Genomic DNA, 55,960 nt, shown 5'->3' on the forward strand with positions numbered 1-55,960 from the left:
GGACAGCGGTCGCCGCCAGAAGGGCGCAACAGCGCCGGCGCCCTGCGCGGGCAGGCCGAGGGAAGAGCCCTTGACGTAGCCCTCCTCCACGGGGGCGCCGTCCATCCAGGAGCCGAGGTCCTTGCGATCGATCACGCCCAGCACCATAGTTCCCGAGCCTGGATGTTGGGTGTGGCAGCGGGAGGTGCCGCACGCCACAGCGCATAAGCTGGGGGCACCCGAGTTCGGGCCCCGTGCGGGTCGCCGGAGCTCGCTCAGTGATGCCCCTCGGAGTCAGACAGCACAACACGCGCCGTACGGCGCGGATGGAGGAGACGTGTTCAACAGTCCCAGCGAGGTCGTGAAGTACATCGAGGAAGAGGATGTCGAGTTCATCGACATCCGTTTCTGCGATCTTCCCGGCGTGATGCAGCACTTCAACATCCCCGCGAGCACCTTCGACGAGGAGGCGATCGCCACCGGTCAGCTCTTCGACGGTTCCTCGATCCGCGGGTTCCAGGCGATCCATGAGTCCGACATGAAGCTGATCCCGGACCTGGAGACGTCCTATCTGGACCCGTTCCGCGAGCGCAAGACACTCATCATCAACTTCTCGATCGTGGACCCGTTCACGGACGAGCCCTACTCCCGTGACCCCCGCACCGTCGCGTCCAAGGCGGAGGAGTACCTGAAGTCCACCGGGATCGCCGACACCGCGCTCTTCGCCGCCGAGGCCGAGTTCTACATCTTCGACGACGTCCGCTTCAAGACCGGGGTGAACTCCGGCTTCTACAGCATCGACTCGGATGAGGCGGTCTGGAACACCGACCGTGACGAATCGGAGTTCGGCGGCAACCAGGGCTACAAGACTCGCCTGAAGGGTGGATATTTCCCGGTGCCGCCGAATGACCAGATGGCGGATCTGCGTGACGAGATCTGCGCCGTGCTGGAGGAGACCGGGCTGCAGGTCGAGCGCGCCCACCACGAGGTCGGCACCGCGGGTCAGCAGGAGATCAACTACCGCTTCAACACGCTGCTGCAGGCGGCCGACGACGTGATGAAGTTCAAGTACGTCGTGAAGAACACCGTGTGGGACGCCGGCAAGACCGCGACCTTCATGCCCAAGCCGCTGTTCGGCGACAACGGCTCCGGCATGCACACCCACCAGTCGCTGTGGAAGGACGGCGAGCCGCTGTTCTTCGACGAGCGCGGCTACGGCGGCCTGTCCGACATCGCCCGCTGGTACATCGGCGGCATCATCGAGCACTCCCCCTCGCTGACGGCCTTCACCAACCCCACGGTGAACTCCTTCAAGCGCCTGGTGCCGGGCTTCGAGGCCCCGGTGAACATGGTCTACTCGGCCCGCAACCGCTCGGCCGCGATCCGCATCCCGGTCACCGGCGCCTCCGCCAAGGCCAAGCGGGTCGAGTTCCGTGCACCGGACCCCTCGGCGAACCCGTACCTGGCCTTCGCCGCGCAGCTGATGGCCGGCATCGACGGCATCCGCAATCGCATCGAGCCGCCCGAGCCGATCGACAAGGACCTGTACGAGCTCCCGCCGGAGGAGCACAAGGCGATCAAGCAGCTGCCGGAATCCCTCGGCGCGGCGCTGGACGCCCTCGAGGCGGATCACGAGTACCTCACCGAGGGCGATGTGTTCCCCGCCGACATGATCTCGACCTGGATCGAGCTCAAGCGCACCACGGAGATCGATCCGTTCCGCTTCCGCCCGCACCCGCACGAGTTCGAGCTGTACTACGACATTTGAGACGCCTCCGCTGTGACGCGCCCAGACTCTGCTCCTGACCTGCCGGCGCCTCCAGCTCTCAGCACCGTCCCGGCGTGAGCCGGCACGCAGCGGCCCCCGATCCCTCACCGGGGTCGGGGGCCGCTGCTGCACGGCGAACAGGCTTCAGATCACGAGCTGACCGCGCTCGGCGACGATGCGTCCCGCGGCGACCACGAGCTCGCGTGCGGGTGCCCGAACGATCGCGTCGGCGGCGTTCTGGGCATCGAGCAGCACGATATCGGCGCGGGCGCCCTCGACCAGATCGTGGGTCACCCGGTGCATGAATTCGGCACCGCCCGTGGTGGACAGCTGCGCGACGTGCAGGAAATCCTCGTCATAGCGGGCGCGGTGCAGCCGTGCGAAGTCGAGCGCGACGCGCAGCAGATCCCCGTCCCCGTAGGGCGACCACAGATCCCGGATGCCGTCCGTGCCCAAACCCAGGCCCATCCCGCTCTCGCGCATCTGGGTCCAGGGCAGCGGCGCCGATCCGATCGGCGCCACCGTCGTCCAGCTGATACCCAGCTCGCTGAACTGGGCCAGCAGCTCTGCACGACGCGCCTCGGGCAGCTGGCCCAGGGCGAAGCCGTGAGCGACATTGACCTTGCCGTGCAGGCCGCTCCGGCGGGTGCGGTCGATGATCAGCTCGTACTCGAAGGCGCCCAGCTCACCGCCGGCATGGAGGTGGATGTCGATCCCGCAGCCGTGCTTCTCGGCGATCCGGAACAGCCCGTCGAGCTGGGCGACCGGATCGCGATCGATCGCGCATGGGTCCAGCCCGCCGATATTCTCCACGCCCTCGGCCGCTGCCCGGTCCAGGAGATCCAGGACCCCGTCCCGGCGGATGACCCCGTCCTGCGGGAACGCGACGAGCTCCACCTCGATGGCACCCTCCAGGCGTGCCTCCGCCTCGCGGACGGCCGCGATGCCGTCCAGGCCGATGCCGAGGTCGACGTCGACGTGGGTCCGGGTCGCGGTGGTGCCGTGGCGCAGGAACTCGCGCAGCACCCTCTCGGTCGCCCCGGCTGCCGGGATGCCGTGCTTCTCGCGTTCTTCGCGCTCATGCGCGATGCGGCCCTGGGTGGATGCCTCACCGCCGTAGGACACCCACGGCTGCCCCCACCAGCTCTTGTCGACGTGGGCATGGGCGTTGATGAACCCGGGCAGGGCGAGGTGCTCGTGGCCATCGATGACGAGAGCCTCGGGATGGTCGTGACCGGCGGGGGTTATCCGGGAGATGGTCTCCCCGACGATCTCGATGTCGACGGGCTCCCCACCCCAGGGCCTGACTTGGGAGATGACTGTTCTCTGCATACCCGAACGGTATTCCACGCAGTCGGGCCGGGGCGGAGGGACGGCACGAGCGCCGCGCCTCGGCCCGCCGCCCTCAGCCGGGCGTCCGGAGGCGTGGCGTACCGATGCGCGGAGACGATTGGCCCAAATCGCATCGAAGGTATGGAATAGAGCCATGAGCACCATCACCATCACCGTCATCGACCGCGAAGGCGTCAAGACCCCCGGCGTCGACTGGGAGGAGGACGAGTCCCTCATGGAGTGCCTCGTCCGCAACAGCTATCCGATCCTCGCCACCTGCGGCGGGAACGCCTCCTGCTCCACGTGCCATTCCTATCTGGACGAGATCTCCTTCGAAAGGGCCGGCGACATCGACGAGGACGAGGCCGACGTGCTGGACAGCCTCACCGAGGACGAGCGCGAGCCCACCTCACGGCTGACCTGCCAGATCCCCTGGGACGAGGACCTCGAGGGCGCCGTGGTCAGGATCGGTCCCTTCTGATCCCGAGCGATCGCCGCCGCCTTCACTCAGCTCTCGGGGTCCTCGCCGAACCTCCGCACCTCCTGCGCGCAGCGGCAGGCGACAGCGAGCTTCCGTGCCCACTCCAGCGCCTCCTGACGCGTGGCGACCTCGAGGACCGCGAGACCGCCGTCGAGGTGACGGGTCCGGGCATAGGTGCTCTCGAACACATCGCCCGTGCCGTCGACCATCACCGGGGGCACGCTCGCCTCGATCCCACCTCCGAACACCCACACCCCGGCCGCCCTGGCCGCGGCCACCACGGCGTGGGAGTCCTCGACAGCGGCCTCGAGCTCTGTGCCCGTCACGGTCATCGCACTGCTGGGGAACGAGATGAGGTACTTCGCCATCGGATCCGCCTCTCCTCGTTCCCGTGACTCTGCAGCCCTGGGATCGGTGCCTGGTGGCGGAGATTCTCCTCCTCCGGCGTGCGAGGCGCTAGCCCGCCGCCAGGTCCCGACGGCGCAGGGCGAACAGGCCGAGGATCGTCAGCGCCACGGCGAGCACGCCCATGACCACCAGCGGCGTCGCGTCGACCTCGGCGCTGGGCAGGAAGGGCACGTGGTGCAGCACCGAGAGGCTGCGCGCCCAGTCCGGCAGTTGGAGCAGGTCACCGAGGAAGGTGTCCAGCGCCGCCCAGACCACCACCAGCCAGGCCAGCCCCGCCAGGCGCAGCCGCAGGCCGTACAGCGCCAGGGTGAGCGCGCCGGTGACGGCGATCGCGGGCAGGTAGGCGAGGGAGGCCAAGATCGTCTCCCCGACCCAGGAGGACTCCCCGGTCGCCTGCCAGACCCCGATCCCGGTGCCGAGACCGAGGAGCGCCTGCGCCGCGAAGACCTCCACCGCCACCACCGCGAGCCAGCGCAGGGTGAAGGCGAGCTGCGGTGCCCCCGCGACCAGCACGCCGGCCAGACGGCCCGCCTGCTCCTCCGTGCGCAGGCGCAGGATCGCGGAGACGAACAGGCCCACCGGTCCCAGCGCGAGCATCAGCAGGATGTACGCGGTGAAGGAAGCCGTCAGATCATCGACCTCGATCGGCGCGAACTCGCTGATGGTGGGGATCTGGTCGACCAGGTCATCGAGGGAGGAGGCGAGCGCACCGAAGGCGATCGCGAACAGGAACAGACCGATCGTCCAGGTGAGCACCATCGGGGTCACCAGGCGCCGGGCCAACCCGCCCGGTGCCCGCAGCGCCGCCGAGGCCGTCGCGGGGCCGGGCGCCGCCGGGCGCAGCCCCGCTCCGAGATCGCGGCGGCGCGAGAGCTGAGCGGCCAGTGCCAGCAGCAGCACGATCGCGGCCAGCGACAGCCCCAGCGGCCACCATCGCAGCTCGACGAACACCCTGATCTGCTGCGACCAGGCCAGCGGCGAGAACCAGGAGAGCCAGGAGCCCTCGGCCGAGATCACGTCACCGACCCCGCGCACCAGGAAAGCGACGGCAAGGGTGCCGAGGGACAGGCCGGAGGCTGTGCCGCCATGCTCGGTCAGCTGGGCCATCACCGCAGCGATCGCAGCGAACAGCAGACCGGTCAGGGCGGTCGCCGCGCCCAGCGCGATGCCGTCCTGCACCGGTGACCCGGTGACCAGCACCCCGAGGCTCACCGCGGCACCGAGCGCGAGGTTCGCGATCGCCACGACGACCAGTGCTGCAGCGGCCGGGGCGAGGCGCCCGGTGGGCAGGGCATGCAGCATCTCCAGCCGCCCGGCCTCCTCCTCGGCGCGGGTGTGGCGGACCATCAGCAGGATGCTCATGATCGCGCCCGCCAGCAGGATGTACAGGAACAGCTCGTTGGCGACGGCGGCCCACAGCGTGTAGTGGCCGCGGCCGAAGGCCGGGCCGGTCATCAGCACGGCCGAGGGGTTCCCCAGCAGCGCGGCTCGCGCGTCGAGGGCCTGCTGGTCCGGATAGGCCTCCTTCAGCGCGAGGACCGAGGCGGCCACGGTGACGACCATCGCTACGGCCCAGATCAGGATCTGGCGGCGGGAGATCCGGGCGAAGAGCCGAACGAGCGCCCCGAGACCCGTCAGCGCGGAGGCCGGTCGCACATCGAGGCGGTGCGTGCGGCGCTCGGGTGCCCGGTCCGTCGCGGTCATCTCGGGACCTCGCCCTCAGCGTCCTCGGAGGGATCCAGCTCGTCGCCGTAGTGGCGCAGGAAGAGGTCCTCGAGGGAGGGCGGGGTGATGGTGAGGCCGGTGGCCTCCATCTCCGCCAGGATCGGCAGCATGTCGTGCACCGCCGCATCGTCGACGTCGAAGCGGATCCGGCCCTGGTCCGCCACCAGGTCGTGCACGCCGTCCATCGACGTCAGGCGCTCGGGATCTGCGTCGGTGGTGGCGGCGACGGTGGAGCGGGTGAGGTGGCGCAGCTGGGCGAGGGTGCCGGATTCGACGTCCCTGCCCGCCCGGATGATCGTCACCGTGTCGCAGAGCTTCTCGACCTCGGCGAGGATGTGGCTGGACAGCAGCACCGTGCGGCCATCGGCCCGCAGCCGCGAGACCTCGTCGGTGAAGATCGCCTCCATCAGCGGGTCCAGTCCCGAGGTGGGCTCGTCCATGACGTAGAGGTCCACGTCCCGTGACAGGGCGGCCACCAGAGCGACCTTCTGTCGGTTGCCCTTGGAGTAGGTGCGGGCGCGCTTGGTGGGGTCCAGCTCGAAGCGTTCGATGAGCTCGCTGCGACGGCGTCGGTGCGCGGTGCCGCGCTCGCCGCGGGTGAGCACGTCGATCGCCTCTCCCCCGGTCAGGTTCGGCCACAGGTTCGTGTCCCCGGGGACGTAGGCGAGGCGATGATGGATCTGCACCGCATGGGTCCACGGGTCCATGCCGAGCACCTCGGCACGACCCGCGCCGGCGCGCAGCATCCCCAGCAGCACTCGGATGGCGGTGGACTTCCCGGCTCCGTTCGGTCCCAGGAAGCCGGTGACCTCGCCGCGGGGCACGGTGAGGTCGAAGCCGTCCAGGGCACGGGTGGTACCGAAGGTCTTGGTGAGATCCCTGGCCACGATCGCGGCGTCGGTCGTGGCGGGCTCGTCGGCGGTGGTCCGCGTGGTGGTCATGAGGCGTTCCCCTGAGTCATCGGAGGGCTGGTGCTGTTCGGATCGGCGGCGAGATAGGCGTCCAGCAGGGAGCTGTCCGCGAGCAGAGGCCTGGTGAAGAGCTCCAGCATCGGCAGCATCAGGGATTCGTAGTGGGAGCGCAGCCAGGCCGGGAGATCGTCGAGGTCGAGGGGATCGCGCTGAGCGGGCAGCTGGAGCAGCAGCGCGCCGAGCGCCATCTCCGTCAGCACTCGGGCGCGGGCCTCCGGATCTCGGCTGGGGGTGAGCATCCCGGCCTCCTCGCCCTCGGCGAAGTAGACGGTGGCATCGGCGACGAAGCCGTCGATGAGCTGCGTCGCCATCGGTCCTCCTGCCTGCAGGCGGCGCAGCACGTAGCCGACCACCGGCGCCTGGCGGTCGACGTCGGCCAGCCGGGCGAGCATCACCCCGGCACCGCCGGTCATGACCTCGGCCTTGGTCTCCCGTGTGATTGCCAGCGCCCTGCGGTCGCACGCCGTGAGCAGCTGCTCGCGGGAGCCGAAATGATGGATGATCAGGCCTGCGCTGACCCCGGCATCCTGGGCGACGGCCCGCAGCGGCGCCGAGAGCCCGTCGACCGCGAAACGCTGCAGCGCGGCGCGCAGGATGCGCTCATCTGCGGGCGGGGCAGGTTCCACGGCAGCCTCTTCACACGGATTGAACTGGTGTTCACCAGCCTATACGCGCGTTCAATACGCGGCAAGGGGGCCCGCGCCGCCGCCTGCCGGTGGGGCCGCGCTCAGCCCAGCGCGTCCATCCCGCCCTTGGCCTTCAGCAGAGACAGCAGCAGATCCTTGGGATCCGCGGCGGGCTCCAGCGCGCATTCGTCGGGATCGAAGGACCAGCTGGCCCGCAGCGAGCGGAACACCTCGAACTCGGCGTCACCGGTGCGCAGCGGCACCGCCTGATAGCCGCCGGCCTCGGGCAGGTGGATCACGAAAGCACCGGTCAGCTCCGGCATCTCGCGGGTGGTGCCGTCGTCGTCCAGCAGCAGTTCCGCCCGGCAGACCGCCACCCCCTGCAGCGCGTAGTCCCCACGCACCTTCTTCGAGGTCTTGATGTCGGCGCTGAGCACGGTGTTGCCGATCTTCACGATCGCGTCGGTGGTGCCCGCATAGCCGACGGTGTGGTTGACGACGGTCTGCTCGATCTCGAGGAACTCGGGCTGGAAATCGTCCAGGAAGCGGGCATAGCCGTCCAGGCGCACGTCGACCCGGGCCAGCAGTGCCTGCGGGTCCTTCTCGCCCGCGAAGCTCCCCTGCTCGGTGCGCATCTGCTCGAGGATCGCACCGATCCCGTCGGCATCGGGACGGGTGCCGCTGGTCCCCCACTCCTCGCACACGGCGTGCACGAGCGTGCCGAAGTCCGCGGCGGTGCGGGTGTACTCCGGGGCGGCGGCGGCGATGCGCTTCTGGCTGCCCCAGCGGTCCCGGGTGACGCGGGAGATCTCGGCGGCGGCCCGGTGCGGGTTGCGGTCCAGCCAGGAGTACATCTCCAGTGCCCGCTTGGAGGCCATGGTCGCGTACCAGCCCTGCAGGAAGTCCTTGGCCCGCATCCCGGAGACGGTGGTGATCGAGGGATACATCAGCGGGCCGTCGGGCTCGAGTCGGTACATGCGGCCGCGCGGGGTGTCGGCGCTGAGGGAGGGCGTGGTCATGGGTCCTCACGGTGGCAGGCGACGCCGGGTCGGCGTCGGGACGATCGACGATCACCGTACGCCGCGCAGCGCCCGGCCGGGGCGGGATCCCACCTGGACGCGCCGGGACGGGACCGCGGATCACATCGCGCGGCGACGTCGGATCCATCCTCAGTCCTGCGGACCGAAGATGACGTCCTCGGCGATGCTCCGCGCCCGCCGGGTCACGCGCAGGTAGCGCTCCTCGAGCTCGGCGGCGGAGCCGTCGTCGCCGTCGATCAGCAGCGCCAGCGCACGCAGGTCATGGCGGTCGGTGGGCAGGGCATCGCCCTCCTTCCCCTTCCACAGGAACAGCACGCGCCGGATCAGCCAGCCCAGCGTCCACGCCTCGGCGAGCTCCTGGACCTCCCGCGCGGGCAGGAGCTCCGCCTGTGCCGCCGCCGCGAGCTGATCGAGGGTCTGCGCAGTGCGCAGCCCCTCCACCTCGTGGCCGTGCTCGAGCGCCAGGATCTGAGCGGTCCATTCCACGTCCGTCATGCCGCCGCGGCCGAGCTTCACATGACGGAAGGGATCCGCATTGCGAGGCAGACGCTCGGATTCGACCCGCGCCTTCATCCGGGTGATCCTGCGCCGTGCCGAGACACTCAGACCACCCTCGGGATACCGATGCCGGTCCATCTCCTCGCGCAGCTGCTCGGCGAGCGCTTCGGAGGCGACCACCGGTCGTGCCCGCAGCAGGGCCTGCTTCTCCCAGGTCTCGGCGTCGCGCCGGTAGTACGCGGTCCAGGACTCCAGGCTCCGCGCCAGCGGCCCGACCTTCCCCTCGGGGCGCAGGTCCGCGCTGACCCGCATGTCGGAGCGGGCGGTAGGGGCGTTGAGGATCTTCTGGATCTGGGTGGCGACCGCCCCGGCGATCTCCACCGCGTCCTTCCCCGCGCCGCGGTCGATGACGACGAACTGGACATCGGCATCCGAGGCGTATCCCATCTCCCGGGCGCCGAAGCTGCCCATCGCGATGATCGCCATCTCGATGCCGAGAGCCCGGGCGGGGTCGGAGCGCTTCTCCCGCAGTCGCAGCGCCGTGTCGACGTCGACCTCGGGCTCGCTGTCGAGCGTCTCAGCGTTCTCGCCCACTGCTTTCCGTTCGCGGGCCACCACGTGCAGGGCCACCAGCATCCCCGCCTCGAGCACCGCTTCGGCCAGATCGGTCAGGGCCCGGGCGATCTCGGTCGGACTCGCCACCGCCGTGAGGTGGGCCAGCCCGATGCGCAGCAGCTCCCGATTGCGGGTGCGGCGCAGCACGTCGCGGGCCACCTCGGCGTCATCGACCCGGGAGATGACGGCGAGGAACTCGCGTCCCAGCACGTCACGGGCCAGGGGGCGCAGCTGGGCGTCGCGGGCCAGCCAGCGCACCCCTTCCGGGATCTGCTCGAGCTGCTCGCCGACGTAGCGGCCGGCGGCGAGCACCCGGGTGAGGCGTTTGGCGGCGAGCCCGGAGTCGCGCAGCAGGCCCAGGTACCAGTGGGCCGAGCCGATGGTGTCCGAGAGCCGTCGGAACGCGAGCAGCCCCAGATCCGGGTCGACGCCGTCGGCGAACCATTCGAGCATGGCCGGCAGCAGCTGGCGCTGGATCTTCGCACGTCGGGAGATGCCCTCGGTGAGGGCCGAGATATGGCTGAGCGCCCGGGCAGGATCCCGATAGCCGATCGCCGCCAGGCGGGCGGCGGCATCCTCCTCGCTCAGCCGGATCTGGCCGTCGCTGAGCTGAGAGGCGGTCAGCAGCAGCGGCCGGTAGAAGATCTCCTCGTGCAGCTGGCGCACCCGGCGCCGGGTGCGCTGGTACCGCTGATGGAACTCGTCCGGGGTCAGCCGCACGCTGCGGGCGAGGCGGCGCAGGTCCGAGGCGGCGGTGGGCAGCACCTGGGTGCGACGCAGGCGGTGCAGCTGGAGTCGGTGCTCGACGCAGCGCAGGAATCGGTAGGCCACATCCATCTCGACCACGTGGTCGCGCGAGATGTACCCGCCCTCGCCGAGCCGGGCCAGGGAGTCGAGAGTCGAACGGCCCTGCAGCACCTCGTCGGCACGGCCATGCACCATCTGCAGCAGCTGCACGGTGAACTCCACATCCCGCAGCCCTCCCGGGCCCAGCTTGAGGTTGCGCTCCACCTCGGCACGCGGGATATGGGCGACCACCCTGCGGCGCATCGCCCGAGCGTCCTCGACGAAGCCCTCCCGAGTGGAGGCCTGCCAGACCCAGGGCTCGACCATGGTCTCGAAGCCGAGGCCGAGCTCCCGATCCCCGGCCGCGGCGCGCGCCTTCAGCAGTGCCTGGAACTCCCAGGACTTCGCCCACTCCGTGTAGTACCGGCGGTACGAGCCCAGGGTGCGCACCAGCGGTCCGTCCTTGCCCTCGGGTCGGAGATTGGCGTCGACCTGCCACAGCGAGCCCTCCCCGGTCCGCTCGGAGCAGGCGCGGGCGAGTTCGCGGGCCAGGGCGGCGCCGATGGTGGCGGCATCCTCGTCCGCCCCGGAGCCGAGCTCGCCGGCCTCCTCCTCCGGCCGCGCGGCGGGGGCGACGACATGCATCACATCGACGTCGGAGACGTAGTTGAGCTCACGGGCACCGGTCTTGCCCAGCGCGATCACCGCCCAGCGCACCGACTCATGGTCCTCCACGGTGGCTCGGGCGATCGCGGACGCCGCTTCGAGCGCCGCATCGGCGAGGTCGCTGATGGCCCGGGAGACGCGGGGCTGAAGGGCCGTGGGATCTGCGGAGCAGACGTCGGCCGCCGCGATCTGCGTCAGCCGGCCGTGGTAGGCGATGCGCAGCGCGTCGCGCACCTCCCGGCCGCTCTCACCGGCCACCGGCACCTCTGCGTCCGGATCGGCGCCGACGGCCTCGAGCAGGTCCCGCCGCACCGCATCTGCCGGGGCCGCGAGCTCGTCGTCCCCCTCGCGCAGCAGCGTGAGCAGTTCGGGATGACGGGTGAGGAAGTCGCCGAGCGCGACCGAGGTGCCCAGCAGCGTGATCAGACGCTGACCGGAGGTTCCCTCCTGCCCGATGCCGTCGAGGAATTCTTTGAGCAGCGCATGCTGGCCGGCCTCCTGCGCCGCCTCGGCCAGGCGCAGCAGTCCGAGCACGGCGTCGTCGCCGTCGGCGGTCCGTCCCAGCGCGGCGGCGGCGCCGCCGCCGAGGCCGGCCAGGGCGGGCTCCTCCAGGAAGCGGCGCACCCGGTCGGTGCTGCTGAATCCAAGACGGGCGAGGACTCCGGTGGTGGTGGGCGGTTCGGTGCTCACGGCTCTCCTCTCGCTGACGCGGCGTCCTCAGACGCGGCTGAAGGTCGAGCGCAGCTCGTGATCGGTCACCTGCTCGCGGTAGCGCTGCCACTCCTGCCGCTTGTCCCGCAGGAAGAACTCGAAGACCTGCTCGCCCAGGGTGCTCGCCATCAGCTCCGAGCCCTCGAAGACCTCGAGCGCGCGGAAGAGATCGGTGGGCAGCGGTTCGATGCCCATGGCTCGGCGCTCTCGCTCGGTGAGCTCCCAGACCGCGTCCTCGGAGCCCTCGGGCAGCTCGTACTCCCCCTCGATGCCCGCCATCCCGGCGGCCAGCAGCGCGGAGAAGGCGAGATAGGGGTTGGCGGAGGAGTCCAGCCCGCGGAACTCGACTCGGGAGCTGGTGCCCTTGGTCGGTTTGTGGAACGGCACGCGCACCAGTGCGGAGCGGTTGTTGTGGCCCCAGCAGATGTAGCTCGGCGCCTCCTGCGCCCCCAGAGCCGCTTGTAGGAGTTCACCCACTGGTTGGTCACCGCGCTGTATTCCGGGGCGTGCCGCAGCAGACCGGCGATGAACTGCCGGCCCATCCGGGAGAGCCCGAACTCGGCGCCCGGGGCGTGGAAGGCATTCTTCCCGCCCTGGAACAGGGAGAGGTGGGTATGCATCCCGAGCCGGGCTGGTCGATCATCGGCTTGGGCATGAAGGTGGCCACCTGCCCCATCGACAGAGCGACCTCCTTGACGACGGTGCGCAGGGTGAGGATGTTGTCGGCGGTGGTCAGCGCATCGGCGTAGCGCAGGTCGATCTCGTTCTGGCCGGGCCCGTTCTCGTGGTGGGAGAACTCGACCTGGATGTTCATCGCCTCCAGGTGCTGGATGGCGGTGCGGCGGAAGTCCTGGCCCTGGCCGCGGTGGACATGGTCGAAGTAGCCGGCGCTGTCGATCGGCCGCAGCGGCTCACCCTGTCGATAGGGCTCGTCGAAGAGATAGAACTCGATCTCGGGATGGGTGAAGAACTCCAGCCCCTTCTCCTCAGCGCGTCCCAGCGCATCCCGCAGGACACGACGGGGATCGCTGGCCGCGGGCTCGCCGTCCGGGGTGAGCACGTCGCACATCATCCGGCCGGTCGCATTGGTGTCCCCGCGCCAGGCCAGCAGCTCGAAGGTGGCCGGATCCGGGCGCAGGATCATGTCCGATTCGAAGCTGCGGGTGAGGCCCTCGATGCTCGAACCGTCGATCCCGATGCCCTCGGTGAAGGCGGCCTCGAGATCCGACGGGGAGATCGCGATGGACTTCAGCGTCCCCGGGATGTCGCAGAACCACAGGCGGATGAACCGCACATCCCGGTCGGAGACGGTGCGGATGACGTCGTCATGGAGATGTCCCATGTGCCCAGTGTGCCTCAGGCCCCCGGCCTGCGGCCTCAGAGGACCGAGGTGCCGTCAGAACGGGATGACGAGGTACCAGCGGCCGTCGTCCCCGGGAGCCATCGGGATGTCGAGGTCGTTGCCGAGCACGCTGAGGGAGACGGTGCCGTCCCCGTTGTCGCTCGCCTGAATCATCGAGGCATCCAGCGCGTCGAAAGCTCCGGGCTCGAGCAGCTCGGCCTGCGCCGCGAAGACCGGCTCCACCCCGTCGACGCAGTCCTGGAGACGTTCGCCCTCGGGCGCAGATCCGGTGGTGGGATCCAGGACCATGCCGCAGGCGGATTCCCAGTCGTGGTCGTCGATGACCTGGAGGAGGTCGAGGAACCGCTGGGAAGCGGCATCGAGCTCCGCGTCGCTGAAGCGGGTCTCACCGCCGCCATCGCTCGGCTGAGCATCCTCACCCGGGGACCCGCCGCCCTGCTGTGAGCTCGAGGACTCCGCCGCGGCGGGCTCCTCCTCCCCGCCGGTGCAAGCCGTCGCCCCCCACAGGAGGGCTGCGGCACCCATGCCGGCGGCGGTGCCCCGCAGAATACTGCGCATCGTCGTCGTCACGACCGCTCTCCTCCCAGGCCGCCGATGCGGCGACCGGCACCAGAGTGGCACACTCCCGCCCCGTGCGGAGGCCGCCGACAAGATCTCGATGGCGCGGCCGACGAGGATAGGCTGAGCTCGCAGACCGATCATCCCGTTCACCGCCCAGGAGCCTCACGTGAGCACTGAGTCCACTGCCGGATCCACTCCCGGCACCGCCGCCCCGGCCACGATCCGGCTGCGGCACCTGCAGCAGGCCAAGGCGCAGGGCCGACCGTTCTCGATGCTCACCGCCTACGACCAGTTCGCGGCGAAGGCCTTCGAGGCAGCCGGGATCGAGGTGCTGCTGGTGGGCGACTCCGTCGGCACCACGGTGCTCGGCTACGACTCGACCACCTCCACCACGCATCAGGACATGCTGACCTTCACCGGTGCCGTGGCCCGCAGCGTGACCCGCCCCCTGGTGGTCGCCGATCTCGCCTTCGGCACCTATGAGGGCGGCCCCGCCGATGCACTGCGCCACGGGGTCGAGCTGGTGCGCGCCGGCGCGAGCGCGGTCAAGCTCGAGGGCGGGGCGGAGGTGGCCCCGCAGGTGCGGGTGCTGGTACAGGCCGGGATCCCCGTCTTCGGCCACCTCGGCTTCACGCCCCAGTCGGTCAACTCGCTGTCCGGGCACCGGGTGCAGGGACGGGACCGGGCCGCAGCGCAGAAGATGCAGGAGGACGCCCTCGCACTGCAGGCCGCAGGAGCGGCCGCGATCGTGCTGGAGCTGGTCCCGGCGGCCGTCGCAGCTTCCGTCACCGCGGCGCTGGCAGTGCCGACGATCGGCATCGGGGCCGGCCCCGACTGCGACGGGCAGGTGCTGGTGTGGCAGGACATGGCCGGGCTCTCCGGCTTCCACGGGAAGTTCGTGAAGACCTTCGCGGACCTGCGCCCCCAGCTCGAGCAGGCAGCTCAGCAGTACCGGGACGAGGTCTCGGAGCGCACCTATCCGGGGCCCGAGCACTCCTTCGAATGAGCCCGCGGGAGCCGGGCCGAGTGGGTCAGCGCGACCCGTCGGACCCCGAGCCCTCGGTCCCGTAGCCCTCCCATTCCGCGTTCTCCTCGTCCCAGGACTGGTTGCGCTGGGCCGCGGTCTGCAGCGCACGCGCCGCCTCCTCGCGAGTGGCGTACGGACCCATCAGCTCCGTGCCCGGGGACTGGTGCCCCTCCTCCACGCTGCCGTTGGTCAGGTTGTAGTAGAACTGGGTGCCCTCGGTCACGTCGGTCTCCTTCGAAGTCGGTGAGAGACTGGTGGACATGACTGTAGAGCAGGAATGGTTCCGTCCAGAAGGGCGCGAGCTGCTGGTGCCGGGCATCCTCAGCCCGCGCCGCAGCGTTCCCCCCCACATCGAGCGACCGGAGTACGTCGGCAAGGACGAGGCCGTCTCCGACACCGGCCCCTACGTCCAGAGCGCCGACGTGATCGCGCGGGTCCGCGAGGCGTCGCGGGTCGCTGCGCTCGCGCTGCAGGCCGCTGGGGAAGCGGCGCAGCCCGGCGTGACCACCGACCACATCGATGGGGTGGTCCACGCCGTGCTGCTCGAGCACGGCGCCTATCCCTCGACGCTCGGCTACCTGGGATTCGAGAAGTCCTGCTGCACCAGCCTGAACGAGGTGATCTGCCACGGGATCCCCGACTCGACCGTCATGCAGTCCGGAGACATCCTCAACGTCGACGTCACCGCGTACCTGAACGGTGTGCACGGCGACTGCAACGCCACCTTCCTGGTGGGTGAGGTCCATCCCCGAGCACAGGACCTGGTGGACAGGACCCATGAGGCGATGATGCGCGGCGTGAAGGTCGCCCGCCCCGGCCGCGAGGTCAACGTGATCGGGCGCGTGATCGAGAAGTTCACCGCCCGCCACGGCCTGGAATCGGTGCGCGACTACACCGGGCACGGCGTCGCCGAAGGCTTCCACAACGGCCTGGTCATCCCCCACTACGACTCCGCACCGATGTTCGACGAGGTGATCGAGGAGGGCATGACCTTCACGATCGAACCGATGGTCACCCTCGGTTCCCAGGGCTGGGAGCAGTGGGACGACGGCTGGACCGTGGTGACCAGGGACCGTTCCTTCACCGCGCAGTTCGAGCACACCATGCTGATCACCGGTGAGGGCCCGGAGCTGCTGACGGTGGTCTGAGACCACCACGTGAACCGTCCCTGCGAGGATCCGGTGCACGGGTATCGTGGGCGGCCGTGAGCACCGCGGCTGTCGGTGCATCCCCCTGCAGGGCGTTCTCGCGCCCGCCCACTGCACACAGGAGACGCGATGAGCAAGAAGGCCTTCGGCATCGACATCGGCGGGAGCGGCATCAAGGGGGCGCCGGTGGATCTGTCCACCGGCGAGCTCGCCGCCGACAGGGTGCGGATCCCCACCCCGCAGCCCTCCACCCCGGAGGCTGTGGCCGATACGGTCGCCGAGCTCATCGGCTCCTTCGACGTCGGCACCGACATGCCGGTGGGCGTCACCTTCCCCGCCGTGATCCAGGCCGGGGTCGCCCAGACCGCCGCGAACGTCGACAAGTCCTGGATCGGGACGGACGTCGACGCACTGCTCACCGAGCGCACCGGTCATGACGTCTTCGTGGTCAACGACGCCGACGCGGCCGGGATCGCCGAGATGAAGTACGGCGCCGGGCGCGGCACCTCCGGAGTGGTCCAGGTGATCACCCTGGGCACCGGCGTGGGCAGCGCGACCTTCGTGGACGGCACCCTGGTCCCGAACACGGAGCTCGGCCATCTGCTGCTGCACGGGGATTCCGCCGAGCGCTACATGGCCAGCTCCATCAAGGAGGAGCAGGATCTGGACTGGGAGACCTGGGCCGGACGGCTCCAGGAGTACTTCTCCCACCTCGAGTTCCTCTTCAGCCCCACCCGCATCATCATCGGCGGCGGGGTCTCGAAGAAGCACAAGCACTTCCTGCCGCTGCTGAACCTGAAGACCGAGATCGTGCCGGCGAAGCTGCGCAACGAGGCCGGCATCGTCGGCGCCGCGGTGCTCGCCCATCGCGAGGAGAAGACCCTGCTGAAGGCCGAGAAGAAGGCGGAGAAGTCCGCGGAGAAGAAAGAGCGGGCCAAGCGCGAGGCGGCGAAGTAGCCGCGGCGCGCCCCTCGCACCGCATCCCGTGCGGGGCGAGGGGCGGACCAGCCGGCCTGTAAGCCGGGTTCTGTGATCGGCAGCCATCCCTCTACGGTCGCCGTTGCCGACGACCTCCAGCGGTCCACCCGGGAACTCGGGCCGGCGCCCTCGAACATTCCCTGTCTGACCTTGCTCCCGGTGGGGTTTACCGTGCCGACCTCGTCACCGAGGCCGCGGTGGTCTCTTACACCACCCTTTCACCCTTACCGCCGCGCCCCGAGGGGTGCGGCGGCGGTCTGCTCTCTGTGGCACTGTCCCGCGGATCACTCCGGGTGGGAGTTACCCACCACCGTGCCGGATGGAGCCCGGACTTTCCTCGGCCACGGGAGCGGAGTCCCGTGGACGCGGCTGCCCGGCCGACTGGTCCGGAGGCAGTCTACGACGACCGTCGCGGCCTCCGCGCATCACCGGGCCCCGAGCACGTGCGCAAGGTCTCCCCACACCTGCCGGGCCCGCCGACGCGGACCGCCCAGAATGGACGGATGCTGATCATGCTGCCGCCCTCGGAGACCAAGACCCGCCCGTCAGAGGTCGACGGCGCACCCCTTGACCTCGATGCGATGAGCCTGCCGCAGCTGGGCGGGGCACGGGCCACGATGCTGCGGGCCGCCCAGCGCACCGCCGCCGGACCCGAGGCCGCCGCGCACCTGGGGGTGCCCGCCTCGGCCCCCGAACTGGTGGGGCGCATGCTGCATCTGGAGCAGGAGCCGACGGCGCCGCCCCTGGCGGTCTACTCCGGGGTGCTGTACGACCAGCTGCCGCCCGATCTCGTGCCTGCCCAGGACCGGGACGTGCTGATCCAGAGCGCGCTGTTCGGTCTCGTGGATGCTTTCGAGGACCGGATCCCCGCCTACCGCCTCTCCAACGGCTCCTCGCTCTCGCGCCTGGGGAAGGCCGGGTCCTGGTGGGCCAAGCAGCTGCGTCCCGTGGCCTCCGAGCTGCGGTCCGTGCAGGCCCGCAGCGCCTCCCCGCTGATCATCGACTGCCGCTCCGGTGGCTATCGCTCGATGATGTCTCTGCGCAGCGGGGACGGGGTGCGGGTGCTGGAGGTCGCGCCGGTGCAGGAGCGGGCCGGGATGCGCAAGGTGATCTCGCACGACGCCAAGCGGTACCGCGGCCTGGTGACCCAGGTGCTGCTGGAGCTGGACCGGGCACCGGGCACCGCCGAGGGCGTCGCCGAGGCTGTCGGTCAGGAACTGGGCGGGCAGCTGGGGGTCGAGCTCGACGGGGACAAGCTGGTGGTCGTGGACCGCGTGGACTGAGACCCGCCCGGCGTTTCAGGGGAGGCGGCCGCCCCAGGGATCGGTGGTGTGCGCGCTGATCAGCACCTCGAGGCCGGGGATCGCGGAGACCAGCAGCTCCTGGGCGAGCGGCAGCCAGAGCGCCTCGCTCGCGGCGTGCGGGACGTCGATCAGGGCCGGCACCGCAGCCGGGTCGGCCGCGGATTCCAGGTGCTCGAGCGCGGGGTGGTGGCGGAGGTCGGAGGAGATGTACACGTCGGCCTCGACGGCGCTGGCCGCCTCGAGGAAGGAGTCCCCTGCGCCGGGGCAGATGGCGACCGTGCGCACCTCCCGTGCGGCGTCACCGGTGTGCAGGATCCCGCGGGCGGTGGCAGGCACATGGTCCGCGATCACAGCGGCCAGCTGCCCCACGGTGGTGGGCTCGGTCAGGGCCCCGACGGCGCCCAGACCGAAACGGCTCGAGCCGTGCGCGGCCTCTTCCGGCAGCTCCCCCGGCACCAACGGCCGCGGCTCCTGCAGATCCAGCAGCGAGAGCCAGGCCCCGACCGTGCCGCGGGTGGAGCGGTCCACGTTGGTGTGCCCGCACCACAGCGCGGCACCGTGGCGGAGCAGATGCGTGACCACGGCGCCCTTGCCCTCGTCGGCGGGCAGGGCGCTCACTCCCCGCAGGAGCAGCGGATGGTGCGTGATCAGCATCTCCGCGTCGCGGTCGACGGCCTCGCGGGCCACCGCGAGGGTCGGGTCCACCGCCAGCAGCACCCGGTGCACGGCGGCGGCCCGCTCCCCCAGCACCAGGCCCACCTGGTCCCAGGGCTCCGCCCATCGCGGGGGGTAGGCGGCTTCGAGCACTTCGGTCACGGAGGCGACGGTGGCGGCGTCGGCAGCGGCGGTGGGAGAAGCGGCCATCTTGCTCACGCTCCCAGGGCGCGGGTCTCCACCAGCGCCGCCTGGTAGGCCTTCCAGGGCATCAGCACGCATTTGACCCGGGCAGGGAACTTCGCCGCACCCAGCAGCGCGACCCCGTCGCCGATGAGGTCCTCGTCCCCGTCGACCCGGCCGCGAGAGCGCATCGCCTCCTCGAAGTGGGCTTGGACGGGTTCGATCTCGGCGACGGTCCGGCCGATCAGCAGATCGGCCATGATCGAGGCGGAGGCGCGACTCATGGCGCAGCCGACGGCGTCGTAGGAGATGTCCCGGATCCGCTCGGCGCCCTCCGTGGTCAGCTGCAGCCGCAGAGTGATCTCGTCCCCGCAGACGGGGTTGACGTGCTGGACCTCGGAGCTGAACGGTTCGCGCAGGCCGGCGTGCAGCGGTCGCCTGTCGTGCTCGATGACCAGCTCGGTGTACAGGGCGGACAGGGGTGTGCTCATGAGAAGGATCCGAAGAACTCGACGGTGTGGGCGACGCCGGAGACGAAGGCCTCGACCTCGGCGGCGGTGGTGTGGACGGAGAAGCTGGCACGGGTGGTGCCGTGCAGACCGAAGCGGCGGTGCAGCGGCCAGGCGCAGTGGTGGCCCACCCGCACCTCGAGGCCGAGCGAGTCCAGCACCTGGCCGACGTCGTGGGGGTGACGCCCGGCGATGTCGAAGGAGACTGCGCCGGTGCGCTGCGCGGACGCTGCCGGACCGATGATCCGTACTCCGTCGATGCCGGCCAGTCCGGTCAGCGCCTGCTGCGTGAGCGCCTGTTCGTGGGCGGCGATGCGGTTCATGCCGAGGGCGTCGAGGTAGTCGCAGGCGGCGGCGAGGCCGACGGCCTGGGAGATCGGCGGCGTGCCGGCCTCGAAGCGGGCGGGCGGCTCCGCATAGGTGCTGTGCTCCATCTGGACCATCTCGATCATCGAGCCTCCGGTGAGGAACGGCGGCATCTGCGCCAGCAGCTCGAAGCGGCCCCACAGCACGCCGATGCCGGTGGGGCCGAGCATCTTGTGCCCGGACAGCGCGACCAGATCGACCCCGAGGGCCGTGACGTCGAAGGGCATGTGGGGCGCGGACTGCGCGGCATCCAGGACCGTCAGGGCGTCGACGGAGCGGGCCGCTTCGACCAGGCGCTCGACGGGGTTGATGGTGCCCAGCACGTTGGACTGGTGGGTGAAGGCGATGACCCTGGTGCGCTCGGTGACCAGGGAAGAGAGCTCGGTGAGGTCGAGGGTGAAGTCATCCGCCATCGGGATCCAGCGCAGGTGCGCCCCGGTGCGGCGGGCGAGCTCCTGCCAGGGCACCAGGTTCGCGTGGTGCTCCATCTCGGTGACCAGGATCTCATCACCCTCGCGCACTCGCAGGTGGTCCGGGGTGGAGTCGTCGCCGCTGCCCAGCGAGTGGGCGACCAGGTTCAGCGCCTCGGTGGCGTTCCTGGTGAACACCACCTCGTCGGGCGAGGGGGCGCCGAGGAAGTCCGCGACCCGTTCACGCGCGCCCTCGTAGGCGTCGGTCGCCGCACCGGCCATGCGGTGCGCTCCGCGTTTGACCGCGGCGTTGTCGTGGGTGAGGTAGGCGACCTCGGCGTCGATCACCGGGCGCGGTCGCTGCGAGGTCGCACCGCCATCGAGGTAGATCATCGGGGTGTCCGGATCGAGCATGCGGGACAGTATCGGGAAATCTGCTCGGATCGCCTCGAGGTCGAACTCTCTGCTGGGTGCACTCACCTGCGCGGCTCCTCCTTCACGTCGACCCTGCCGGGGCTGCGCGGGATGCGGAGCGGACCGGTCACGGCAATGGCCCCAGTCTAGGTGGCCGCTCGGGACGGAGCCCGGGCCGTGAGATCCTGTGCACGGGCGGGACCCAGCCAGCGCCCGCACCCGCGTCACGAACAGCCCGGAGGTGGCACCATCGATTCGCTCATCCTGATCGCCCTGTTCGTGGCGATCCTGGTCTCCGTGGTCGTGCTGATCGGGCGCATGCTCGTGCGGCGTCGCGAGCAGCGTGAGCGCTGGGAGGCCGCCGGCCGTCCGGAGCCGCTGCCCCGCACCGCTGAGCAGAAGGAGCAGGACCGCAGGACTTCGATCACCTGGGGCTGCCTGCTGGTCGCCGTGCCGGTCGTGCTGGTGCTGCTGTACGCCGTGACCCGCTGAGCACCGCTGCCGCACCCGGTGCGGCGCACCTCGGCACAATCCCGGCCCCGCACCGAGGGTGCAGGGCCGGGATCTTCGTGCGGTGGGTCGTGAGGGGCTCGAACCCCCGACCTTCTGGGTGTAAACCAGACGCTCTGACCAACTGAGCTAACGACCCGGGCGGGGGCGCACCCCCGTGACCGCGGCGGCGGTCAGTTGGTGCGGCTCGCCAGGCGGGTACCGGTCCAGTCCGCGGCCAGATTCATCGAGCTCATGACTCGCAGACCGGCGATCCCGGCGCTCTCCTGGATGTCTCCGGGCATCACGTGCCCGTCGCGACCCGCCTTGGGGGTCAGCACCCAGACGGGGGCACCGGCATCGATGTTGCGCAGGGTGTCGACCATGGCGTCGGTGAGGTCACCGTCGCCCTCGCGCCACCACAGCACGACGGCGTCCACGATCTCCTGGGTGTCCTCGTCCTCGAGCTCCTCACCGATGAGGTCCTCGATCGCATCACGCAGATCGAGATCGACATCATCGTCGTAGCCGATCTCCTGCACGATCTGACCCGAGGTGAAACCCAGCGCCTCGGACAGGGAGCTGGACGAAGGGGCGTCGGCCGACGGTGACAAGAAGGAACTCCTTACAAACGGGGGCAAAGCAGGTAAGGCCAGCGGCCAGAAGGGCACAGTGCCCCTAAGGTCGGATGGCGCGCGGCCGAGTCTATGTCACGTGACACCGGTGCGCATCACGGGACCGGAGTCCCGATCCGGGCGGCTCCGCTCCGTGATGTCCTGTGTGTCACAGATGAGACGGGAGTGTGGAGGTCCCGCGCCGCCACGGCGACGGTAGGCTTGCCTGCACCGAGGCCGAAGGAGCCGGGCCCACAGGCGATCCTCAGCTCCCACGGCCGGTCCGTCGCCTCCCGTAGAGAGAAGGACAGTGTGACTTCGCACGAGACTCCTCGTCCCATCGGCATCAATCTGCCGAGCCATGCCCAGGATCCGGATCCGGAAGAGACCCGGGAATGGCTGGATTCGTTCGACGGTCTCGTCGAGCACCGCGGCCCCGAGCGCGCCTCTGAGATCGTCCAGAGCGTGATCCAGCACGCGCGCGAGGAGGACATCCACCTCCCCGAGTCGCTGACCACGGACTACGTCAACACGATCGACGCGGATCAGCAGCCGGAGTATCCCGGTGACCCCGAGCTCGAGAAGGAGCTGCGGAACATCAACCGCTGGAACGCGGCGATGGTCGTGCATCGCGCGCAGGCCCCCGGCATCGGCGTGGGCGGGCACCTCTCCAGCTACGCCTCGATCGCCACCATGTACGAGGTCGGCTTCAACCACTTCTTCCGCGGACGGAACCATCCCGGCGGCGGAGACCACGTCTTCTTCCAGGGTCATGCCTCCCCCGGCATCTACTCCCGCGCGTTCATGATGGGCCGCCTCTCCCAGGAGGATCTCGACGGCTTCCGCCAGGAGGTCTCCAGCGAGCACGGCATGCCCTCCTACCCGCATCCGCGCGCGATGAAGGACTTCTGGGAGTTCCCGACCGTATCGATGGGCATCGGCCCGGTCGCCGCGATCGAGCAGGCCTCCTTCGACCGCTACCTGCAGAACCGCGGGCTGAAGGACACCAGCGAGCAGCACACCTGGGCCTTCCTCGGCGACGGCGAGATGGATGAGGTCGAGTCCCGCGGTGCGTTGCACATCGCCGCCAAGGAGCACCTGGACAACCTCACGTTCGTGGTCAACTGCAACCTGCAGCGCCTGGACGGCCCGGTCCGCGGCAACGGCAAGATCATCCAGGAGCTGGAGAGCCAGTTCCGCGGCGCCGGCTGGAACGTCATCAAGGTGATCTGGGGTGCCGGCTGGGATCCGCTGCTGGAGAAGTCCACCGACGGCGCGCTGATCGACCTGATGAACGCCACCCCGGACGGCGACTACCAGACCTACCGGGCCGAGGACGGCGCCTTCATCCGGGACAACTTCTTCGGTCGCGATCCGCGCACGAAGGCTCTGGTCGAGGACCTCTCCGACGAGGACATCTGGTGGAAGCTCAACCGCGGCGGTCACGACGCGAAGAAGATCTACTCCGCGTTCAAGCAGGCCACCGAGGCCAACGGCAAGCCCACCGTGATCCTCGCCCACACCGTCAAGGGCTATCGCCTGGGCAAGAACTTCGCAGGCCGCAACGCGACCCACCAGATGAAGAAGTTCACCCTCGAGGACCTCAAGGCGCTGCGCGACACCCTGCGCATCCCGATCAGCGACGAGCAGCTCGAGTCCGGCAGCGTCTACGACGCCCCGTTCTACCTGCCCGACGACGACGCACCGGTGATGAAGTACCTCAAGGAGCACCGTGCGGCCCTCGGCGGCCCGGTCCCCTCGCGCCGCACCGAGCACAAGCCGCTCAACCTGCCCGGCGACAAGGCCTACGAGGTCGTCAAGCGCGGTTCCGGCAAGCAGGAGATCGCCTCGACGATGGCTCTGGTGCGCCTGCTGAAGGACCTCATGCGGGACAAGGAGACCGGCAAGCGCTGGGTGCCGATCGTCCCCGACGAGGCCCGCACCTTCGGCATGGACTCGCTGTTCCCGACGGCCAAGATCTACAACCCCGACGGTCAGAACTACCTGTCCGTGGACCGCGACCTGCTGCTGGCCTACAAGGAGTCCACCTCCGGCCAGATCAAGCACATGGGCATCAACGAGATCAGCTCCACCGCAGCGTTCACCGCGGCCGGCACCTCGTACGCCACGCATGACTTCCCGATGATCCCGTTCTACATCTTCTACTCGATGTTCGGGTTCCAGCGCACCGGCGACTTCTTCTGGGCCGCCGGGGATCAGATGGCCAAGGGCTTCGTGATCGGTGCGACCGCGGGCAAGACCACGCTCGCCGGCGAGGGCCTGCAGCACATGGACGGCCACTCCCCGATCCTGGCCTCCACGAACCCCGGCGCGGTCATCTACGACCCCATCTACGGGTACGAGCTGGGACACATCATCCGCGACGGCCTGCAGCGCATGTACGGCGAGGACGACCGCACGGACGAGGTCTTCTACTACATCACGGTCTACAACGAGCCGATGGTGCAGCCGAAGGAGCCGGAGAACCTGGACGTCGAGGGTCTGCTCAAGGGCATGTACCTGCTCGAGCCCAAGCCCGAGGGCGAGGGCCCCGAGGCGCAGCTGCTGGCGTCCGGCGTCGGTGTGCCGTGGGCGCTGCACGCCCGTGAGCTGCTGGCGGAGGACTGGGGCGTCAACGCCAACGTCTGGTCGGTGACCTCGTGGACCGAGATGCGCAAGGAGGCCCTGGAGGTCGAGAAGCACAATCTCCTGAACCCCGAGGACCAGCGCACCCCGTGGATCTCCCAGCGTCTCGAGGACGTCCAGGGGCCCTTCGTCGCCACCTCCGACTACGACTACCTGGTCCCGGACATGATCCGCGAGTGGGTCCCGGGCCGCTACGGCGTGCTCGGTGCTGACGGCTGGGGCTTCTCGGACACCCGGCCCGCCGCCCGCCGCTACCTGAAGATCGATGCGCACTCGATGGTCGTCAAGGCTCTCCAGCTGCTCGCCCAGGAGGGCAAGGTGGACCCGTCGGTGGTCCGTCAGGCCATCGACAAGTACGACCTGACGAACGTGAACGCCGGGCAGTCCGGCTCGTTCGGCGGCGAGTCCTGATCATCCCGTCGGGCCGCCCGTCCTCGGCGACGGGCGGCCCGACGGTCCTTTCCGCCATCGGCCCGTCTCGCCATCCGAGCGGGCCGTCCCCGTCTCTCTCCCCTGGAGGTCCCTGTGCTCGCGATCGTCTGTCCCGGACAAGGGGCGCAGAAGCCCGGTTTCCTGAGTCCGTGGCGCGAGCTGCCCGGTGTCGCAGAAGCGCTCGCCTCGCTTTCGGAGCCGGCCGGCATCGACCTGCTCCGCCACGGCACCGAGTCCGATGCGGACACCATCCGTGATACCGCCGTGGCCCAGCCGCTGCTGGTGGCATCCGGCATCATCGCCGCCTCGGCCCTGTACCAGGGTGAGGGCCTCCCCTCGGCCGACGCGTTCGCCGGCCACAGCGTCGGCGAGCTGACCGCCGCCGCTCTGGCCGGGGTGCTCAGCAATGAGGATGCCATGCGTCTGGTCGCGGTCCGTTCGCAGGCGATGGCGAAGGCCGCCGCGGCTGAGCCCACCTCGATGGCCGCCGTCGTCGGCGGCGTGCGCGAGGACGTCGTGGCGACGATCGAGCGCCACGGCCTGCGCGCGGCCAATATCAACTCCGCCGCGCAGGTGGTCGCCGCGGGCACGACAGCCCAGATCGCTGCCCTCGCACAGGACGGGCCGGCCCGGGCCCGCGTGATCCCGCTGCAGGTCGCCGGAGCGTTCCACACCCCGCACATGGCCGGCGCCCGCGAGGAGCTCGCCGCCTTCGCCCCCCGCCTGAGGCCCCACGACCCGACGGTGCCGCTGATCTCCAACGCGAGCGGCGAGGTCATCAGCTCCGGCGCCCGCTACCTCGAGCTGATCGTGGACCAGGTCGCCGCCCCCGTCGACTGGGAGGCCTGCATGGCGACGCTGCGTGACCGCGGGGTGACCGCGATGATCGAGGTCGCTCCGGCCGGGACTCTGACCGGGCTGGCCAAGCGCGAGCTGAAGGGCATCGCCCTGGCGAACCTCAACACCCCCGATGACCTCGACGCCGCCCGCACCCTGGTGCGCGAGCATGCCGGCGCCGCTGCCGCCCACACCGCCCAGGAGAACTGACATGGCCGTCTCCCTCGCCCCTCAGCCCACCGTCGCCGGATCCCGGGTCCTCGCCTACGGCGCCGCGCGCGGCGACCTCATCGTGCCCAATGATGACCTGGTCGGCCCGATCGACTCCTCGGACGAGTGGATCCGCAAGCGCACCGGCATCATCACCCGTAAGCGGGCCAGCGCGGATGTCGGCGTCAAGGATCTCGCGCTCACCGCGGCGCGGGAGGCGATCGAGCGCTCCGGCATCGAGCTGGAGACGCTCGACGCGATCATCGTCTCCACCATCACCTTCCCGTACCAGACACCGTCGCTGGCCACGCTGCTGGCCGGTGAGCTGGGCCGTCCCGACGTCATCGCCTACGACATCTCCGCGGCCTGCGCCGGCTTCGCCTACGGGATCGGCCAGGCGGACTCGCTGATCCGCTCCGCGGCGGCCCGCAACGTGCTGGTGATCGGCGCGGAGAAGCTCTCCGACGTCGTCTCCCCCACCGATCGCTCGATCTCCTTCCTGCTCGGCGACGGCGCGGGCGCCGCGATCGTCGGCCCGAGCGAGCAGCCGAAGATCGGCCCGACGGTGTGGGGCAGCGACGGCGAGCACTGGGGCACCATCCGGATGACGAACTCCCTCACCGACTTCCGTGACGGCAAGGGCGAATGGCCCACCCTCGAGCAGGACGGCCGCACCGTGTTCCGCTGGGCCGTCTGGCACACCGCGGAGAAGATCCGCGAGATGCTCGACAAGTCCGGCCTGACCGTCGAGGACATCGACGTGTTCGTGCCCCATCAGGCGAACATGCGCATCATCGACGAGCTCGCCAAGCAGCTGAAGCTGCCGGAGGACGTCGTGATCGGTCGCGACATCGCCGAGACCGGCAACACCTCGGCCGCCTCCATCCCGCTGGCCACGCACCGGCTGATCGAGGAGGGCGCCGTCAAGAGCGGCGACGTGCTCGTGCAGTTCGGCTTCGGCGCGGGCCTCGCCTATGCCGGTCAGGTGCTGATCCTGCCCTGATCCGGCCCCGATCCGCCCCGAAGGACTGTCAGCCGCGTCACGCCACGCGGCGGACACATTCCCCACCAGCCGGTTACTGCTCGGTAGCACGGGTAGTCTGTGACCGCCACACATCCGCACACCTGAAGGAGCATCCATGGCACACACCGAGAACGAGATCCTCGAGGGCCTCGCCGAGATCGTGAACGAGGAGACCGGTGTCGCCACCGAGGACGTCAAGCTCGAGAAGTCCTTCACCGACGACCTCGACATCGACTCCATCTCGATGATGACCATCGTGGTCAACGCCGAGGAGAAGTTCGACGTCCGCATCCCCGACGAAGAGGTCAAGAACCTCGCCACCGTCGGCGACGCCGTCAAGTACATCGAGGGCGCTCAGAACTGAGCCCCACCTGACGCCCGGGACGATCCCGTCCCGGGCGTCGCCGTTTCGCCAGACGCCCCGACCCGGAGGTCCGTATGCCCGCTCCCCGTTCCCGTGTCGCCGTGACCGGCCTCGGCACCGTCAGCCCGCTCGGCGGTGACGTCACCTCCACCTGGGAGGCCGCCCTGGCCGGCACCTCCACAGCGCGCACCTTCGACAACGACTGGAAGGAGCGCTACGGGCTGTCCGTGGACTTCGCCTGCCAGCTGGTCCCCGGTGCGCTCGACGGGCTCAGCCGCCCGGAGTCCCGGAAGCTGGACCCCTCCGGTCAGTACTCCATGGTCGCCGCGCGCGAGGCCTGGGCTGACGCCGGCGCTCCCGAGGTCGCCCCCGAACGGCTCGGCGTCGTGGTCGGCACCGGCATCGGCGGGATCTGGACGACGCTGGACCAGTGGGACGTGGTGCGTGAGCGCGGTGCCCGACGGGTCAATCCGTTCACCGTGCCGATGCTGATGGCCAACGGGTCGTCCGCGCAGATCTCCATGGAGCTCGGCGCCCGTGCCGGCGCCCACACCCCAGTCTCCGCCTGCGCCTCCGGCGCCGAGGCCGTGGCCCTGGGAATGGGCATGATCCGCGACGGTCGCGCCGATGTGGTCGTCGTCGGCGGCACCGAGGCGTCGATCCACCCGATGACCATCGCCGCCTTCGCGAACATCCGTGCCCTCTCGGGCCGGGTCGATGATCCCGAGCACGCCTCGCGCCCCTACGACGTGGACCGCGACGGCTTCGTCCTCGGCGAGGGCGCCGCCATCCTGGTGCTCGAGAGCGAGGAGCACGCCGCCGCCCGCGGTGCCCGCGTGTACGCCTACGCCTCCGGGCGCGGCATGGCCTCGGATGCGCACCACATCTCCGCGCCCTCGGCCGAGGGCCAGGCTCGTGCCGTGCGGGAGGCGCTGGAGGATGCCGACCTCGCCGCGCACGACATCGTCCACGTCAACGCCCATGGCACCTCCACCCCGCTCGGCGACATCGGCGAGCTGCGCGCCGTCTCCGATGCTCTCGGCGGCGTCACCGACCAGATCGTGGTCACCTCGACCAAGTCGATGACCGGTCACCTGCTGGGCGGCGCCGGAGCACTCGAGTCCCTGTTCTCCGTTCTGGCCTCGCACCACCGGATCGCGCCGCCGACGATCAACATCGAGAACCTCGATCCCGAGACCCCGATGCGGATCGCGCAGAACACCCCGGCCGAGCTGCCCGGCGGCGACATCGCCGTGCTGAACAACGCCTTCGGCTTCGGTGGGCACGATATCGCGACGGTGTTCACCAACGCCTGAGCGGCACTGCCGCGCCGGGCCGGCGCCGCCTCGTGCGGTGCGGGACGGAGTACGGGGTACGGAACGCCTTCCTCACAGGAAGCCGTTCCGTACCCCGTTCTCGTGTGTCAGGGGCGTCGGCCGTCCCTGCCAGGCATCGACCCGAGCCCTCCCCGCAGTCAGCTGACGCGGTGGAGCCAGCGCATCGGGACGCCCTCGCCGGCGTGGCGGTAGATCTCGAGGTCCTCGTCCCACGGACCCCCCAGGGCGATGCCGAGCTCGCGGCGCAGCGCCGCGGGATCATCACCGGCCCGGTCCATGCAACCGCGCACGTGATCCTCGGTGAGCACGATGTTGCCGGCGTGGTCGGTCGCGGCATGATGGATGCCGAGCTCGGGAGTGCAGCTCCAGCGCGCACCGTCGACCAGTGCGGTGGATTCCTGGGTCACCTCGAAGCGGACCTCGTGCATGCCGCGCAGGGCACTGACCAGGCGTGCGCCGGTGTCCTCGCGTCCGCGCCAGGTCATCTCGGCTCGCTGCAGCCCGCGCCCCACCGGCTGGTCCTCCCAGCGGATGCGTGCGGGCACGCCGATAACTCCGCTGGCGGCCCATTCGATGTGCGGCGTGAGGGCCCGCGGAGCGGAGTGGATATACAGAACGCCCTGGGTCATCTCGTTCCTTCCGGTGTCCGATGCGTCTTCCCCAACGAATCGGTCCTGCGGAGGGATCTGATGACGGCGAGTGCCTGTCAGTGCAGAGCTTAGATGGTCTCCCTGATCTGGCGCAACGCCCGCTTCTTCACAGAGCGCTCGAGGCCGTCGATGTAGAGCACTCCGTCGAGGTGGCCGACCTCGTGCTGGATGAGCCGGGCGACCAGGCCCTCCCCCGCCAGCTCGATCTCCTGGCCCTCGACGTCCATGCCCACGCAGCGGGCGTAGGCGGATCGCGTGCGCGGGAAGAACAGCCCGGGCACCGAGAGGCAGCCTTCGTCATCGTCCTGCAGCTCCTCGGAGAGCTCGACGATGACGGGGTTGAGGATGCAGCCCAGACCGCCGTCCTCCCCGAGGTTCCAGGAGAACGCGCGCAGGCTCACCCCGATCTGGTTCGCCGCCACCCCGGCACGACCCTCGTCGTCGACGGTGTCCAACAGGTCCTGGACGAGGGTGCGCGTGCCGTCGGTGATCTTCCGGATCGGATCGCACGCAGTGCGCAGCACCGGGTCGCCGACGATGCGGATGGGGCGCACGGTCATGCCTGATCCGCCTCCGGGGTATCGGGGTCCTCGACGCCGAGAACGCGGTGGGTGACCTCCGCGCCGGGCACCACGGTGCGCTCGACCGTGCAGCCGGCGGCGACCGCGCGGCCGAAGACCTTCACCACGGCGGCGACCTCCTGCTCGGTGAGCCCCTCCAGCGGGAGCTGCACCTCCTCGGCGATCGCGAGATAGCGATTCTGCTTCTCATCGGAGGTGCCGTGCGCCCACAGCCGCATGGCGAAGTCCTCGCCGAGGCGGCGGGAGAGGTTCACATCGGTGCTCATGCCGGCGCAGCCGATCAGGGCGAGCTTCAGCAGCTCGCCGGGGCTGACCTCGCCCTCGCCGTGGCCGATCGGGATCTCGACGCCGCGCTGGGTGCGACCGACGAGGGTGCGCTCTCCGGTGCGGTCTGCCCAGACGCTGCCGGGGCCGAAGTTCTCCGGGAGCTCGAAACGGTCATCGGGGACGGAGGTCATCGTCCTTCTCCTTCACGAGAACCAACGGGAAATGAGACAGCCCGGAGGTCTCCGGGGCTGTGCTCCTGTGCTGGGCTCCCGCACTTGGATTCGAACCAAGAACCGCTCGATTAACAGTCGAGTGCTCTGCCGTTGAGCTATGCGGGATCGACCTGGACGACAGTAGCAGGGTTCCGGTCCGCTTCGCATCCCGGAACCCCGCCTCGACCGGCCACTATGACGAAGGTAACCCCTCGCACGACGGTCCTGCTGCAGGCGATGCGGCCGTCGCGCCATCGGGCCGGGTGGAGGCGCGCACCACCAGCCCGGGCTCGATCGCCCGGGACTCCTGGAGCGATGCCTGCGATGCGCCGCGCCGACTCCGCCCCGCCTCGATCACCTCGAGCAGGCGCGTCGCGGCCACCCGCCCGTACTCGATGGCCGAACGACCGATGGCGGTGATCGGAGGGCGGTGGGTGCGGGTCAGCGCCGAGTCCTCATAGCTCGCGACCGCGACGTCCTCGGGATCCGGGATCCGGTCTCCCCGAGCACGTGGCTCCCGGCCAAGGCCATCTCGTCGCTGTCGAAGACGATCGCGGTGGGGGGCTCCGGGCGCGCCATCAGCTCGTCGGTGGCGACCTCGGCGCCGCGAGTGCCGAAGCCGGCGTCCTGGGTGATCGCCTCGATGCCGAGCTCGGCGCAGCGCTCGGTGAACGCCCGATCACGCAGCAGGGTATGGAGGAAGTCCTCGTTGCCCGCCACCCGGGCCAGGCGCTGGTGACCGAGCTCGGCCAGATGGTCCACCAGCAGGCGGGTCGCGTGGGCGTCGTCGACATAGACCGAGGGCAGGGAGCCGTGGTGTCCCGGCCCGCCGACCACGAGCGCGGGCAGCCCGAGATCCTCGAGCGCAGGGATGCGGGGATCATCCTGGCGCAGGTCCACGACCACCACTCCGTCCACCCGGCGCTGCGCGAACCAGCGGCGGAAGGTGTCGATCTCGTCGTCGGTGGTCTCCACGATCTTCATCTGGAGCGAGTAGTCACGGCGACTGAGCACCTCCTGCAACCCGGCCACGAAGGCGCCGAAGAACGCCTCGGTCCCGAGCACCTCGGCCGGCCTGGCCAGCACCATCCCGACCGTGAGCACCGGGGCTCCGGCGAGGGCGCGCGCCGCGGGCGAGGGTTCCCAGCGCAGCTCTGCGGCGATCGCCATGATCCGTTCCCGGGTCGTCTCCGAGACTCCGGGCCTCCCGTTCACGGCGAGGGAGACGGCAGCCGGAGTGACCCCGGCGCGGCGGGCGATGTCCGCGATGGTGACGCGCTGCCCCCGGCCGCTGCCGGGCTGTGTGCTGGTGGTCATCGTCCACCCTCTCCGGCCGGCGCGGCGCAACCCGCCCACGACCTCGACTAAACCGCTATAGTAACAGGATGCGACCACAAGGCACCGGGTCGGACATGTCCGGTTCCCCTGCGCCCGCTTCGTGAGTGTCGCCGCGAACGCCGCCCCCGAGCACTGTCCGACGGAAGGACACGATGTCTGCCTCCCCCCACACCTCGGCCGGTGCCGCTCCGGTGCGATTCGGTGTCAACTACACGCCGCGGCAGGGATGGTTCCATTCCTGGCTCGACCTGGACCTGGACGCTGTCGGCGAGGACCTCGCCGCCGTCGCGTCCCTCGGCGTCGATCATATCCGCGTGTTCCCGCTGTGGCCGCTGCTCCAGCCCAACCGCACCCTGATCCGCCCCCGCGCGCTCGACGACGTGCGCGCGGTGGTGGACATCGCCGCACAGCTCGGGCTCGACGTCGTGGTCGACGCGATCCAGGGGCACCTCTCGAGCTTCGACTTCGTCCCCAGCTGGCTGGCGACCTGGCACCGACGGAACATGTTCACCGACCCCGAGGTGGTCACGGCGACCGCACAGCTGGTGCGCGCGCTGGCGAGCCGGTTGGCCGACGCCCCGAATCTGCTGGGCCTCTCGCTCGGCAACGAGGTCAACCAGTTCTCCGCCTCCAACCACCCCGACCCCGATGCCCTCACGATCTTCGAGGCGGAGGCGTGGACGCGGACGCTCCTGGACGCCGCCCGCGACGGCGCCCCGCGCGGGATGCACACCGTCGCCAACTACGACGCCGCCTGGTTCATGGACGACCACGCCTTCACCCCCGATCAGTCCGCACAGCTCGGCGATGCGACCGTGGTCCATTCCTGGATCTTCGACGGCACCGGCCAGCGCTACGGCGCCCGCTCCCACGAGGTCGCCCATCGCACCGAGTACTACCTCGAGCTGGCCCGCGCCTTCTCCCCCGCCCCGGAGCGCCCGCTCTGGCTCCAGGAGGTCGGCGCCCCCCGCAGCATCCTGGAGAAGACGGACGTCCCCTGGTTCGTGCGCAGCACCGTCGAGAACTCCCTGCAGTGCCCCGAGCTCTGGGGCATCACCTGGTGGTGCTCGCACGACGTCTCCCGCTCCCTGGCGGACTTCCCACCGCTGGAGCACACCCTCGGCCTGTTCGACGAGGAGGGCCGGCTCAAGGGCTCCGGCGCAGCCTTCCGGGACGCGATCGCCGCGGCCCGCGAACAGCCGGCCCCGGCACCCCGGGGGCGGGCGATCGACCTGCCCGTCGGCCCAGACCCGCTGCTGCTGCGCAGCGCCGCAGCACCCGGCGGCTCGGTCTTCGAGCAGTGGATGGACGCCTCGCGCGCCGGGGAGCGCCCCACCCTCCGGGTGGTCCGCGAGCTGGCCGACGTCACCGCAGGCGATACCCGCACCGGTGGCGCGGCCGCGACACGCGTCAGCCCCTGAGCGCGAGGGGCGACGCCCGGTGGCCGACCAGGCCACCGGGGTCCTCCGTGATAGATTCCTGACCGCCCTGCTCGCAGGGTTCGGGCCAGTAGCTCAGCCGGTCAGAGCAGCGGACTCATAATCCGTCGGTCGCGGGTTCAAGCCCCGCCTGGCCTACGTGGCCTGCGATTTCGCTCCATCCGCTGCGTAGTGGAATCCGCAGGAACGCGTACAGAGCGAGAAGTGATCGCTCGCGTGTCACGCGAGCGTCCGCGTTCGCGTCCGAGGGCTGATGATCAACGGTGCGTCGGAGGGTGTGGAAAGTCGCCCGGGGGAGCCCTGCGCGGCTGCTGCGGCACCGCGCCGGCGCATCAGCTGGATCGGGTGCCGTGGCCGTCCGCATCGGGTTCGCTGCGGAGCCGGTCGGCGATCTCCTCCTCGGGCCGGGGCGCGATCGTCTGATCGTCCTCGAGCTCCTGAATCGGTTCCTCCCCCGGAGAGGGGTCGAACTCAGGCTTCTCACGTGGTGCGATCATCACAGGTCCTCCGATGCCGTGGCACCCCAGAATACGTTCTGCAGCACGCATATGCACCGGATGGCAGCTTCCGGGCGTCGGTGGCGCTACCCATCACGCTGGGCAGGCTCGGTCCAGAGCGTCGCCGAGCAGACCGAGATCAGGTCGGCATGACGGTCTTCAGGCGCGGGTGACGGTGGTCGTGACCGGGGTCGGATTCTGGAAGATGTCGAGCACCGGGCAATGGGCATCGACGGTTTCGCGCAGCTCGTCGTAGCGCTCGTCCGTCTCCGGGCCGGAGATCTCGATGTTCAGCCGTACCTCCGAGAAACCGGCGCGCACGGACTCGTCGGCGCCGAACAGACGCGCGGCGTCCAGATCGGCCTCAGCCCTGATGACGATGTCGTCGAAGGGAATTCCGAGCTGCTGCGCGTAGAGGCGATAGACCACGACCTGGCAGCCGGCCAACGCACCGAGAGCGTATTCGACCGGGCTGCTCCCGATGTCATCACCCGCCAGCACCGCAGGCTCGTCGACGACGAAGAAGTGCTTGCCGGCGCGCACAGTCGTCGCCACCGAACCGGTGCCGACTCCTTCGACCGCATACTTCAGATGGGCGCTGGAGCGATGGGCATCGATACGCTCGGCCCACGCCTTCCCGGCTTCCGTGAGGCGAGCGGCGCGATCCTCGGCAGTGGTCTCGGGGGCAGCGGACTGGATGCTTGCGGTGATCGTCATGACGTCGACGATAGAAGTGCCTGCTGCGGGTGCCAAGAGGACCGAAATCTGCCGTCATCGAGCGTCATCTGGTGCCTCCATGGCTGCGGACCGGATCCACCTCCTGGGTTCTCGAAGCGGACCGCCGCGCCTTCAAAGGACAGGCTTTCTGCGCCCGTCTTCGCTGGTCATGAGATGATGGTGCCGTTGATCCGTCAGTCGCGGGTTCACACACCGCCGGGCCCGCCGGACCGTACACCGCATGGTCGATGCGCTGGTCGGCTCTCCGCGGCGAGAGCCGACCAGCGCCTCCGTCTCGCAGGGAGTGCCGATGTCTCACCAGGATGCACTGAGCGCCTACGTCCAGGAACACGCCGAGCGCGCGCTGCAGGGGCTGCTGTCCATCGAACGCGCCACTGAGGGCGAACTGGACCGAACGCTGACGGTCCAGGTGGTGCACGAGACCCGCACCTCCCTGCGCCGGCTGCGGGCGATCCGGGCCACCTTCCCGGAATCCTTCTCGCAGCACGATGCCGACACCGCCCGGGCCGACCGCGACCTGCGGTTCGTCGCCCGCACGCTCAGCGAGCTGCGCGACACCGACGTGCTCGGTGAGGGTCTGCTGGAGCAGGTCCAGGCCCTGCCCGCCTCATGGATCCTCGGACCGGTCCAGGAGGACCTCGCCGCCGCACTGGCCCGGCGGCGCGGGGCGGCGGTCGCTCATGTCGCCGCGCGCCACGGCAGCGCACGCTGGCGCGAGGCCGCCGACCAGCTCGGGTCGTGGCAGCAGGATCCGCCCCGGCTCCTCGAGCAGGAGCCGCTGCACCTGCTCGAGCGGGCACGGAGCGAGGTACGCGCACGGCTCCAGGCGGCGGGCGGAGATCCGCATGCCCTGCACTCGGCCCGCAAGGTCGCCAAACGCTGGCGCTATGCCGCGGAGCTGCTGCTGGCCGAGGAGCCGGGCGCGGCGCCGCATCACGAAGCCGCCACGACCGTTCATCTCGTGCTCGGCCAGATGCAGGATGCGGTGGTGGCCATGGACTTTCTGCTCGAGCATGCCGGCATGGGCAGGCGCAGCGGTCACAACGCCTTCACCACGGGGATGCTGCACCAGCGTGCCCAGCAGCAGGTCCAGGACATCGCGGCACGAGCGCCGAACCTGCTCTGACCTGCGTCGGTCGGTCAGTCCAGCGCCCGATCGACCGCCCTCCTCCCGCGCGCACGCTCGCAGTTGGTCGGTCAGTCCTCGAGCGCGCGCAGGGCGCGGCGGCGGCCCTGCACCTGGGCCAGGCGCGCCATGATGTCCTGGTGGCGCTCGGCGTCGGAGGGGTCGGTGCGCTGCAGGCGCTGCTTGAGCACCGAGTACTCGCGGGTGAGGGACAGCTCCGCGAGCCGGTCCAACAGCGAATGCGCGAGGCGTCGCAGCCCCTCCTCGTCCCGGGCCGGGAGATCGAGGTTCGCGATCTCCACGATCAGCGGGCGCACCGTCTCGCCGGCGATCTCGAGGACCTGTTCGAGATAGCGGGCGGCGTGGAGCTGACCCTCCACGGCATCCAGCAGGGTGCCGGCGGCGAGCATCACGTCCCAGACTCCCTGCAGCGCGGGGACGTGGAAGGCGTCGTCTGGCAGGGTGGCGACCTTCTCGGTCTCCAGCAGCTGCGGGGACTGGAGCATCACCGCGAGCGACTGCGTCTCGACCATGCCCACGGGGTCGCGGGGGCTGACCACGTCCGCCAGGCGGGCCGCCGGTATCGCAGCGGCCTCCCCGTCGGCCGTCGTCTGCTCGCCGGGCACTGCCGGGTCCGGCACGGGGCGCTGCGGCTCCAGGCGCTGCGCGGAGCGTCCCTCGCTGCGGGCGGCGTCGTGCACGGCGCGCAGCACTGTGGACTCATCCATCCCCAGCCAGCCGGACAGTCGCCGCGCGTACTCGGGCCGCATCGCCCGGTCACGGATCCGGGCCACCACCGGCGCGGCCATCCGCAGCGCGGTGACCTGCCCCTCGACGGTGTCGAGGTCGACCTGGGAGATGGCGGTGCGGATCGCGAACTCGAACAGCGGCCGACGGGTCTCGATCAGCTCCCGCACCGCCTGATCGCCCTGCTGGATCCGCAGATCGCAGGGGTCCATGCCGCTGGCCTCGACCGCGACATAGGTCTGGGCGACGAAGCGCTGGTCCTCCTCGAAGGCGCGCAGCGCGGCCTTCTGCCCGGCGGCGTCGCCGTCGAAGGTGAAGATCACCTCGCCGGCCAGTCCTCGGCCGTCGGTGTTCAGGCGCAGGCCCGCCGTGGGGTTGGAATCCCCCATCACGCGGCGCACGATCTTCACGTGCTCGGGGCCGAAGGCGGTGCCGCAGGAGGCGACGGCGGTGGTGACCCCGGCCAGATGGGCGGCCATCACGTCGGTGTACCCCTCGACCACCACCACCCGGTGCTGGGAGGAGATCTCCTTGCGGGCGATGTCCAGTCCGTACAGCACGCTGGACTTGTGGTAGATCGCGGTCTCGGGGGTGTTGAGGTACTTGGGGCCCTTGTCGGATTCCAGCAGGCGCCGCGCTCCGAAGCCGATGGTGTTGCCGGTGATGTCGCGGATCGGCCAGACCAGACGCCCGCGGAAGCGGTCGTAGACCCCGCGCTGCCCCTGGGAGACGAGCCCGCTGGCCGTCAGCTCCGCCTCGGTGAAGCCGCGCCCCCGCAGCACCCCGGTCAATGATTCCCAGCCCTCGGGGGCGAACCCGACACCGAAGTGGGCGGCGGCCTCCTGGTCGAAGCCGCGCTCGGTGAGGAACCGCCGGCCCACCTCGGCGGCCGGAGTGCCCAGCTGCTCCCGGTAATACTCCTCGGCGATCGCGTGCGCATCCAGCAGCCGGCGCCGGGTCCCGAAGTCGGGACGGTCACCGCGCCCCTCCCCGGCATCCTCGTACTGCAGCTGGACGCCGTAGCGGGCGGCGAGCATCTCGACCGCCTCGACGAAGCTGAGGTGGTTGATCTTCTGGACGAAGGAGATCACGTCCCCGCCCTCGCCGCAGCCGAAGCAGTGCCAGTGGCCCAGCTGGGGGCGGATGTTGAAGGAGGGGGTCTTCTCGTCGTGGAAGGGGCACAGGCCCTTCATCGAGCCGATCCCGGCCGTGCGCAGGGTGACGTGCTCGGAGACCACCTCGTCCAGTCGCGAGCGCTCGCGGACGGAGTCGACGTCGGCGCGACGGATCAACCCTTGGGCCACGGGCTCAGAGCTCCGATCCGAGGCCGGGCAGCGGGGTGTCCGCAGCGGTCAGGTGGGTCAGGGAGCGGTCGAAGAGCGCCCCGTGCAGCTGGCGCGCGGTGACGTCCGTGAAGGAGGCGATCTGGTCGACCACGACGCGACGGCGGCCGTCGTCGTCGGCCGCACTGTGCCAGAGCTCGGCGAACAGCGGGCTGAGGTATTGGGTGCCGGTGTTCCACAGCCGCGAGTACAGGTCGCGGATGATCTCCTCCTGCGCCTCGTAGACCGGCTGCTGCGAGGCAGAGGACATCACGTAGGCGGCCGCGAGGCCCTTGAGCACAGCGATCTCGAGATGGGTCTGCTCGGGCACCACCATGTCCCCGCCGTAACGGGAGAGGGGACCCTCTCCGTGCGCCGTGCGGGTCGCGGTGATCGCGGAGCGGGTGAAGCGCCCTATCAGCTGGCTCGCCATGTTCTTCAGCGCAGCGGCCGAGCGCATCGAGCCGGTGAAGGACAGCAACCAGCTCGGTTCGGACTCGAGTCGGGACAGCGCCGCATCGAGCTGCGCGATCGACTCGTGCGGCATGTACCAGTCCTGGACCACGTACAGCGCGGCGGCCCGCTCCATCGGATCCTGCAGCTTCTGCAGGTCCAAGGTGAGGCCGGTGATCGCATCCTCGATGTCGTGGACGGAGTAGGCGATGTCGTCGGCGAGGTCCATCACCTGCGCCTCGAAGCATTGGCGCCCGGGCACGGCGCCCTCGCGCGCCCACGAGTAGACGTCGAGATCATCGGCGTAGGCACCGAACTTCGGGGAGGCAGGGTCCGGGCCCCGGCCCCGCGTCCAGGGGTACTTGATCGCCGCATCGAGGCTCGCTCGGGTGAGGTTCAGCCCATAGGGCCGGTCCTCCCCCACCACCTTGGGCTCCAGCCGGGTGAGCAGGCGGAGGGTCTGCGCATTGCCTTCGAAGCCGCCGAAGCCGGCGGCGAGGTCATCGAGCACCTTCTCCCCGTTGTGACCGAAGGGCGGATGGCCGAGGTCATGGGAGAGACAGGCGGCGTCGACGATCTCGGGATCGCAGCCGAGTTCTGCTCCGATATCGCGCCCCACCTGCGCGACCTCGAGGGAGTGGGTGAGGCGGGTGCGCACGAAGTCATTCGCCCCGGCGCCGAGCACCTGGGTCTTGGCGCCGAGCCGACGCAGCGCCGAGGAGTGCAGCACGCGCGCACGATCGCGCTGGAACGGAGTGCGGGCCTGGGACTTCGGCGGCTCGGGGACCCGGCGCTCGAGGTCGTGGGCGGTGTATCCCGCAGGCGGCGGCACGTCGCTCAGCGACGTCGAGGGCGTGCTGTGCAGGGACATCGAGTCATCCTCCGGAGGTGTCGAGCTCGGCCTCGTGGAGGCGGGCGGCATGCTCGGGGCTGAGCTCGCGGGAGGTCATCCAGCCCTCGGGCACATGCGCCTTCTTCGGGGTGCCCGCGCGGCCGCGCGGGCCCTCCACGGCGGCGCCCGGGTACGGGCTGGTCAGCTCCAGCTCGGCGAGCTTGGCGTCGAGATCGGCGAGGGATTCCATGGTGGCCAGGCGGTGCCGCATCTCGCCGCCGACGGGATAGCCCTTGAAGTACCAGGCCACATGCTTGCGCAGGTCGCGCACGGCGCGACCCTCGTCCTCGAAGTACTCCACCAGGAGCTCGGCGTGGCGGCGCAGGGTCTGCGCGACGTCGCCCAGCGTGGGGCGCACCCGGTCCGGCTTGCCGGCGAAGCCGGCGGCGAGGTCCGCGAACAGCCAGGGCCGTCCCTGGCAGCCACGGCCGACGACGACGCCGTCGCAGCCTGTCTGCTTCATCATCTCGATCGCGTCCTCGGCGGACCAGATGTCGCCGTTGCCGAGCACCGGGATGTCGGTGACCAGCTCCTTGAGCTCGGTGATCGCCTGCCACCGGGCCTGGCCGGAGTAGTGCTGGACCACGGTGCGGCCGTGCAGCGCGATCGCCGCCGCACCGACCTCCTGGGCGATCAGCCCGGCATCGCGGAAGGTCTGGTGCTCGTCGTCGATGCCGACCCGGGTCTTGACCGTGACCGGCACCTCGGGCCCGGCGGCTTCCACTGCGGCGCTGACGATGCGGGTGAACAGCTCCGTCTTCCAGGGCAGCACGCCGCCCCCGCCCCGACGGGTCACCTTGGGGACCGGGCAGCCGAAGTTGAGGTCGATGTGATCGGCGAGGTCGCGCTCGCGGATCATCTCCACCGCACGGCGCACGGTCGCGGGATCCACGCCGTACAGCTGCACCGAGCGGGGCGTCTCCCGCTCCCCCATGGTCACCAGGCGCCAGGACTCCCTGTGGTCCTCGACCAGAGCGCGCGTGGTCACCATCTCGGAGACGTACAGACCGCCGTCGTCCTCGCTGTGCAGGGCACCGAACTCGCGGCACAGCAGACGGAACGCCATATTGGTGATCCCGGCCATAGGCGCCAGCACGACGGGCGTATCGATGGTGTGCGGGCCGATCGTGAGGGTGCGCCGGGCAGCACTGCTGCCGGGCACGGACGTGGAGTCGCGAGCCGGGGAGGCGACGGAGCTGAGCGCATGGGGTGCGGTGTCGAGGGTGGTCATCGTCTCGATTGTCCCATCTGGCCCTCTCCCCCGGGAGGGGTGGCGGGGGTGATGTGCATCGGCACCGGATGGGGAGGAGAGGGCCGGGCTGTTGGTCCTGGCCCGGAGGCGGGAGAGAGGAGATGATGGCAGCAGCGGCGCACCATCTCTTCCTCGCCCCCGCGCCGACCGTCGCACGACGAAGGAGGCAGGAGATGACCGCCCCGACAGCAGAGCAGCGCAGGGCTCCGCGCATAGGCTTCGCGGCCCAGATCGAGCACACTGGCCCCCGCGCCGAAGGGCGCTCCCCTTCCAGCCGCGGCCTCGAGGAGGGCATCGAGCTGTTCCTCACCGCTGAGGACCTCGGGTACGACGTGGGCTACGTGCGCACCCGCCACCTGCAGGACATCCTCGCCTCCCCGCTGCTGTTCCTGGCGGCGCTGGGTCTGCGCACCACTCGCATCGAGCTCGGCACGGCGGTGATCCCGCTGCGTTTCGAGAACGCGGGACGGCTCGCCGAGGACCTGGCCACCGCGGATCTGCTCACCGGGGGCCGGCTCCGGCCCGGGGTGAGCTCCGGCCACTCGGCGCACGAGGCGATGTACACGCGCGCCTTCGGGGCGGTGCCGGAACGCGCTGAGCACGTGGACCGCGTGCTGCACGACCTCGTCTCACTGCTGGACGGGGAGATCGTCGCAGGCGCCGACCGGCACGTCGAGGGGGTCGTGGCGGGGAGCCCGCTGCGGATCCAGCCGCAGGTGCCCGGGCTCCGGGACCGGCTGGCCTACGGTGCGGCCGATCCGGGTCGGGCAGCGATGGCGGGCCGGCTCGGGCTCCGTCTCCAGCTGGCCACCATGGCGCCGGACGACGGTTCGGGACGCCCGTTCGCACAGCTGCAGCTCGAGGCGCTCGAGGCGTATCGCCGCGGCTCGCGGGAGGCGGGTCACGGCGAGGGGGACGTGATGGTCAGCCGCCAGATGATCCCGGTGCGCAGCGACGCGGAGCTGGAGCGCTTCATGACCCTCCTCCCCGCGAGCGGGCCGCAGATCCACGAGTCGTCGGAGAGCACCACGGCCAGGAGATCGGCGGGCACGACGCGGTCTTCAGCGCAGTGGTGCTGGATTCGCCCGCGGAGGTGGCGCGGGCGCTGTGGGAGGACCCGGTGGTCCGCGCCGCCGACGAGGTCGTGCTGGTGCTGCCGCCCGGAGCGCCGCTGACCGATCAGCAGGAGCTGCTGCGGACCTTCGGCTCCCTGGTCGTCCCATCGGTCCAGATGGTGCTCGGCGGCGGCGTGACGGGCTGAGCCCGCCGCACCGCCGCCGCACGGACGAGGTCGCTCAGGCCCCGAGCAGGCGCGCGGCGAGGTAGGACTCGACCTGGTCCAGCGCCACCCGTTCCTGCGCCATCGTGTCGCGCTCGCGGATGGTGACGGACTGATCCTCGGCGGTCTCGAAGTCCACCGTGAGGCAGAAGGGGGTGCCGATCTCGTCCTGGCGGCGGTACCGGCGACCGATCGCCTGGGTGACGTCCATCTCGACGTTCCAGTGCTTGCGCAGCTGGTCGGCGAGCTGGGTGGCGCGCGGCACGAGGTCCTCGCTCTTGGACAGCGGCAGCACGGCGACCTTGACCGGCGCGAGGCGCGGATCGAGCTTGAGCACCGTGCGCTTGTCGACCCCGCCCTTGGCGTTGGGGGCCTCGTCCTCGCAGTAGGCGTCGACCAGGAAGGCCATCATCGACCGGGTCAGACCGAAGGACGGCTCGATGACGTACGGGGTGAAGCGCTCATTGGCGGCCTGGTCGAAGTACTGCATCTTGGTGCCCGAGCCCTCGGTGTGACTGGTCAGGTCGAAGTCGGTGCGGTTGGCGATGCCCATCAGCTCGCCCCACTCGCTGCCCTGGAAGCCGAAGCGGTACTCGAGGTCGATGGTGCCGGCGCTGTAGTGGGCCCGCTCCTCCTCGGGGACGTCGAAGCGGCGCAGGTTGTCCGCCGCGATGCCGAGGTCGATGTACCAGTCCCAGCAGGCCTCGACCCAGTCCTTGAACTGCTGATCTGCCTGGGCCGCCGTGGTGAAGTACTCGATCTCCATCTGCTCGAACTCGCGGGTGCGGAAGATGAAGTTGCCGGGGGTGATCTCGTTGCGGAACGCCTTGCCGATCTGGCCGATGCCGAAGGGCGGCTTCTGGCGGGTGGCGGTGACGACGTTGAGGAAGTTCACGAAGATGCCCTGCGCGGTCTCCGGGCGCAGGAAGTGCAGGCCCGCCTCGTTGTCGACGGCACCGAGGTAGGTCTTGACCAGGCCGGAGAACTGCTGCGGCTCGGTGAACTCGCCGCGGGTGCCGCAGTTGGGGCAGGCGATCTCGGCCATGCCGCCCTCGGGCGCGCGGCCCTTCTTCGCCTCGAAGGCCTCCAGCAGATGGTCCTCGCGGAAGCGGTTGTGGCAGCTCTTGCACTCCACCAGCGGATCGGTGAAGGTCTCGACGTGGCCGGAGGCCTCCCAGACCTGCTTGGGCAGGATGATCGAGGAGTCCAGACCCACCATGTCGCCGCGGGACTGCACGAAGGTGCGCCACCACTGCTTCTTGATGTTCTCCTTGAGCTCCACGCCGAGCGGGCCGTAGTCCCAGGCAGAGCGGGTTCCGCCGTAGATCTCACCGGCCGGGAACACGAAGCCGCGCTTCTTGGCGAGTGCGATGACGTTGTCCAGCGTGCTGGCGGGGGCCTTGGCCACGGGGAGACTCCTGGTGACGGTGGGGTACGGAACCGTCCCAGCATAGTCATCCGGCGGGCTGTGACGGTTCCCACGTGAGGCGTTCCAGGGGGCCCGTCGACTTGCGCCGCTCCGATGCGCTCGTGAGAATGATTGTCATGACGCTCTCGCCCCGCCTCTCCCGGCGCACCCTCCTGACCGCCACCGGACTCGGTGCCGGTGCCGCACTCCTGGCCGGGTGCGGGGGCGGCCCGGCCGCGGCGAACGGGAAGCTGTCCGTGGTGACCTCCGCCTATCCGTTCTCCTACCTCGTCACGAGGATCGGTGGAGACCACGTCACGCTGGTGGATCTCACCTCCCCCGGGGTCGACGCCCACGGCCTCGAGCTCTCCATCAAGCAGGTCCTCGCCATCGAGGAGGCCGATCTGGTGCTCCAGATCCCCGGCTTCCAGAACGCGCTGGACGACGCCATCGCCTCCCACGGCGGGGACAACGTGCTGGACATCTCCGCCGAGCTCAGCCTGCTGCCGGTCGACGCGGCGCACACCGAGGAATCCGACGGCGGCGGCGAGGCGCATGACGAGCACGCGGACCACGACCACGGTCCCCATGACCCGCACCTCTGGCACGACCCGGTGCGGATGGCCGATCTCGCCGACGCGGTCGCTGCGCGGCTGGGGCAGCTCTCGCCCGAGCACTCCCAGGGCTTCACCGCTGCGGCCGCCACGCTGCGCGCCGAGCTCGAGGAGCTCGATGCCGAGCTGGCGGAGTCCTTCGGCGCGGTCGGGGGCGAGAAGCCCTTCATCACCAGCCACGCGGCGTACGCCTACCTCGCCGAGCGCTATGACCTGCACCAGATCGGGATCGCCGGCGTGGACCCGGAGACCGAGCCCTCCCCGCAGCGGCTGCTCGCCCTGGAGTCCGTCGTGCAGGAGACGGGGGTCACGACGATCTTCTTCGAGACCTCGGCCTCGCCGAAGGTCGCCCAGACCCTCGCCCGGAACCTCGGCATCGAGAGCGAGGAGCTCGACAACCTCGAGACCCAGCAGTCGCCGCAGTCCGATTATCCTCAGGTGATGCGAGACAACTGTGCCGAGCTCATCGCGAGCTGGACTTGAGCGACCGACGGCCGCCCGTCGTCGAGGTCTCCGGGGTCTTCGTGGACCGCGGGGGCCAGCGGGTGCTGCATGATGTCGATCTGCGCATCGAGCACGGTGAGCTGGTGGCATTGCTGGGCGCCAACGGCTCCGGGAAGTCGACGCTGCTGCGCGCAGTGGTGGGGGTGCTGCCGCTCGCGGCCGGCTCCGCACGGCTCTTCGGCGCCCCGGTCCAGCGCGGCACCGCCCATGATCGCCTCGGCTACGTGCCCCAGGAGTCGGCAGAGACCGGGTCGATCCCCGCCACGGCCCGGGAGACGGTCGCGAGCGGTCTGCTGGGGGCCCGCTCCTGGTGGCCCAGCACCCGCGACCCGCGGGTGATGGCCGCCCTGGAGGCGGTCGGCATGGCGGATCTCGCGGGCCGTCCCGTCACCCGCATGTCCGGTGGCCAGCGCCGCCGCGTGATGATCGCGCGCGCCCTGGTGCGCGACCCCCAGCTGCTGGTGCTCGACGAGCCCTTCTCCGGGGTGGACGTGCCGACCCAGGAGCTGGTCGCCGAGCTCTTCCGGGAGCTCTCCGCCGCCGGGACCACCATCCTCGTGGTCCTGCACGAGACCGGTCCGCTGGCCGGCGACATCCGGCGTGCCGTGGTGCTCGACCACGGCCATGTCATCCATGACGGCGCCGAGCGCGACCGTCCCCGCCTGGACCCCGGCCCCGGCCACCCCGAGGATGCCGCCCCGCTGGACGAGTGCCTCGGACAGGAGATCCACCCCCTATGATCTCGCCCCTCGACATCCTCACCTCAGATCTGCTGCGCTACCCGCTGATCATCGCCGTCCTGATCGGGCTCACCGCTCCCGTGGTCGGCACCTATCTGGTGCAGAAGCGGCTCTCCCTGCTCGGTGACGGGCTCGGTCACGTGGCGCTGACCGGTGTCGCCGTCGGCTGGCTGATCGGGGCGTGGACCTCCGCCGCGCCCGCAGACCTGCTGGCGATCCCGGGGGCCCTGGCCGCCTCGGTGATCGGCGCGCTGCTGATCGAGTACGTGCGCGAGGTCAGCCACACCAGCCGTGATGTGGCGCTCGCGATCCTCTTCTACGGCGGCATCGCCGGCGGCGTGGTGATCATCCAGCTCGCCGGCGGCACCTCCCAGAACCTGATGGCGTACCTCTTCGGCTCGCTGTCGACCGTCACAGCTCCCGACGCCCTGATCTCCGTGGTGCTCGCAGTGGTAGTGCTGGGGATCGGGGTGGGGCTGTCCGGGCTCCTCGCGGCCGTCACCGCGGATGAGGAGTTCGCCCGGGCCTCGGGACTGCCGGTGCGCATCGTCAACGTCCTGATCGCCGTGATGGCGGCGCTGACGGTCACCCTGTCGATGCGGATCGTCGGCGCACTGATGGTCTCGGCCCTGATGATCGTCCCGGTCGCCGCCGCGCAGAATCTCGTGGTCGGGTTCACCCGCACCATGCGCACGGCCATGGTGATCGCCGTACTCTGTTCACTGGGCGGGCTGCTGATCACGGTGTATGTGGACCTGCCGCCGGGCGGGGTGATCGTGCTGCTGACGATCGCGGTCTACGCCCTGGGACTCCTGACGCGGGCGCTGCGCCCGGTCCGGGAGCATCCACCGACCAGCGGCCCCGGCCCCTCGCGCGCCGGCGGTGCGCCCACCGTCGCACGTGCAACCGGCCACCACTGATAGCAGTCTCGCCGGCCGTCGGGGACAATAGCGGCATGCAACGGAACACCCGCCAGCGCTCTGCGATCCTCGAGACGCTCTCGCGGCAGGACGACTTCCGCAGCGCCCAGCAGATCCATGAGCAGATGAAGGCCGACGGGGAGACCGTGGGCCTGGCCACGGTGTACCGGAACCTCCAGGTCCTCTCCCGCTCCGGCCGGCTCGATGTGCTGGTGGCGGGCGATGGTGAGTCCCTGTACCGCCAGTGCGAGGACACCGGGCACCATCATCATCTGGTGTGTCGGGAATGCGGCCGCACCGTGGAGTTCCTCGCTCCGAAGCTCGAGAGCTCGATGGACGCGATCGCTCATGAGCACGGCTTCACCGACGTGGACCACACCCTCGAGGTGTTCGGGCTGTGCAGCGACCACGGTACCCGCGAGGCGGAGGCCGCCGAAGAAGAGGGCGAGGACCAGGCCCGATGATGGAGTGGATCCAGAATCTGCCGCTGCTGCCCGCAGTGGGGTTCCTGTACGTGGTGATCTGGTGCCGGGCGGGAGCGACCTATCTCGTCGGTCGTGGGGCCCGACGGGCCGCGCATCGTGGCCGCATCGCCGCCTTCCTGGACTCGCCGAACGTCACCCGGGCCACCGAGCTGATCCATCGCTGGGGCGCTCCGGTGGTCGCGCTGAGCTTCCTCACCGTCGGTTTCCAGACCGCGGCCAATGCGGCGGCCGGCCTGACCGGCATGCCCGCCAAGCGGTATCTGCCGGCTCTCGCGATCGGGGGACTGGCCTGGTCCTTCATCTACGCGACCGTGGGCCTGGTGGCGTTCATGGCCTGGTTCGAGCTGTTCCTCGTCTCGCCGTGGGGTGCCGTTGCGGTGCTCACGCTGGTGGTGGTGCTGATCGCAGTGCTGCTGCGGCACCGGCGCCGTACCGGCGGGATCAGCAGCGCCCAGACGATGCAGGCAGGCGATGCCGCAACGGACGCAGGCCCCGTCGAAGCGTCTGCGCATCCAGCAGGATCGCCGCAGGATGCGGCGGGGTCCGTGGGCGCAACCGCGGAGCCGCCGCTGGCCGGAGCGTCCTCCCCCACCCGCGAGCAGCGGGCGTAGCCGCCCCGTCCGCTCGGACGCACTCGGCCCGCACGCCGCGGACGACCGGCTCAGCCCCCCGCGGTCTCCTGATCGGGGGCGTCGACCGCGCCCCCGTACCGGCGGTCCCGACGGGCGTACTCGGTGATCGCCCTCCACAGCACCCGCCGGTCCACATCCGGCCACAGCTCCTCGACGAACACCAGCTCGGCGTAGGCCGCCTGCCACAGCAGGAAGTTCGAGGTGCGCTGCTCGCCGCTGGTGCGCAGGAACAGGTCCACATCCGGCATGTCCGGATCGTTCAGGTGGCGGGCGAAGCTCTTCATGGTGATGCCCCGACCGCTGATCCGCCCAGCCCGGGCCTCCTCCGCGATCTCACGCACCGCATCGACGATCTCGGCCCGGCCGCCGTGGTTCACGCACATGTACAGCGTCATCCGGGTATTGGTGCGGGTGAGCTGCTCCGCTTCCTTCAGCTCTCTGATGACGCTCCCCCACAGCCGCTGCTCGCGGCCGATCCACTTGATCCGCACCCCCCAGGCGTTCAGGGTGTCCCGCTGGCGGCGCAGCACGGAGCGGGAGAAGCCCATCAGGAAGCGCACCTCCTCTGGGGAGCGCTTCCAGTTCTCGGTCGAGAAGGCGTAGGCGGACAGATGCGTCACCCCGATCTGCAGGGCGCCGGCGACCACGTCCAGCAGCGCCGCCTCCCCGGCCTCGTGACCCGCGGTGCGGGGCAGACCCTGCCGGTTCGCCCAGCGGCCGTTGCCGTCCATGACCACTGCGACATGGCCGGGGATGGTCGGGGCGGGCAGCTGCGGGGGCCGTGCGCCGCTGGGATGCTCGTACGGCTCCCGGTACCCGTGGCGGGTCGCAGCGGGCATGTGGTCCTCCTGAGGGGTCGTGGCGGGCGCGTTCAGCGCTCAGCGCTCTACGTAATGCAGGGAGCGTACGGAGCGCTCGAGATGCCAGGTGATCGTGTCGGTGATCAGGCGGCCGGCCTCGTGCATGACCGCGTCCTCGGCCCCGAGCACATTCTCCCAGTCCCCGGCGAGCAGGAAGATCATGTGCTCGATCGCGGCCTGGCGCACCGCGATCGCGCCCGGGCGGCGGCACGAGGTGCACACCAGCCCGCCAGCCCGGATGTCGAGGGCGTGATGGGGCCCGTCGGCCCCGCACGAGGCGCAGACCCGCAGCTCCGGTGCCCAGCCGGAGACGGCGAGGGTGCGGATGAGGAACGAGTCCAGCACCAGCGGGGGCGGGATCCGGCCCTCTCCCATCGCCCGCAGCGCCCCGACGAGCATCAGGAACCCGCGCTGGTTCGGATCGACCATCTCGTCGGTGAGCCGGTCCGTGGTCTCCAGCATGGCGCTGGCGGCGGTGAAGCGGCCGTAGTCGGCGCTGATCCCGACGGCGAAGGCCTCGATCGTCACCACCTGGGTGACGGTGTGCAGGGACTTCCCGGCGTGCAGCTGGACGTCGACCAGGTTGAAGGGCTCCAGGCGCGCACCGAAGCGGCTGCCGGTGCGACGCACGCCCTTGGCGACCGCACGCACCTTGCCATGGCGGCGCGTGAGCAACGTGATGATGCGATCGGCCTCACCCAGCGGATGGGTGCGCAGGACGATCGCATCGTCGCGGTAGAGCTTCTGCAGCATGATCAACCGAGCCTACGACCGCGGCCCACCGCCGAAGGGCAGGCCGGGCAGGTGTCGCCCAGGAGGTCCGTCACCTCCTGGGGTCCGACACCCATCTCGACCTCGACACCGGGCTCTGGACGCACCGAGCGGTCGGATCCGGCCATGACTCGGTGCGCGCACGGCATGATGGACCCCATCGACCGGGGCACCGACATCAGCGCGGTGCGCGACGAGGAAGGAGCGGCCATGGGGATCTTCTCGATGCTGCGTCGCGATGACTCAGCCAGGAGCACCGCGCGCGAGGCGATGAAGGAGGCACGCCGGGGCGGGGACGCTTCTCAGGGCGGGGCCCTGGAGCGCGTGGTGACCATGATCCGCGACATCGGTCTGGACGGGAAGCTGACCTATTCCTCGGCCGCGGACATCGCCCGCCGTGCCCAGCGCGGACGCGGTCGCCGTCATCCCCGGGTCGCGGTGCGCCGGATCGTGCGTCGCCATCGCCGGGGAGTGACGGTGGGCGGTTTCGTCACCGGGCTCGGCGGATTCGTCACCCTGCCGCTGCTGCTGCCCACCAACGTGGTCGAGTTCTACGTCCAGGCCACCCGCATGGTGGGGGCGATCGCGGCAGTGCGCGGCTACGACCTGGAGGATGAGGAGGTGCGGGTGCGGGTGCTCGCAGCGCTGCTCGGCGAGGAGTCCGGGGACGTGCTGAAGAACGTCGGGCTCGGTCCGGTCGCCGGGGCCGCGGCCCGCAGCGTCGCCAAGACCCTGCCCGCAAGCCCGCAGTCCCAGGTGGCGAGCGCGATCGGCGGGCGCCTGCTGCGCCGCTTCGGACTGCGCTCGATCCGGCTGTTCGGCAAGGCGATCCCGGGACTGGGCGCTGTGCTCGGTGCGCTCACCGACCGCTCCCAGCTGAACAGGATCGCGGCCGTCGCCCGGAAGAGCTTCCCGCCGGTGGGCTGATGCGGGTCTTCGTCGCGCTGCGGCCCTCACCGACGGCGCTGGAGCATCTGGACTCGGCCCTCGAGGGCGTGCGGGGCCGCGCCGGCCGCGCGCTGCACTGGGGGGATCCGGCTCAGTGGCACCTGACTCTCGCCTTCCGCGCGGATCTTCCCGGCGGGGCTCTCCAGGACACGGTCGATCAGCTGGCGGCAGTCGCCGCCGAGCACCGGCCGCTGCCGCTCCAGCTGAGCGGGGCCGGCGTGTTCAGCGGCCGCACCCTGTGGATCGGGGTGGGCGGCGCGACCGAGGCCCTGTCCGCACTGATGGGCGAGACCCTGCTGGAGGGTGAGGACCGTGAGCGTCGGCGGGCGCATCTGAGCGTCGCCCGCGTCTCCGCCCGGGCGCCCCGGGCGCCGCGCCGTCGGCGTCGCGGCGAGGCTCGCCCGCCGGATCCGACGCAGCTGCTGCTCGCGGACGCCGTCCATGCGCTGTCGGTCTATCGGGGCCCGCTCTGGGAGGCGTCCGAGCTCGAGGTGGTGGAGTCGGTGCTGGGACAGGGCCGGTCCGGTGGTCCGCTCCACGAGGTGCTCGCCGTGGTGCCGCTGGGCTGAGGGACCGGATCCCCGCGGCGACCGGCCGGGCGGGCGGACGGGGGTGCCGGCCCGGTTCAGCGCGGCACCACGACGCTCACCTCCATGCGCGGCTGCACCAGGGAGACCTCCTCCCCCGGCGCGACCCAGCCGGCGGCGAGGCTGGGGTCATGGCTCCGCTCGACCAGCGTGAGCTCTGCGCCCGGGGCCGCGGTGGCAGTGATGGTCACCCGCTGACCGGCGCGGACGCCGTGGACCGACAGCTGGTCCACCCCTTGCCCGGACTCCACGGGAACCCCGTCGACGGCGATCCCCGTCAGCAGCCCGGTATCGGCCCTCAGCACCAGCGCTGAGGCATCCCGAGGAGCATCGACCGTGATCTCGAGCGCCCCTGCGGCGGAGACCTCTGCCGCGACCGCCGGGGCCTCGACGTCCGAGGAGGCGGAGGTGCCGTCCAGGGCGCGCCCCCAGGCGGTCGTGCCGGTGACCTCCCAGCGAGTGTCTCCGCTGCCGGCGTCCACCTGCGCGGTGACCAGCTCCTGGGCCGGCTCCGGGGAGGCGAGGGTCCAGGCCGTGCCGCCGATGACCATGCCGAGGGCGAGGACCGCGGGCAGCACCGGGATCAGCAGCCGGTGGGGTCGGCGCACCGGACGCTCCCCCGCCAGCAGGACCGGGCGTCCGTGTCGGCCGGCGGTTCCCGCCAGCAGCAGCGGGCCCGCGGCGCCGAGCCCGATCAGGGCCGTGCCGGCCAGTCCCCCCGCCGCGGAGGCGATGCCGAACTCGGCCAGCGCCGAGAGCTGGGTGCCGAGCATCCAGGCCGTCGGCAGCAGCGCCGCAGCACGCACCAGCAGGCCCGGCAGGGGCGGCAGCAGAGCCGCGAGCAGCGTCCCCAGCGCCGCGATCGCGGCGGGCGGGATCATCGAGCTGCCGAGCGCGGGCGAGTAGACAGCGAGCACGGCCAGCAGGGTCGTGACCGCGAGAGCGCCCCCGAGCAGTGCCGCGGCCCGCGAGATCAGCAGGCGGGCGAGGACCCAGCCGGCCGTCACCGCGGTCGCAGCGATCAGCATCTCGGCGAGCAGGAAGGGGGTGGCCCGGACCGGTTCCCGGGTGGCCCCGGAGAGCATCTCCGGAGTGGCTGCAGCGGTGGCCGACCACAGCGCGAACGCACCGAGCACCCCGCCGGCCAGGACCAGCAGTCCGATCACCGCACCCGCGGCGGCGCCGGGGAGGGAGACCTCCGCCCGGCGCCGCCGCACCAGCAATGCGGCGAGGATCGCCAGCGGCCCCAGCAGGCCGAGACCGGTCACCAGCGCGGGCGGCATCTGCACCACGCCCCACGGCGCGGTGGTCTGCACCGGGTGCTCGTCTGCATGCTCCCGGAGAGCGGTGAGATCCCTGGCCCCGAGATCGCGGCTCAGCGCCAGGGTGAGATCGCCGTAGTGCTGGAGGCTGCCGGCGTCGAGGTGCGCGGCATCGTCCTGCGGGGAGTGGTACGCCCAGGCCTCATCGATGATGGCCATATCCATCCCCCACCAGCCGGCGTCCCGGTAGGAGCTGAAGTCGGTGTAGTTGGGGATGATGCCGAAAAGGGCATCGGTGAAGGATTCGAACTCGGGGTCCGGCGCTGACCCGATCACGGCGTGCATCGGCCCGCTCGCCCGGGTCACCAGCGGTCTCCCGGAGATGCCGCGGGCCTCATGGTTCAGCACCACCACCGGTGCGGTGAGCTCCCTGCCGGGCCCGTCCAGGTAGGCATCCGAGCCCAGCAGGCCGCGCTCCTCGCCGTCGACCAGCAGGATCACCAGGTCATTGCGCAGCTCCTCCGGGCCCAGCACACGGACGGTCTCGAGGATCACCGCGAGGCCGACGCCGGCGTCGGCCGCTCCCGGGGCGCCGGGCACCGAGTCGATATGGGTGGCCAGCACGAGGGTCCCGGTGGGGTCGCTGCCCGCTCGGATGGCGATCAGGTTCCGCACGTATCCGGCGGAGGCCTCGTTCTCACGCGCCCGCACGCCGATGCCCTCCTGGGTCTCGGTCTCGAAGCCGAGCGCTGTCAGCTGGGCGGCGAGCTCGGCGTGGGCGCGGTCGTCCGCGTCCGAACCCAGGGGTCGCGGCTCATCGACCACGGAGGCGACGGCCTGCTGCGCGCGCTGGGCGCTGAAGACGTCCTGCGGGGCGGAGTCGTCCCGGGGCTCGGGCACACCGCGGAACGCGAATCCGGAGGCGACCACGGCGAGCAGCACCAGCAGCAGGAGGGCGGCATGCCATCGCGGAGCCGCCGCGAGCGGCTCCGGCGCGGCAGGATCGGTGCCGGCATGCTCGGTCGCAGCGCCGTCCTCGGGCGAAGTCGTCATGGGGACTGTCTATCCCTCTCCGGGGCCGGTAGCACCCCGCCCGGCCCAGGCGATGCACGATCGTGTCGTGTCGCCTCCGGCAGGGCCTCAGGAGCGCAGGACCTCGAGCCCCTCGAGGCCGGTGAGCCGTCCGGCCGCCTCGAGCAGCGCCGCTCGGAAGGCGAGCAGGGAGGGGTGACCGGCGGCGCCGGCCCGGGCCGCCGTGTACAGCGAACGATGGGGAGCACCGGGCAGTCGCACCACCCGGGTGCCGCCGAGATGCTCGGAGGCGATCAGCCCGGGCAGGAAGGCGACGGCGTGGCCGGTGCGCACCAGGTGCACCTGCAGCAGCGGATCGGGCGTGGCGAAGCGGACCCGCGGCTCGATCCCGGCCTCGCGCAGATAGGTCCGCGACCACGTCCCCGTGCGGGAGCCGGAGGGATCCAGCGCCCACGGGGCGTCCGCCAGCGCCTCGAGGGTGTGGACCTCGGCCCACGGGCCGAGATCCGGCAGCACCAGCAGCAGAGGATCCCGCAGCAGCGCCTCCCGGTCGGTGCCACGGCGCACCAGCTGCTGTCCGCCGGGATAGTCCTCACCGAGGATCACGTCATAGCGGTGGGCGAGCAGCCCCTCATAGGCGGCGTCGACCTCCTGCTGCGACATCTCCAGATGGAGATCCGGGTGCTGCTGGGCGAGCACGCTGACGGCCGCGGGTGCGAGCGCGATCATCGGGGTCTGGAAGGACGCCACCCGGAGCATTCCGCTCGCCTCCCCCTGGGCGAGGGCGAGCTCGGCCTCGGCCGTCTCCAGCAGGCTCAGCATCTCCTCCGCCCGACGCGCCAGCTGCACGCCCGAATCGGTGAGCACCACCCTCCTGCCGACCTGCTGGAAGAGGGTGACCTTGGTCTCCCGCTCCAGCTGGGAGAGCTGCTGGGACACCGCCGACGCCGACATCGAGTGGGCGCTCGCCACAGCGGTCATGGTCTGCAGCCTGCGCAGTTCGTGCAGCAGGAACAGACGATGCAGGTTCAACATGCCGCCTCCGATGATCATGAAGATTTGCTTCACGATACAGGTCGGAAACATTCGCTGGACCTGGCGGGACAGTGGTGGGCACAGTGGAGTCGTGACAACCTCTCCCGCTTCCGCACCAGCACCGTCGACCACCGGCGCCGCGAGCCCGTCGGGCTCCACCCGCGCCGTGCCCATGACACCGGTGCTGTTCATCCTCGGCTCCTGCTTCTCCCTGCAGTTCGGGGCCGCGCTGGCGACCCAGCTGTTCCCGGCGATCGGCTCCTGGGGCACCACCGCGCTGCGCCTCGGCATCGCCGCGATCGTGCTGCTGGTCATCGTCCGCCCGAAGGTGCATCGCTTCACCCGGCAGCAGTGGATCGCGGTGATCGTCTTCGGCGTCGTCATCGGCTCGATGAACGGTGCCTTCTACGCCTCGATCGAGCGCATCCCCCTGGGCACGGCGGTCGCCATCGAGTTCCTCGGACCGCTCACCGTCGCGGCGGTGCTCTCCACCCGCCGCTCGGACCTGCTGTGGGTGCTGCTGGCGCTGTCGGGGGTGGGGCTGTTCGGAGTGGAGTCCTTCACCGGGGCGGCCTCGCTGGACCTGCTCGGGGTGCTCTTCGCTCTGGTCGCCGCCGTGTTCTGGGGCCTGTACGTGCTCTCCAGCGCCCGCGTGGGCCAGCTGGTGGCCGGGCAGGACGGTCTCGCCGTCGCGATGGCGGTCGGCGCGCTCACCGTGCTCCCGCTCGGTGCACAGGGCGCCGCCGCGGGCATCATGGACCTGCGCCTGCTCGGCCTCGCCGCCGGCACCGCGCTGCTCGCCTCCGTGCTGCCGTACACGCTCGAGCTCGCCGCGCTGCGACAGCTGCCCCGTCACGTCTTCGGGATCATGCTCAGCCTCGAGCCAGTGGTCGCCCTGCTGGCCGGGGTGCTGCTGATCGGGCAGGGCGCGACGCCGCTGCGGATCACGGCAGCGGTGCTGGTGGTGGTCGCGAGCGCGGGGGTCACGCTCACCGCTCGTCGCAGCCGGCCGGAGGAGCCCCAGCCCGTCGACGAGGAGCCCGGCTGGGATCTGCCCACACCCACCCATGCCACGGTCACCGGCGAGATGCCGATGCTCACCGAGCAGGAGCTGTGGGCCTACGAAGCGCCGGCGTCGTCCGGACCGGACCCCAGCGGAACGTCGCAGCGCGGCTGAGACCTCCGCCCCACCGAACACGCATCGCGCCGTGAAAGGTACCAGCCAGCTGGCACTCTTCACGGCGCGATGGGCAGGCGAGGACCCGAGCCGGAGGCTCAGTGCCGGGCGCGGTACTCGCGGTTCAGCGCTGAGGTGATCGCCTCGAGGGAAGCGCGGGTGATCGAACCGTCGATGCCCACACCCCAGAAGATGCGGTCGCCGATCTCGCACTCGACGTAGGCGGCGGCCAGCGAATCGTCGCCCTCGGCGAGGGCGTGCTCGGCGTAGTCGAGGATGCGCACATCGATCTTCCGCTCCCCCAGCGCCTTGACGAAGCCATCCAGCGGGCCGTTGCCGATCCCGGTGACCTGGTACTCCTGGCCGTCGACCACCAGCGAGACGGTGATGCGGTCCGCGCCGTCGCCGGTGGACTCCTGGCGCACGTCGCGGAAGCTGTAGTGGCCCCAGCGCCGCTCCTCGATGGCGGTGGGCAGGTACTCGTCGGTGAAGACGTCCCAGAGCGTCGCCGGGCTGACCTCGCCGCCATCGGCATCGGTCTTGTCCTGCACGATGGCGGAGAACTCGATCTGCAGGCGACGGGGCAGCTCCAGCCCGTGCTCCGTGCGCAACAGGTACGCCATGCCGCCCTTGCCGGACTGGGAGTTCACGCGGATCACGGCCTCGTAGGAACGGCCGAGGTCCTTGGGGTCCACGGGCAGGTACGGCACGCGCCAGACGATGTCATCCACGGACCGGCCGGCCTTGACCGCGTCGGCCTCCATCCGCTCCAGACCCTTGTTGATCGCATCCTGGTGGGAACCGGAGAAAGCGGTGAACACGAGATCGCCGCCGTAAGGGCTGCGCTCGGGGACCGGCATCTGGTTGCAGTGCTCGACGGTGCGACGCACCTCGTTCAGATCGGAGAAGTCGATCTGCGGGTCGACGCCCTGGCTGAACAGGTTCAGTCCCAGGGTCACCAGGTCCACGTTCCCGGTGCGCTCGCCGTTGCCGAACAGGCAGCCCTCGATGCGATCGGCGCCGGCCAGGTAGCCGAGCTCCGCCGCCGCCACGCCCGTGCCGCGGTCGTTGTGCGGGTGCAGCGACAGCACGATGGAGTCGCGGCGGTCCAGGTTCCGGTGCATCCACTCGATCGAGTCGGCGTACACGTTCGGGGTCGCCATCTCGACCGTCGCCGGGAGGTTGATGATCATCTTGTCCTGCGGCGTGGGCTTGAAGACCTCGCTCACCGCGTTGCACACCCGCAGCGCGTACTCGAGCTCGGTGCCCGTGTAGGACTCCGGGGAGTACTGGTAGGTGACCGCGGTGTCCGGGACCGTCTCCTCGTACTTCCGGCACAGCAGTGCGCCCTGCACGGCGATGTCCAGCACCGTGTCCTCGTCGGCACGGAACACCACGTCGCGCTGCACGACGGAGGTGGAGTTGTACAGGTGCACGACGGCGCGCTTCGCGCCGGCGATCGCCTCGTAGGTGCGCTCGATGAGGTGCTCGCGGCACTGGGTGAGCACCTGGATCGCCACATCGTCCGGGATGCGGTCCTCCTCGATGAGGGCGCGCACGAAGTCGAAGTCGGTCTTGGAGGCCGAGGGGAACCCGACCTCGATCTCCTTGTAGCCCATCTGCACCAGCAGCTCGAACATCCGCAGCTTCCGCTCGGAGTTCATCGGGTCGATGAGGGCCTGGTTGCCGTCGCGCAGATCGACCGCGCACCAGCGG

The 55,960-nt window shown here is 70.5% G+C and carries 51 protein-coding genes, 3 tRNA genes, 1 other RNA gene and 2 pseudogenes (2 of these 57 only partly in view); 24 read left to right on the forward strand and 33 right to left on the reverse strand.

Going from position 1 to position 55,960, the window contains the following annotated elements:
* Positions 1–135, reverse strand: the beginning of a protein-coding gene (locus tag CFK39_RS00765) for an RDD family protein (RefSeq protein ID WP_089066222.1). The gene continues 300 nt to the left of window position 1, outside the view; only the first 135 of its 435 coding nucleotides appear in the window; its start codon is at positions 133–135; the stop codon falls past the left edge of the window.
* 181 nt (positions 136–316) lie between these two features.
* Here CFK39_RS00765 and glnA point away from each other — a divergent pair, with 181 nt between their 5' ends.
* A complete protein-coding gene (gene glnA, locus CFK39_RS00770; RefSeq protein WP_089063870.1) occupies positions 317–1,747 on the forward strand; it encodes a type I glutamate--ammonia ligase in 1,431 nt (476 codons plus the stop codon).
* Between the two features lie 144 nt (positions 1,748–1,891).
* Here glnA and CFK39_RS00775 read toward each other — a convergent pair whose 3' ends face one another.
* Positions 1,892–3,079, reverse strand: a complete 1,188-nt coding sequence (locus tag CFK39_RS00775) for an amidohydrolase (RefSeq protein ID WP_089063871.1) — start codon at positions 3,077–3,079, stop codon at positions 1,892–1,894.
* A gap of 154 nt (positions 3,080–3,233) precedes the next feature.
* Here CFK39_RS00775 and CFK39_RS00780 point away from each other — a divergent pair, with 154 nt between their 5' ends.
* Positions 3,234–3,560: a 2Fe-2S iron-sulfur cluster-binding protein gene (locus CFK39_RS00780; protein WP_089063872.1), complete on the forward strand. Its 327-nt coding sequence runs from the start codon at positions 3,234–3,236 to the stop codon at positions 3,558–3,560.
* Between the two features lie 26 nt (positions 3,561–3,586).
* Here CFK39_RS00780 and CFK39_RS00785 read toward each other — a convergent pair whose 3' ends face one another.
* The 8 genes and pseudogenes from CFK39_RS00785 to CFK39_RS00820 form a co-directional block, all read right to left on the reverse strand.
* Positions 3,587–3,928 (reverse strand): YciI family protein, encoded by a 342-nt coding sequence (locus CFK39_RS00785; protein WP_089063873.1) that lies wholly within the window; start codon positions 3,926–3,928, stop codon positions 3,587–3,589.
* A gap of 88 nt (positions 3,929–4,016) precedes the next feature.
* Positions 4,017–5,672, reverse strand: coding sequence for an ABC transporter permease (locus CFK39_RS00790; protein ID WP_089063874.1), 1,656 nt, complete (start codon positions 5,670–5,672; stop codon positions 4,017–4,019).
* Positions 5,669–6,634 carry an ABC transporter ATP-binding protein gene (locus CFK39_RS00795; protein ID WP_089063875.1) on the reverse strand — a complete coding sequence of 322 codons (966 nt, stop codon included), beginning with the start codon at positions 6,632–6,634 and terminating at the stop codon, positions 5,669–5,671. The genes CFK39_RS00790 and CFK39_RS00795 overlap by 4 nt, the downstream gene beginning before the upstream one ends.
* Positions 6,631–7,290: a TetR/AcrR family transcriptional regulator gene (locus CFK39_RS00800; RefSeq protein WP_089063876.1), complete on the reverse strand. Its 660-nt coding sequence runs from the start codon at positions 7,288–7,290 to the stop codon at positions 6,631–6,633. Before CFK39_RS00800 ends, CFK39_RS00795 begins: the two co-directional genes overlap by 4 nt.
* 101 nt (positions 7,291–7,391) lie before the next feature.
* Positions 7,392–8,309, reverse strand: coding sequence for an exosome complex component (locus tag CFK39_RS00805; RefSeq protein WP_089063877.1), 918 nt, complete (start codon positions 8,307–8,309; stop codon positions 7,392–7,394).
* A 150-nt stretch (positions 8,310–8,459) separates the two neighbouring features.
* The gene (locus tag CFK39_RS00810) at positions 8,460–11,585 is read right to left on the reverse strand and encodes a bifunctional [glutamine synthetase] adenylyltransferase/[glutamine synthetase]-adenylyl-L-tyrosine phosphorylase (RefSeq protein ID WP_089063878.1); all 3,126 of its coding nucleotides are present in this window, start codon (positions 11,583–11,585) and stop codon (positions 8,460–8,462) included.
* Between the two features lie 27 nt (positions 11,586–11,612).
* Positions 11,613–12,948, reverse strand: a pseudogene (locus CFK39_RS00815) (glutamine synthetase family protein).
* A 54-nt stretch (positions 12,949–13,002) separates the two neighbouring features.
* The gene (locus CFK39_RS00820; RefSeq protein WP_089066223.1) at positions 13,003–13,527 is read right to left on the reverse strand and encodes a hypothetical protein; all 525 of its coding nucleotides are present in this window, start codon (positions 13,525–13,527) and stop codon (positions 13,003–13,005) included.
* 169 nt (positions 13,528–13,696) lie between these two features.
* On the opposite strand from CFK39_RS00820, the gene panB reads away from it, so the two are divergent.
* Positions 13,697–14,536, forward strand: a complete 840-nt coding sequence (panB, locus tag CFK39_RS00825; protein ID WP_089063879.1) for a 3-methyl-2-oxobutanoate hydroxymethyltransferase — start codon at positions 13,697–13,699, stop codon at positions 14,534–14,536.
* A 25-nt stretch (positions 14,537–14,561) separates the two neighbouring features.
* Here panB and CFK39_RS00830 read toward each other — a convergent pair whose 3' ends face one another.
* The gene (locus tag CFK39_RS00830; RefSeq protein WP_089063880.1) at positions 14,562–14,780 is read right to left on the reverse strand and encodes a hypothetical protein; all 219 of its coding nucleotides are present in this window, start codon (positions 14,778–14,780) and stop codon (positions 14,562–14,564) included.
* Positions 14,781–14,817: 37 nt separating this feature from the next.
* On the opposite strand from CFK39_RS00830, the gene map reads away from it, so the two are divergent.
* Both map and ppgK read left to right on the forward strand, forming a co-directional pair.
* Positions 14,818–15,705, forward strand: a complete 888-nt coding sequence (map, locus tag CFK39_RS00835) for a type I methionyl aminopeptidase (RefSeq protein ID WP_089066224.1) — start codon at positions 14,818–14,820, stop codon at positions 15,703–15,705.
* 129 nt (positions 15,706–15,834) lie between these two features.
* Positions 15,835–16,662: a polyphosphate--glucose phosphotransferase gene (gene ppgK, locus CFK39_RS00840; RefSeq protein WP_089063881.1), complete on the forward strand. Its 828-nt coding sequence runs from the start codon at positions 15,835–15,837 to the stop codon at positions 16,660–16,662.
* Between the two features lie 43 nt (positions 16,663–16,705).
* Here ppgK and rnpB read toward each other — a convergent pair.
* Positions 16,706–17,068: RNase P RNA component class A (gene rnpB, locus CFK39_RS00845), an RNA gene on the reverse strand.
* A gap of 118 nt (positions 17,069–17,186) precedes the next feature.
* Here rnpB and CFK39_RS00850 point away from each other — a divergent pair.
* The gene (locus CFK39_RS00850; RefSeq protein WP_089063882.1) at positions 17,187–17,966 is read left to right on the forward strand and encodes a YaaA family protein; all 780 of its coding nucleotides are present in this window, start codon (positions 17,187–17,189) and stop codon (positions 17,964–17,966) included.
* A 15-nt stretch (positions 17,967–17,981) separates the two neighbouring features.
* Here CFK39_RS00850 and CFK39_RS00855 read toward each other — a convergent pair whose 3' ends face one another.
* Genes CFK39_RS00855 through CFK39_RS00865 form a run of 3 tightly spaced genes read right to left on the reverse strand, consistent with a single transcriptional unit; the run spans position 17,982 to position 20,589 of the window.
* On the reverse strand, positions 17,982–18,851 hold the full coding sequence (locus tag CFK39_RS00855) for a Nif3-like dinuclear metal center hexameric protein (protein ID WP_089066225.1): 870 nt from the start codon (positions 18,849–18,851) through the stop codon (positions 17,982–17,984).
* Positions 18,852–18,856: 5 nt separating this feature from the next.
* A complete protein-coding gene (gene sufU / locus CFK39_RS00860; RefSeq protein ID WP_089063883.1) occupies positions 18,857–19,315 on the reverse strand; it encodes a Fe-S cluster assembly sulfur transfer protein SufU in 459 nt (152 codons plus the stop codon).
* On the reverse strand, positions 19,312–20,589 hold the full coding sequence (locus CFK39_RS00865; RefSeq protein ID WP_089063884.1) for an aminotransferase class V-fold PLP-dependent enzyme: 1,278 nt from the start codon (positions 20,587–20,589) through the stop codon (positions 19,312–19,314). Before CFK39_RS00865 ends, sufU begins: the two co-directional genes overlap by 4 nt.
* A gap of 111 nt (positions 20,590–20,700) precedes the next feature.
* Between CFK39_RS00865 and CFK39_RS00870 the strand changes: the two genes are divergently transcribed.
* Positions 20,701–21,015, forward strand: coding sequence for a hypothetical protein (locus tag CFK39_RS00870; RefSeq protein ID WP_245822768.1), 315 nt, complete (start codon positions 20,701–20,703; stop codon positions 21,013–21,015).
* Positions 21,016–21,098: 83 nt separating this feature from the next.
* Here CFK39_RS00870 and CFK39_RS00875 read toward each other — a convergent pair.
* Positions 21,099–21,172 (reverse strand) — tRNA-Val (locus CFK39_RS00875).
* 34 nt (positions 21,173–21,206) lie between these two features.
* Positions 21,207–21,626, reverse strand: a complete 420-nt coding sequence (locus CFK39_RS00880) for a DUF3052 domain-containing protein (protein ID WP_089063885.1) — start codon at positions 21,624–21,626, stop codon at positions 21,207–21,209.
* A gap of 312 nt (positions 21,627–21,938) precedes the next feature.
* On the opposite strand from CFK39_RS00880, the gene aceE reads away from it, so the two are divergent.
* The 5 genes from aceE (at position 21,939) to CFK39_RS00905 (ending at position 28,455) form a co-directional block, all read left to right on the forward strand.
* Positions 21,939–24,683, forward strand: coding sequence for a pyruvate dehydrogenase (acetyl-transferring), homodimeric type (aceE, locus tag CFK39_RS00885; protein WP_089063886.1), 2,745 nt, complete (start codon positions 21,939–21,941; stop codon positions 24,681–24,683).
* A gap of 114 nt (positions 24,684–24,797) precedes the next feature.
* Positions 24,798–25,751, forward strand: coding sequence for an ACP S-malonyltransferase (locus tag CFK39_RS00890; protein ID WP_089063887.1), 954 nt, complete (start codon positions 24,798–24,800; stop codon positions 25,749–25,751).
* A 1-nt stretch (position 25,752) separates the two neighbouring features.
* The gene (locus CFK39_RS00895; protein WP_089063888.1) at positions 25,753–26,754 is read left to right on the forward strand and encodes a beta-ketoacyl-ACP synthase III; all 1,002 of its coding nucleotides are present in this window, start codon (positions 25,753–25,755) and stop codon (positions 26,752–26,754) included.
* Between the two features lie 136 nt (positions 26,755–26,890).
* The gene (locus CFK39_RS00900; RefSeq protein ID WP_015775709.1) at positions 26,891–27,139 is read left to right on the forward strand and encodes an acyl carrier protein; all 249 of its coding nucleotides are present in this window, start codon (positions 26,891–26,893) and stop codon (positions 27,137–27,139) included.
* 74 nt (positions 27,140–27,213) lie between these two features.
* Positions 27,214–28,455, forward strand: a complete 1,242-nt coding sequence (locus CFK39_RS00905) for a beta-ketoacyl-[acyl-carrier-protein] synthase family protein (protein WP_089063889.1) — start codon at positions 27,214–27,216, stop codon at positions 28,453–28,455.
* Between the two features lie 158 nt (positions 28,456–28,613).
* Here CFK39_RS00905 and CFK39_RS00910 read toward each other — a convergent pair whose 3' ends face one another.
* The 5 genes and pseudogenes from CFK39_RS00910 to CFK39_RS00930 all read right to left on the reverse strand — a co-directional run bounded on the left by CFK39_RS00910 (position 28,614) and on the right by CFK39_RS00930 (position 31,503).
* Positions 28,614–29,105 (reverse strand): DUF3145 domain-containing protein, encoded by a 492-nt coding sequence (locus CFK39_RS00910; protein WP_089063890.1) that lies wholly within the window; start codon positions 29,103–29,105, stop codon positions 28,614–28,616.
* 89 nt (positions 29,106–29,194) lie between these two features.
* Positions 29,195–29,686 carry a peptide deformylase gene (locus tag CFK39_RS00915; RefSeq protein WP_089063891.1) on the reverse strand — a complete coding sequence of 164 codons (492 nt, stop codon included), beginning with the start codon at positions 29,684–29,686 and terminating at the stop codon, positions 29,195–29,197.
* Complete coding sequence (locus CFK39_RS00920; protein WP_089063892.1) at positions 29,683–30,165, reverse strand: OsmC family protein; 483 nt, start codon at positions 30,163–30,165, stop codon at positions 29,683–29,685. The genes CFK39_RS00915 and CFK39_RS00920 overlap by 4 nt, the downstream gene beginning before the upstream one ends.
* A 75-nt stretch (positions 30,166–30,240) precedes the next feature.
* Positions 30,241–30,312: transfer RNA gene (locus CFK39_RS00925), tRNA-Asn, on the reverse strand.
* 67 nt (positions 30,313–30,379) lie between these two features.
* Positions 30,380–31,503: pseudogene (locus CFK39_RS00930) on the reverse strand (LacI family DNA-binding transcriptional regulator).
* 173 nt (positions 31,504–31,676) lie between these two features.
* Here CFK39_RS00930 and CFK39_RS00935 point away from each other — a divergent pair.
* Both CFK39_RS00935 and CFK39_RS00940 read left to right on the forward strand, forming a co-directional pair.
* Positions 31,677–32,945, forward strand: coding sequence for a glycoside hydrolase 5 family protein (locus tag CFK39_RS00935; RefSeq protein ID WP_089063893.1), 1,269 nt, complete (start codon positions 31,677–31,679; stop codon positions 32,943–32,945).
* 82 nt (positions 32,946–33,027) lie between these two features.
* A tRNA-Ile gene (locus tag CFK39_RS00940) sits at positions 33,028–33,101 on the forward strand.
* A 194-nt stretch (positions 33,102–33,295) separates the two neighbouring features.
* Here CFK39_RS00940 and CFK39_RS16090 read toward each other — a convergent pair.
* Together CFK39_RS16090 and CFK39_RS00945 are read right to left on the reverse strand one after the other, a co-directional pair.
* The gene (locus CFK39_RS16090; protein ID WP_157697017.1) at positions 33,296–33,460 is read right to left on the reverse strand and encodes a hypothetical protein; all 165 of its coding nucleotides are present in this window, start codon (positions 33,458–33,460) and stop codon (positions 33,296–33,298) included.
* Between the two features lie 159 nt (positions 33,461–33,619).
* A complete protein-coding gene (locus CFK39_RS00945; RefSeq protein WP_089063894.1) occupies positions 33,620–34,177 on the reverse strand; it encodes an OsmC family protein in 558 nt (185 codons plus the stop codon).
* 310 nt (positions 34,178–34,487) lie between these two features.
* On the opposite strand from CFK39_RS00945, the gene CFK39_RS00950 reads away from it, so the two are divergent.
* Positions 34,488–35,324 (forward strand): CHAD domain-containing protein, encoded by an 837-nt coding sequence (locus CFK39_RS00950; protein WP_157697018.1) that lies wholly within the window; start codon positions 34,488–34,490, stop codon positions 35,322–35,324.
* Between the two features lie 71 nt (positions 35,325–35,395).
* On the opposite strand, the gene dnaG is transcribed toward CFK39_RS00950, so the two are convergent.
* Genes dnaG through dusB form a run of 3 tightly spaced genes read right to left on the reverse strand, consistent with a single transcriptional unit; the run spans position 35,396 to position 39,969 of the window.
* Positions 35,396–37,375, reverse strand: a complete 1,980-nt coding sequence (dnaG, locus tag CFK39_RS00955) for a DNA primase (protein ID WP_089063895.1) — start codon at positions 37,373–37,375, stop codon at positions 35,396–35,398.
* 4 nt (positions 37,376–37,379) lie between these two features.
* Entirely contained in the window at positions 37,380–38,717 is a 1,338-nt protein-coding gene (locus CFK39_RS00960) for a deoxyguanosinetriphosphate triphosphohydrolase (protein WP_089063896.1), read from the reverse strand.
* Positions 38,718–38,721: 4 nt separating this feature from the next.
* Positions 38,722–39,969 carry a tRNA dihydrouridine synthase DusB gene (gene dusB / locus CFK39_RS00965; RefSeq protein WP_420836210.1) on the reverse strand — a complete coding sequence of 416 codons (1,248 nt, stop codon included), beginning with the start codon at positions 39,967–39,969 and terminating at the stop codon, positions 38,722–38,724.
* Between the two features lie 194 nt (positions 39,970–40,163).
* On the opposite strand from dusB, the gene CFK39_RS00970 reads away from it, so the two are divergent.
* Positions 40,164–41,165 carry an LLM class flavin-dependent oxidoreductase gene (locus CFK39_RS00970; RefSeq protein WP_245822772.1) on the forward strand — a complete coding sequence of 334 codons (1,002 nt, stop codon included), beginning with the start codon at positions 40,164–40,166 and terminating at the stop codon, positions 41,163–41,165.
* A 120-nt stretch (positions 41,166–41,285) separates the two neighbouring features.
* Here CFK39_RS00970 and CFK39_RS00975 read toward each other — a convergent pair whose 3' ends face one another.
* Positions 41,286–42,677, reverse strand: a complete 1,392-nt coding sequence (locus tag CFK39_RS00975; protein WP_089063897.1) for a glycine--tRNA ligase — start codon at positions 42,675–42,677, stop codon at positions 41,286–41,288.
* A 137-nt stretch (positions 42,678–42,814) separates the two neighbouring features.
* Here CFK39_RS00975 and CFK39_RS00980 point away from each other — a divergent pair, with 137 nt between their 5' ends.
* The 5 genes from CFK39_RS00980 to CFK39_RS01000 are packed head-to-tail and all read left to right on the forward strand — an operon-like array spanning position 42,815 to position 46,551.
* Complete coding sequence (locus CFK39_RS00980) at positions 42,815–43,774, forward strand: metal ABC transporter substrate-binding protein (protein ID WP_245822774.1); 960 nt, start codon at positions 42,815–42,817, stop codon at positions 43,772–43,774.
* Positions 43,771–44,535, forward strand: coding sequence for a metal ABC transporter ATP-binding protein (locus CFK39_RS00985; protein ID WP_089063899.1), 765 nt, complete (start codon positions 43,771–43,773; stop codon positions 44,533–44,535). Before CFK39_RS00980 ends, CFK39_RS00985 begins: the two co-directional genes overlap by 4 nt.
* Positions 44,532–45,455: a metal ABC transporter permease gene (locus CFK39_RS00990; protein ID WP_089063900.1), complete on the forward strand. Its 924-nt coding sequence runs from the start codon at positions 44,532–44,534 to the stop codon at positions 45,453–45,455. The genes CFK39_RS00985 and CFK39_RS00990 overlap by 4 nt, the downstream gene beginning before the upstream one ends.
* Positions 45,456–45,490: 35 nt before the next feature.
* On the forward strand, positions 45,491–45,919 hold the full coding sequence (locus CFK39_RS00995; RefSeq protein ID WP_089063901.1) for a Fur family transcriptional regulator: 429 nt from the start codon (positions 45,491–45,493) through the stop codon (positions 45,917–45,919).
* On the forward strand, positions 45,916–46,551 hold the full coding sequence (locus tag CFK39_RS01000; RefSeq protein ID WP_089063902.1) for a DedA family protein: 636 nt from the start codon (positions 45,916–45,918) through the stop codon (positions 46,549–46,551). Before CFK39_RS00995 ends, CFK39_RS01000 begins: the two co-directional genes overlap by 4 nt.
* Positions 46,552–46,601: 50 nt before the next feature.
* Here the strand turns inward: CFK39_RS01000 and CFK39_RS01005 are convergent, their stop codons facing one another.
* Entirely contained in the window at positions 46,602–47,411 is an 810-nt protein-coding gene (locus tag CFK39_RS01005) for an isoprenyl transferase (protein WP_089063903.1), read from the reverse strand.
* A 39-nt stretch (positions 47,412–47,450) separates the two neighbouring features.
* Positions 47,451–48,185: a DNA repair protein RecO gene (gene recO, locus CFK39_RS01010; RefSeq protein ID WP_089063904.1), complete on the reverse strand. Its 735-nt coding sequence runs from the start codon at positions 48,183–48,185 to the stop codon at positions 47,451–47,453.
* 144 nt (positions 48,186–48,329) lie between these two features.
* Here recO and CFK39_RS01015 point away from each other — a divergent pair, with 144 nt between their 5' ends.
* Together CFK39_RS01015 and CFK39_RS01020 are read left to right on the forward strand one after the other, a co-directional pair.
* Positions 48,330–49,130: an EcsC family protein gene (locus CFK39_RS01015; RefSeq protein ID WP_245822776.1), complete on the forward strand. Its 801-nt coding sequence runs from the start codon at positions 48,330–48,332 to the stop codon at positions 49,128–49,130.
* Positions 49,130–49,720, forward strand: coding sequence for a 2'-5' RNA ligase family protein (locus CFK39_RS01020; protein ID WP_089063905.1), 591 nt, complete (start codon positions 49,130–49,132; stop codon positions 49,718–49,720). Before CFK39_RS01015 ends, CFK39_RS01020 begins: the two co-directional genes overlap by 1 nt.
* A gap of 56 nt (positions 49,721–49,776) precedes the next feature.
* On the opposite strand, the gene CFK39_RS01025 is transcribed toward CFK39_RS01020, so the two are convergent.
* Entirely contained in the window at positions 49,777–52,053 is a 2,277-nt protein-coding gene (locus CFK39_RS01025) for a M28 family peptidase (protein ID WP_089063906.1), read from the reverse strand.
* An 87-nt stretch (positions 52,054–52,140) separates the two neighbouring features.
* Positions 52,141–53,067, reverse strand: coding sequence for a LysR substrate-binding domain-containing protein (locus CFK39_RS01030; RefSeq protein ID WP_089066229.1), 927 nt, complete (start codon positions 53,065–53,067; stop codon positions 52,141–52,143).
* Between the two features lie 91 nt (positions 53,068–53,158).
* On the opposite strand from CFK39_RS01030, the gene CFK39_RS01035 reads away from it, so the two are divergent.
* Positions 53,159–54,244: an EamA family transporter gene (locus CFK39_RS01035; protein WP_245822778.1), complete on the forward strand. Its 1,086-nt coding sequence runs from the start codon at positions 53,159–53,161 to the stop codon at positions 54,242–54,244.
* 98 nt (positions 54,245–54,342) lie between these two features.
* Here the strand turns inward: CFK39_RS01035 and leuA are convergent, their stop codons facing one another.
* Positions 54,343–55,960 carry the 3' portion of a 2-isopropylmalate synthase gene (gene leuA / locus CFK39_RS01040; protein ID WP_157697197.1) on the reverse strand. Its footprint extends 92 nt past the window's final position, so the window shows 1,618 of its 1,710 coding nt (coding positions 93–1,710); the start codon falls outside the window, past its right edge; its stop codon occupies positions 54,343–54,345.

Origin of the sequence: Brachybacterium avium (assembly GCF_002216795.1) — a bacterium.
Classification (GTDB): Bacteria; Actinomycetota; Actinomycetes; order Actinomycetales; family Dermabacteraceae; genus Brachybacterium; species Brachybacterium avium.

What these genes read in the sequence shown, in the direction of transcription:
- CFK39_RS00970 (WP_245822772.1), top strand. Translation starts at nt 40,164, where the DNA reads ATGACCGCCCCGACAGCAGAGCAGCGCAGGGCTCCGCGCATAGGCTTC.
- CFK39_RS00980 (WP_245822774.1), top strand. Translation starts at nt 42,815, where the DNA reads ATGACGCTCTCGCCCCGCCTCTCCCGGCGCACCCTCCTGACCGCCACC.
- CFK39_RS01015 (WP_245822776.1), top strand. Translation starts at nt 48,330, where the DNA reads ATGACTCGGTGCGCGCACGGCATGATGGACCCCATCGACCGGGGCACC.
- CFK39_RS01000 (WP_089063902.1), top strand. Translation starts at nt 45,916, where the DNA reads ATGATGGAGTGGATCCAGAATCTGCCGCTGCTGCCCGCAGTGGGGTTC.
- CFK39_RS00995 (WP_089063901.1), top strand. Translation starts at nt 45,491, where the DNA reads ATGCAACGGAACACCCGCCAGCGCTCTGCGATCCTCGAGACGCTCTCG.
- dusB (WP_420836210.1), bottom strand. Translation starts at nt 39,969, where the DNA reads ATGACCACCCTCGACACCGCACCCCATGCGCTCAGCTCCGTCGCCTCC.
- CFK39_RS00960 (WP_089063896.1), bottom strand. Translation starts at nt 38,717, where the DNA reads ATGTCCCTGCACAGCACGCCCTCGACGTCGCTGAGCGACGTGCCGCCG.
- CFK39_RS00795 (WP_089063875.1), bottom strand. Translation starts at nt 6,634, where the DNA reads ATGACCACCACGCGGACCACCGCCGACGAGCCCGCCACGACCGACGCC.
- CFK39_RS00790 (WP_089063874.1), bottom strand. Translation starts at nt 5,672, where the DNA reads ATGACCGCGACGGACCGGGCACCCGAGCGCCGCACGCACCGCCTCGAT.
- CFK39_RS00945 (WP_089063894.1), bottom strand. Translation starts at nt 34,177, where the DNA reads ATGACGATCACCGCAAGCATCCAGTCCGCTGCCCCCGAGACCACTGCC.
- CFK39_RS00805 (WP_089063877.1), bottom strand. Translation starts at nt 8,309, where the DNA reads ATGACCACGCCCTCCCTCAGCGCCGACACCCCGCGCGGCCGCATGTAC.
- CFK39_RS00895 (WP_089063888.1), top strand. Translation starts at nt 25,753, where the DNA reads ATGGCCGTCTCCCTCGCCCCTCAGCCCACCGTCGCCGGATCCCGGGTC.
- CFK39_RS00820 (WP_089066223.1), bottom strand. Translation starts at nt 13,527, where the DNA reads ATGCGCAGTATTCTGCGGGGCACCGCCGCCGGCATGGGTGCCGCAGCC.
- CFK39_RS00900 (WP_015775709.1), top strand. Translation starts at nt 26,891, where the DNA reads ATGGCACACACCGAGAACGAGATCCTCGAGGGCCTCGCCGAGATCGTG.
- CFK39_RS00775 (WP_089063871.1), bottom strand. Translation starts at nt 3,079, where the DNA reads ATGCAGAGAACAGTCATCTCCCAAGTCAGGCCCTGGGGTGGGGAGCCC.
- CFK39_RS16090 (WP_157697017.1), bottom strand. Translation starts at nt 33,460, where the DNA reads ATGATCGCACCACGTGAGAAGCCTGAGTTCGACCCCTCTCCGGGGGAG.
- CFK39_RS01030 (WP_089066229.1), bottom strand. Translation starts at nt 53,067, where the DNA reads ATGTTGAACCTGCATCGTCTGTTCCTGCTGCACGAACTGCGCAGGCTG.
- CFK39_RS00990 (WP_089063900.1), top strand. Translation starts at nt 44,532, where the DNA reads ATGATCTCGCCCCTCGACATCCTCACCTCAGATCTGCTGCGCTACCCG.
- CFK39_RS00905 (WP_089063889.1), top strand. Translation starts at nt 27,214, where the DNA reads ATGCCCGCTCCCCGTTCCCGTGTCGCCGTGACCGGCCTCGGCACCGTC.
- recO (WP_089063904.1), bottom strand. Translation starts at nt 48,185, where the DNA reads ATGCTGCAGAAGCTCTACCGCGACGATGCGATCGTCCTGCGCACCCAT.
- CFK39_RS00850 (WP_089063882.1), top strand. Translation starts at nt 17,187, where the DNA reads ATGCTGATCATGCTGCCGCCCTCGGAGACCAAGACCCGCCCGTCAGAG.
- CFK39_RS00950 (WP_157697018.1), top strand. Translation starts at nt 34,488, where the DNA reads ATGTCTCACCAGGATGCACTGAGCGCCTACGTCCAGGAACACGCCGAG.
- CFK39_RS01005 (WP_089063903.1), bottom strand. Translation starts at nt 47,411, where the DNA reads ATGCCCGCTGCGACCCGCCACGGGTACCGGGAGCCGTACGAGCATCCC.
- map (WP_089066224.1), top strand. Translation starts at nt 14,818, where the DNA reads ATGACTGTAGAGCAGGAATGGTTCCGTCCAGAAGGGCGCGAGCTGCTG.
- CFK39_RS00935 (WP_089063893.1), top strand. Translation starts at nt 31,677, where the DNA reads ATGTCTGCCTCCCCCCACACCTCGGCCGGTGCCGCTCCGGTGCGATTC.
- CFK39_RS00915 (WP_089063891.1), bottom strand. Translation starts at nt 29,686, where the DNA reads ATGACCGTGCGCCCCATCCGCATCGTCGGCGACCCGGTGCTGCGCACT.
- CFK39_RS01020 (WP_089063905.1), top strand. Translation starts at nt 49,130, where the DNA reads ATGCGGGTCTTCGTCGCGCTGCGGCCCTCACCGACGGCGCTGGAGCAT.
- CFK39_RS00910 (WP_089063890.1), bottom strand. Translation starts at nt 29,105, where the DNA reads ATGACCCAGGGCGTTCTGTATATCCACTCCGCTCCGCGGGCCCTCACG.
- CFK39_RS00855 (WP_089066225.1), bottom strand. Translation starts at nt 18,851, where the DNA reads ATGGCCGCTTCTCCCACCGCCGCTGCCGACGCCGCCACCGTCGCCTCC.
- CFK39_RS00780 (WP_089063872.1), top strand. Translation starts at nt 3,234, where the DNA reads ATGAGCACCATCACCATCACCGTCATCGACCGCGAAGGCGTCAAGACC.
- CFK39_RS00785 (WP_089063873.1), bottom strand. Translation starts at nt 3,928, where the DNA reads ATGGCGAAGTACCTCATCTCGTTCCCCAGCAGTGCGATGACCGTGACG.
- CFK39_RS00920 (WP_089063892.1), bottom strand. Translation starts at nt 30,165, where the DNA reads ATGACCTCCGTCCCCGATGACCGTTTCGAGCTCCCGGAGAACTTCGGC.
- CFK39_RS01025 (WP_089063906.1), bottom strand. Translation starts at nt 52,053, where the DNA reads ATGACGACTTCGCCCGAGGACGGCGCTGCGACCGAGCATGCCGGCACC.
- sufU (WP_089063883.1), bottom strand. Translation starts at nt 19,315, where the DNA reads ATGAGCACACCCCTGTCCGCCCTGTACACCGAGCTGGTCATCGAGCAC.
- ppgK (WP_089063881.1), top strand. Translation starts at nt 15,835, where the DNA reads ATGAGCAAGAAGGCCTTCGGCATCGACATCGGCGGGAGCGGCATCAAG.